Below are 57,198 nucleotides of genomic sequence, written 5' to 3' on the forward strand. Positions count from 1 at the left end.
GCTGAACATGAAGCAGAAGAAGGCCGCGACACCGATCCCGCTTGCGATCAGCGGCATGAAGATCTTCACGAAGAAGCGCGGGAAGCTGTAGCCGTCGATATAGGCGGTCTCGTCAATCTCTTTCGGCACACCGCGCATGAAGCCTTCGAGGATCCAGACCGCCAGCGGCACGTTGAAGAGGCAATGCGCCAGCGCCACCGCGATATGGGTGTCGAACAGACCGACGCTGGAATAGAGCTGGAAGAAGGGCAGCGCAAAGACCGCGGGCGGCGACATGCGGTTCGTCAGCAGCCAGAAGAACAGGTGCTTGTCCCCCATAAAGCTATAGCGGCTGAAGGCATAGGCTGCCGGCAGCGCCACCGCGATCGAGATGACGGTGTTCATCACCACGTAGATGATCGAGTTGACGTACCCCATGTACCAGCTTGGATCGGTCAGGATCACGACGAAGTTGCTGAATGTCAGGTCATTCGGAAACAGGGTGAAGGTCGAGGTGATCTCGGTGTTCGTCTTCAGGCTCATGTTCAAAAGCCAGTAGATCGGGATCATCAGGAACAGCAGATACAGCGCCATGACGATGGCAGAGGATTTCAGGCGCATCAGCGGGACTCCTCGCGGTCAAGGTTCGTCATCACGGTGTAGAAGACCCAGCTGACCAGCAGGATGACAAGGAAGTACATGATCGAGAAGGCAGCCGCAGGGCCGAGGTCGAACTGGCCGACAGCCATCTTCACTAGGTCGATCGACAGGAAGGTGGTGGAGTTGCCGGGGCCACCGCCGGTGACGACGAAGGGCTCGGTATAGATCATGAAGCTGTCCATGAAGCGCAGCAGGACCGCGATCAGCAGAACCCCCTTCATCTTGGGCAGCTCGATATAGCGGAACACTGCCCAACGGCTGGCCTGATCGATCTTGGCCGCTTGATAATAGGCCTGCGGGATCGACTGGAGCCCGGCATAGCACAGCAGCGCGACCAGCGAGGTCCAGTGCCAGACATCCATCGCGATGATGGTCAGCCAAGCGTCCAGCGGGTCGTTGGTGTAGTTGTAGTCGATTCCGAGAGCGGCCAACGTATGGCCCAGAAGCCCGATATCAACCCGACCGAAAATCTGCCAGATCGTCCCCACGACGTTGAAGGGAATGAGCAGTGGCAGCGCCATCAGAACGAGGCAGAAGCTGGCCCAGATCCCCTTCTTCGGCATGTTGAGCGCGACATAGATACCCAGCGGAATCTCGATCGCAAGGATGATGGCCGAAAACATCACCTGCCGGCCAAGCGCGCCGTGCAGCCGTTCGGAATGGATCATCTCGTCGAACCAGTCGAGGCCCGCCCAGAAGAACTCGTTGTTGCCAAAGGTGTCGTTGACCGAATAGTTCACCACCGTCATCAGCGGGATCACCGCCGAAAAGGCGACGATGACGAGAACCGGCAGCACAAGGAACCAGGCCTTGTTGTTCTGTGTCTTGTCCATGTCAGGCCGCCCTCCCCAGCGAGGCCCCTTGCGGCGCAACGCGCCAGTCATCGGCATAGACGTTGATCTTTTGAGGAGCGAAGCTGACATGCGTCAGGTTGGCCTCCAGTGGCATGCCTTCGGGCACGACCACGTTGACGGGCTGTCCCATCGCATCGGCCCGCACCAGACGGTGCCTGCCCACATCCTCGACCCGGCGGATGGTCACGGGCACACCCGTGCCTGCGGTCAGCACGACATGTTCCGGACGGATGCCGATCTGCGTGCGCCCGGTCGGCGCGCCATAGGACTGGCCAAGCTCGACCGAGGTGCCGTCGGGCAGCACCGCGCGGTTGCCTGCGATCTGCGCGTCAAGAAAGTTCATGCCCGGCGAGCCGATGAAGTAGCCCACGAAGGTATGGGCCGGGGTCTCGAACAGCTCTTCCGGGGTGCCCATCTGCACCACGCGCCCATCATACATCACCACGACGCGGTCAGCGAAGGTCAGCGCCTCGGTCTGGTCATGGGTGACATAGATCATGGTATGGCCGAACTCGCGGTGAAGCTGCTTCAACTGCGTGCGCAACTCCCATTTCATGTGCGGGTCGATCACGGTCAGCGGCTCGTCAAAGAGGATGGCGTTTACGTCCTCTCGCACCATGCCGCGCCCAAGGCTGATCTTCTGCTTTGCATCGGCGGTCAGACCCTGGGCCTTGCGCGACAGGATCTCTTCCATGCCGATCATGCGGGCGATCTGGTCGACGCGGCCCTTGATATAGCTGGCATCCATGCCGCGATTGCGCAGCGGGAAGGCGAGGTTGTCGCGCACCGTCATCGTGTCGTAGACGACGGGGAACTGGAAGACCTGCGCGATATTGCGCTCGGCCGTCTCGGCCTCGGTCACGTCGCGATCGCCAAAAAGCACCCGCCCGTGCGAGGGCCTCAGAAGCCCCGAGATGATGTTCAGAAGCGTGGTCTTGCCGCAGCCGGATGATCCCAGCAGCGCATAGGCGCCGCCATCCTGCCAGATGTGGTCCATTTCCTTCAGCGCATAGTCCTTTTCCGATTGCGGATTCGGAAAATAGCTGTGGGCGAGGTTCTTCAGCGTGATCTGTGCCATGGTCCCCTCATGCCGCCCTTGCATATGCGGCGGGCGCGGCAAGCCGGCCGTCGGCGTCGAACAGATAGACATGCGCGGGGTCAAGCCAGACGGACACCTGCGCCCCGGATTTCAGGTCATGCACTCCCTCGACCAGACCGACCCAGCGGTCGCGGCCATGATCGACGTGGATGAAGGTCTCGGACCCGGTGATCTCGGTCACGGCGACGGTGCAGCGAAACTCGACCGCAGTGCCGGAATGCTTGTTCAGGAACAGGTGATTGGCGCGGAAGCCCGCCATGTATCGCCCGTCAGGTGCGTCAGCAAAGGGCCCGTCCGCCGGCGCGTTCGCGGTATCGCCAAAGTTCACCCTGTGGCCTTCCTTGAAGCAGCTGACAAAGTTCATCGGCGGGTCGCTGAACACGCGGGCCGTGGTCGCATCCGCCGGCTCGCGATAGACGCGCGGCGTGGGGCCGAACTGGGTGACGCGCCCCTCCCACAGGGTTGCAGTGTTGCCGCCCAGAAGCAGCGCCTCTTCCGGCTCTGTCGTCGCATAGACAAAGATCGCGCCCGAAGCCTCGAAGATGCGCGGAATCTCGATCCGCAACTCTTCGCGCAGCTTGTAGTCGAGGTTCGCCAGCGGCTCGTCCAGAAGGACAAGACCTGCCCCCTTGACCAGTGCCCGCGCCAGAGCGCAGCGCTGCTGCTGGCCGCCCGAAAGTTCCAGCGGTTTGCGGTTCAGCATGGGGGTCAGGCGCAGCATCTCGGCGGTTTCGCGCACCTTGCGGTCGATCTCGGCCTGTGACTGGCCCAGGATCCGCAAGGGCGAGGCTATGTTTTCATAGACCGTCAGGCCGGGGTAGTTGATGAACTGCTGATAGACCATGGCGACGCCACGGTCCTGCACGCGCATCCCCGTCACGTCGCGCCCATCCCAGAGCACCCGTCCCGTGGTGGGTTGGTCAAGCCCCGCCATCAGACGCATCAGGCTGGTCTTTCCCGACAGTGTCGGTCCCAGCAGCACGTTCATCGTGCCTTTCTGCAATGTCAGAGTGGTGGGGAAGATATGAAACCTTCCCGCGACCGACCGTGACACGCCTTGCAATTCCAGCGCCATTCTCTCTCCCTCATTCCGCTGCCGGATTGACGGCACCGCCGGGCGCTGTGGCCATCCAGGCCCCAAGCGCGGCGATCTCCTCCGCCGTCATCCGCAACCCCAGTTTCGTCCGCCGCCACACGATATCGTCGGCGGTGCGGGCAAATTCCTTCTCTCGCAGCCAGAGTACCTCGGCCTCGGTCAATGTCGCGCCGAAGTTGCGTCCGAGGTCGCTTTCAGACTTCGCCGCCCCCAGAATGACAAATGCCTCTGTCCCGTAAGCCCGGATCAGGCGCTGCGCGTGGGACTGCGACAGGAACGGATACTCTGCCTGCAGCCGGGCAAGCAGCGCGGCCACCCCGTCATGCGGAAAATCGCCGCCCGGCAACGGCACGCGCGCGGTCCAGGCGTCTTTTGCCGACGGGAACCAGCGATCCAGCTTTTCCAGTGCGCTTTCGGCCAGCCGGCGATAGGTGGTAATCTTGCCGCCGAACACGTTCAGCAGCGGCGCCCCGTTGGTGTCGAGGCTGAGCACATAGTCCCGTGTTGCCGCCGTGGCCGATTTCGCGCCGTCATTGTAGAGCGGCCGGACACCGGAATAGGTCCATACCACATCGGCGGGTGTGACGGGACGTGCGAAATACTGGCTCGCAAAGGCGCACAGATAGTCGCGTTCCTCATCCGTGCAGCGCACGTCGCCGGGGCGTCCGGTATGATCCTTGTCGGTCGTCCCGATCAGGGTGAAATCCTGCTCATAGGGGATCGCAAATATGATGCGCCCGTCTGTTCCCTGAAAGAAGTAGCAGCGGTCATGGTCATACAGCTTGCGCGTCACGATGTGGCTGCCGCGCACAAGCCGCACCCCTTCGGACGAGTTGATACGCGTCACATTGCGGATCACATCCTCGACCCAGGGGCCGCCTGCGTTGACAAGCGCACGGGCATGGTGAACGGCCCGCGTGCCGTCGGCGCGTTCGGTGACGACCTCCCAGAGATCGCACTCGCGGCTGGCTGAAAGGACGCGGGTCTTGGTCAGAATCGTTGCGCCGCGCGCCTCGGCATCGCGGGCGTTCAATACAACAAGCCGAGAGTCCTGCACCCAGCAGTCAGAGTACTCATAGGCCAGCTGAAACCCCGGCTTCAGAACTTTTCCAGCCTCATCGCGCGTCAGGTCCAGCGTGCGGGTTGCCGGCAGAATCTTGCGACCGCCCAGTGTGTCGTAAAGAAACAGCCCCAGACGGATCAGCCATGCCGGCCGGCGCCCCTTCATCCACGGCAGGGCAAAACCGAGAAGGCGCGAGGTCGGCGTATCGCTTTCGAACCGCATATCGGAGGAATAGGGCAGCACAAAGCGCATGGGCCAACTGATATGGGGCATGGCCACCAGAAGGGTCTCACGCTCTTCCAGTGCTTCACGCACCAGGCGGAACTCGAAATACTCAAGATAGCGCAGTCCGCCATGGAACAGCTTGGTTGAGGCCGAAGAGGTGCCCTGCGCCAGGTCGCCCTGCTCGGCCAGCGTGACCGAAAGGCCGCGCCCTGCCGCATCGCGGGCGATGCCGCATCCGTTGATGCCGCCGCCGATGATGAAGATGTCGGTCGTCGCGGACCGATCCACACCTGTCACGTTCATGCCTCCCCCCGGAGCCTTGTCTCCGCGGTGGAAAGCTGCACTGCAGATGTGCCATCGGTCAATCAAAATTTTCGCTTATGATCGTTTTTTAACAAAAGCGAACCAAAGCACGCCTTCAATCGCGCATCGCTGGCCGAAACAGAAGACTTGCGCGCATCCTTGGATGACGTAAAGTCAGAGGTTACAAGGGGATGTCCGTGCCTGGTTCGCGGCAGAATACAGACCCAAGCCGGCGATCTGGCCGGCGCCAGGCAAAGCGGGGAGGCAGCCTTGGCCTTGAGCATCCGACAAAGTGAGATCCTCGCGCTGGCGCGCGCAGAAGGCCGTGTTCTCGTCGATGATCTCGCGCATCGATTCGACGTGACATTGCAAACCATCCGCCGTGATCTGGGCGATCTGGCCGAGGCCGGACTTGTTGACCGTGTGCATGGCGGTGCAGTGCCGCGCGCCGGCACCGTGAACCTGGGGTATGAAGCACGGCGCCGCATGAATGCCGAGGCCAAGGCTGCCATCGCGGTGGCCTGCGCAGCGGCGATCCCCGACAACTCGTCGCTCATCCTCAATCTTGGGACCACAACCGAAGCAGTGGCCCATGCGCTGATCCACCACAGCAATATCACGGTGGTCACCAACAATATGAACGTGGCGAACATCCTGCACGCCAATCCGGGGTGCGAGATCATGGTGGCGGGTGGGATGCTGCGCCGGTCGGATGGCGGCCTCGTGGGGGAGCTTACGACCCAGTTCATCGAGCAGTTCAAGGTCGACTATGCCATCATCGGCACCTCGGCGCTGGACTATGACGGCGATCTTCTGGACTTCGATCTGGCAGAGGTGCGGGTCAGCCGCGCGATCCTGCGCCAGTCCCGCCAATCGTTTCTGGTGACGGATCATTCCAAGCTCGGCCGTTCGGCGCCCGCCCGGATCACCAGCATTGCAGATGTTGACGCCGTCTTTATTGATCAGGCGCTACCCGACGATCTGATGCGACGTTGTGAGGAATGGGGTACGGCTGTGCATGTGGCCCCGGTCCATCGCGACGAATAGAGCTGCATCAGTTCGCCTGCCACCACATCGGCTGGGCGGAAAATTCGGCCCAAGCCGTGTCTGCGCGCAACAGGGTACGCAATTCCTGCGTGCCCACGCCCGTTTCACCGCTGCGCCTGCGGGCGTTTGCAAGATCGTTCAATGTCCCAAGGTCATCCTGCAAATCCTGCAGTCTCTCGCGGAACTGCTCCCAGTCACCGGCAGGCCAGAGGGGGGCGAAGAATTCGGCGAGATAGCGGAAGCTCTTCATGTCCTTGCGGAACTCGTGTCGGCTGTCCTCGGACAGGTGGGCAAGATCGGCGCCATGGGTCTGGCAGGTCTGCCATGCGGCGGCCAAGGCCTGCGCGGCAAACTGCCCGACCGGCATGGCCTGCGCCGCGCGCGCCGCGCGTCTGCGGCCCAGCAGTTCGCCCGTGCCAAGGCTGCGCATCAGGCGCGCAGCAAAGCCAATCGCCTTTTTGCGCCTGATCTTTGAGCGCGTCTTGCGTCGCAGGCTGTCAGTTTCTTTCAGAAGAGCAGGGGTGCGCGCCCTCTCTGCAAGGCCGGCAATGAAGACGTCAGCATCACGCACATGGCCCAGTTGCCGAAAGATCGTTTTCGCTTCGTCCCGTGCGACCTTGCGCGCCTTTCGGCGCAAGAGTGGGGCAAAGGAATCAAGCGCTGTCGTCAGTCTGCGCAGGGCAACACGCGTCTTGTGAGCCCCCGACTCTTCGTCGCTCTCCATGAACTGTGCGAGGTACATGTCGATGTCGCGGCAGATCTCGTCGAGGATCATGCGTAACGCCGCTTCAGCGGTGACCATCGGCGTGAAAACCGGGCTTGTCTCGTCGTCGGATGGCATGATCACGATCCCCGAATCCCGGCCATGGCGTTTCGCGCGCAACATTAGCAGCCAAGCCCGCGCAGGGCGATATGGCATCAATGTTGCAGCAAGATGAACATCCTGGGTCGCCTGCGACTGAGGCATTCAGCATCGCTGTCGCACAATGCGGATGCAGCTAATCTAATCGGTTATATTAAGAGAGGCGGTACACAATGTTTTACCGCAGATTCACAAAAGAGAAAGGGTCGCCGGAATGCGGCGACCCTTTCCGAGTTTCAAGGAGATGGGCCAGTTAGGTACCAAGCCCAATCAGTGGTCAGATATCCAAGGGGTTGCCCTTAGAGATCACTCCTTCTGACTGTCCCGACACCTCTCTCCAATATCACTCTAGACACTGGATCACCTCCTTTCAATAAGTTGCCGATAAGCAAAAGGTGACACAGATTTCGTGTTTGTCAAAAGAAATCACACAGCGCGTTGAGTCAATTTTCCGACAAGCACGCGGAATGGCACAAGCGCAACAGCCGCCATTGCAAGCTTTACAAGCCAGTCAGCGAAGGCCAGCGAGACCCACAGTGGCACCACCGGACCCAGCCCGACCAGCGGCAGAGGTTCAGCCGCCCAGCTGACATCATTCGTCGGCTCCATGAATGAAAGAAATCCGGCAAAGGCGATGGTGAAAAAGATGGCGGTATCAAGGCAAGAGCTTGCGAGTGTGGAAACAAAGGGGGCCTTCCACCAATTACCGTCGCGCAGGCGATTGAAAATCGCGATGTCGGTCAATTGCGCGGCAAGGAATGCAAGTCCAGAACCGATAGCGACACGCAAAGTCACCAGAGGGCCGAACTCGCCCATGATCTGCGATCCGATGAGCGAGCATATGACGCCTGTCACAAAGCCCACGAGCACCACCTTGCGGGCTGCGGCGGCGCCCTGGATGCGGTTTGTCAGATCGGTGATCAGAAAGGCGACCGGGTAGGTCAGCGCACCCCAGGTCAGCCAAGGGCCAAGCAGGTGCTGTACGAGGATGTTGGATGCGACGACAGTCGCCGCCATGGCGATAACGCCGGGCAGAAGGGATTTCGACATTTGTATTTCCGTTTTTTACAAGGTCGCGGAGACTTGGCCCCCGGATCATCCGGCGGGGCGAGGCGGCGCTGATACTACCGGGGGCGGCGTTCTGTCAATCTTGAACGCGGTACTCGACGAACTCGGTCCGCTGGAAGAACTTGAAGTTGTCGTCCGAAAGCATGGTCAGGCGGATGCCTTCGGCGTCCTGCCAGACCGACAGCCCCTCAAGGTTGTCGTGCTGGCCGGGATGTGTCTCAAGCAGTGTCGCCTCGTTGGTGATGCGGTTGCCTGCGATGTCGAACCGCCGCACGCGCGCGGCAAAGCCCATCAGGCCGCGGAACTGGCGCTCCAGCACATAGAGCCTGCCATCCGGCCCGAAATCCGCGGCAACCGGCAGGAAGGTTCCGCGTCGCGGCAAGGTAAACGGCTGCGTCCACGCACCACCCTTGAAGCGATAGACCGGAAAGTCGCCGCCGGCGCGTAGATCCTCGGGCATGGTATAAAGCGCGCCGTCGGGGCCGATGGCCAGCGCCTCAAGTGCTGCATTGCCGGGCATGCGGCGGAAGTCTTGCGGAGTGGGCAGGTTCTGCGCGGAGCCGCCCAGCTGATCATAGCGCAAAACCCGCGCCACCCCCTCGAACGAGATATAGGCGGTGCCATCAGGCGCGATGGCCAACCCTTCGCTATCGGACCGGCGCTTGCGCAGTGGCTGACCTTCACCGTCCAGCAGCAGTGCGATGGGGGCGGCGTCTACGCCCATGATGCGGCCCTGGCCGTCGCGGGCCAGATGCCCCGTCGTCCAGCCGCCGCGATCGGAAAGGGCCGCAAAACGCATGCCATCGGCGCTGATCTCCAGCGCCGACATCCCGCCCATCCGGTCGTCACCCGACCGCCAGACAAAGCTTCCGACATAGCCCGCGGCCCCGCCCACACGAGCGCTGGCGCTGCCCTCAAGGGCGAGGCCACAGGCCAGGATCAGCGTGCAGAAAGTACGGAAGCGCATTGGCCTGGAAGATCCGCCATCGTGTAATCACGGGCGCCTTTCTGTTTCGGGGCGTCCGGGTCGGCGGGTTGCTGCTTTGACGGATCGAGTGCGTCGGTGACCCACCAGTTCAGCGATTCATCACAGCCGCTGCCGCCATTTGACAATTCGGCCACTGTGGGGGTCTGCGTCTGGCAGAAGCTCGCGCCCTTGGGGCACTTCAGCCGCACATGGAAATGCGCATCGTGCCCCCAGTAGGGGCGGATTTTTTGAAGCCATGCCTTGTCGCGCCGACTGGCGTTCCGGCACAGTTCGATCTTGACGGGCGGGGTCACGAAGATGCGGTCCACCCGTGGATCGGATGCCGCCGCCTTGAGCACCGCTGCATGCTGGGCTGTCCAGTTGCCATTCACGCGCCGCTGGTCATCGCTGCGCACCGAGATCGAGCTGATCTGCTCGCGTTCAGCCCGCGTCAGCGTCAGCCTGGGCGGGGGCAGCATCCAGATATCGGCATCGAGCCCGATCTGGTGGCTGGCATGACCCGAGGTCATCGGCCCGCCGCGCGGCTGGCTCATGTCACCGACATAGAGGCCGCGCCAACCAAGCCGGGTGACCTCTTGCGACAGGTCCTGCACGAAATCCACAAGCAGCGGATGGCCGAAGTTCCGGTTGCGTGACAGACGCATGGCCTGCCATGTCGGCCCGGTTTCCGGCAACTCTACCAGACCCGCCGCGCAGCCGCGCGAATAGGACCCGACCGGCATCGGATCGCCCTGCGCGGGCGCGTTGGCGGCGCCAAACAGCTTGTTCGCCAAGGGCTCTGCCGAGGCGGACAGCGCGACAAGGCCCAGAACGAGGCCAGTGCAGAGGGTACGGATCATGGCTTTGCCTGTTCACCATTCGGTTTGACCCAGATTAGCAGAATGAGCGCAATCAGGAACAGTCCGATCAGGGGCGCGACCCCGATGCGCTGCGATCCGCTCAAGTCCGAGGCGATCGCGATCGCGAATGGCGCAATGAAGGACGTGGCCTTACCCGAAAGCGCATAAAGCCCGAAGGCCTCGGTCGCGCGCTCTGGCGTTGTGTGGAACACCATCATCGTGCGCGAGGCGGCCTGCACCGTTCCACCCGCCGCCCCGATCAGCATCCCGCAGGCATACATGACGATGTCAGGAATGGATGACCCGGCGGGCAGGGCGATGCCGAAGATCTGCTCGCGCGACATGCCGACAATGACCGCGCAGACCAGGATCAGCACCCAGACCGAGGCCACGATCACCGGCTTCGGTCCGCGCAGCGCATCAATCCTGCCGCCGATCCAGGTGGCAATCGCGCCCGACAGCGCCCCGATGATGCCAAAGACACCGATCTGCGTGACGCTCCAGCCCAGCACACCCGAGGCGTAGACCCCGCCAAAGCCGTAAAGCGCATTGAGCGCGTCGCGGTAGAACATCGACGATCCCAGATAGGCAAAAAGGCTCTGCCGCGATGGCAGGGATTTGAGCAGCGCAAGCAGGTCGGCCAGCGACTGCCCAAGGCTGCGACCGGTGCCCGTGGGCTTGGGCTCCTTCACCCATAGAAAGAACGGGATCATGAACAGGGCATACCAGAGGGCGGTGAAGGGGCCGACCGCACGGGTCCCCTCGCGCGCGGCAGCATCGAGGCCGAACAATGGGTCAAGCCCGATCAGCGTCTTGCCGGTCTGCCCGTTTTCGGCCAGCAACAGCAGCATGATGACCAGCGAGACAATGCCCCCGGTATAGCCGAAGGCAAAGCCTGAGCCCGAGACCTTGCCCATCTCTTCCTGTGTCGCCAGCGAGGGCATCAGCGAGTTGGTGAAGATCGTCGCGAATTCCATCCCGATCAGGCCGAGCCCGAAAAAGGCGATGGCAAGGGTCAGGTCAGGCGTCGTGGGCGCCAGATACCAAAGCCCCCATGCACCCACCACGTAGCACAGCGAAAAAACCCAGATCCAGACCATCCGCCGTCCGGATCCATCGGCGATCGCGCCCAGAACGGGGGCGAGCAGCGCAATCATCAGCCCGGCAATCGTTTGGCCATAGCCCCATGTCGCCTGCGCTTGCGCGGCGGCGGCCGCCGGCTCCATGCCGGTGCTGGCATAATGGGCGCGCGCCACCTCGGCGAAATAGGGGCTGAAGATAAAGGTCAACAGAAGCGTATTGTAGGGTTGGCTGGCCCAGTCAAAGAAGTACCAGCCCCATATGCGTTTCTTCGCGCTGACCATGCCCGATGCCCCCTGTTGGTTGCGCCGATCAAGCCCGAAACCCGCGATCCGCGCAACCCCGGCAGGGGTCAGAATTTGGGCGGCCAGGGACGTTGGTGATCGGCCTCGACCCAAGCCTGAACCCAGCCGGGCAGCGGCGGGCTTTGTGGATCATGGCCCATCGCCTCGACCACGCGGGCGGGGGCGACGATCCCCTCTTTTGATGTGATGGCTACCCGCACCAGCATTTGGGTGGTGCATTCGCCGTTCCGCCACATGGTCTGGTCCATGTAGATGAAGCGCGCATCCCAGCCGACGCAGCGCGATCGCATGGTGACCTTCTGAAACGTCGTGACCCGCCTGCGATAGCGGGTCGAGTTGCCGGCAACCGCCAGACCCCAGCCGTTCTGCCGCAAGGCCGTGTGAAGCCCGGCACGAATGCCCAGAGGCAGCCGGCCCAGATCAAACAGCGTCAGCGTCCGGCCGTTGTTCAGCTCCATCCAGGGGTCGATGTCCCATGGCCAGCAGATATGCGTGCTTTCATGCGTGTCGAGGATGCCAAGGGGCGGTGCCCGGCGGGCCTTGAATACTTCCTTCACAAGCCGAAGATAGGGATACATGGCGCGCCTCCTGCAAGCTCTCGCTTGGCCTTGCTTTACGCGCACGTCAAGTGGAACGTTGCGGAAGTTGTTGTGCTTCTTGTGGCTTCGCGCTACCTGAAACACAACAGATAGTGAGGGCACAGATGATCTCGATCCTGCAAATCCTGCTCATGCTGCTCAGCATCGCGCAGTTCGTCATATTCGCGCATATCATCATGTCGTGGCTGATCAATTTCCAGGTGCTGAACCTGCGTCAGCCGCTGGTCGCGCAGCTTTGGTATGGTCTGAACCGTCTGCTTGAGCCGGTCTATTCCCGCCTGCGCCAGATCCTGCCCGATCTGGGTGGCATCGATCTTGCGCCGCTGGTGGCGCTGCTGATCGTCTATGCCCTGCGCATCCTCATCGTGAATAACGCGGCCAGCTTCATCTGACCGGTTCCTTCCGATGCAGCACCCCCGCGCGCTTCTGGCCTCGATCTTCGGCTTTGGGGCCTTCCGCCCCGGCCAGGAAGAGATCGTCGATGCCGTGTTGGCCGGGCGCGATACGCTGGCCATCATGCCAACCGGCGGGGGCAAGTCGCTTTGCTTTCAGCTGCCTGCCCTGTGCCGGGGTGGGGTCACGGTTGTCATCTCGCCGCTGATTGCGCTGATGCGCGATCAGGTCCGGTCCTTGCGTGAGGCGGGGGTAGAGGCCGGGGCGCTGACATCAGGCAACACCGACGAAGAGACGGCAGAGGTGTTTCGCGCGCTGGACGAAGGGCGGCTCAAGCTTCTTTACATGGCACCCGAACGGCTTGCCTCGGCCGCCACGACCGCGCTTTTGCGCCGCATCGGGACCAGCCTGATCGCCGTGGATGAGGCGCATTGCGTCAGCCAGTGGGGCCACGACTTTCGCCCCGATTATCTGCGCATTGGCGAGTTGAAGCGGGCGCTGGACGTGCCGCTTGCTGCATTTACCGCCACGGCCGATGCCGAGACGCGGGCCGAGATCGTCAATCGACTGTTTGGCGGGGTAGAGCCCGCGACCTTCCTGCGCGGGTTTGACCGGCCGAACATCCACCTGGCTTTTGCGGTCAAGAACAGCCCGCGTCGCCAGATCCTCGACTTCGCCGGCACCCGACGCGGGCAGTCTGGCATCGTCTATTGTGCCACCCGATCACGGACCGAAGTTCTGTCGCAGGCCCTGCGTGAGGCCGGTCATTCGGCCTGCCACTATCACGGCGGGATGGAGGCCGATGAGCGCCGCAGCGTCGAGGTGCGGTTCCAGCAAGAGGACGGGCTGATCGTCTGTGCAACCATCGCCTTTGGCATGGGCATCGACAAACCGGACATCCGCTGGGTTGCCCATTCGGATCTCTCGAAAAGCATCGAGGCCTATTATCAGGAGATCGGCCGCGCGGGCCGCGACGGGGCCCCGGCCGAGACGCTGACGCTCTATGGTCCCGACGATATCCGCCTGCGCCGTTCGCAGATCGACGAGGGGATAGCCCCGCCAGAACGCAAGCAGGCCGATCATGCCCGGCTCAATGCCCTGCTTGGGCTGGCGGAGGCGACGGGCTGTCGGCGGCAGGTTCTGCTTGGCTACTTTGACGAGACCGCCGAACCTTGCGGGAACTGCGATCTTTGCGACCGGCCCGCGCAGCTTTTCGATGCCACCGATGCCGTGCGCAAGGCGCTGTCGGCGGTTCTGCGCACAGGGGAATGGTTCGGGGCGGGACATCTGATTGATATCCTGACTGGCAATCCCACGCCAAAGGTGCAGGAGAAAGGCCATGATCAACTGCCCACTTTCGGGGTTGGCCGCGATCTGACCAAGACGGGCTGGGGTGCGGTCTTCCGGCAGATGATGGGTCGGGATCTTCTGCGACCCGATCCGGACCGTTTTGGCGCGCTACGCATGACCGATGCCGCCCGCCCGATCCTGCGCGGCGAGATGGGCATCACGCTGCGCAGCGATACAATTCAGGCAGACAGTTCGCGCCCCGCGGTCAAGGCGCTGGTGGCTGATGAGGATGCACCGCTTCTGTCTGCCCTCAAGGCCAAGCGGCGCGCCTTGGCCGAGGCCGCGCGCGTTCCGGCCTATGTCATCTTTCCCGACCGCACGCTGATCGAGATGGCAGAGCGTCGCCCGCAGACGCTGGATCAGATCGCGCAGATCAGCGGCGTGGGTGCGAAAAAGCTGGAAACCTACGGGGCGGCTTTTCTGGCGGTGATCACCGGCGCCGGTGAAGTTCCTCATCCCGCCCGCCGCCGGCTGGCCGGGCAACCGGCGGCCGATGTCTTCGACCGACTGGCCGAGGCGCAACTGCGCCTGATGCGGGGCGAGGATGGCATCGGCAAACCGCTCTCCCTTTCGCAATCGGCTTTGCGCCGGATCGCCGAGGCGCGCCCCGCCACGCTGGCCGAACTCGACCGGGCCGGCGATCTGGGGCCGGCGAAGCTTGAACGGTTCGGCCCTTCATTCCTCGCGATCTGCCGGGGTGAATGAGGTCGGCCGCAGGATGAAAGGATACCCATGCTGACCGTGATCTCGCCCGCAAAGCGGCTGGATGCTGAACCCAAGGCGCTGCCCGAAGGCATTGCTGCGACCCATCCACAGTTCGCCGCTGATGCAGCCGTGCTGGTGAAAATCGCAGCGCAACTGACCCCTGCCGACCTGCGGTGCCTGATGAGCATTTCGCCCGCTCTGGCCGATCTGAACGCGACGCGCTTCGCAGCCTTTGATGCCCAGCCCTGCAGCCCGGCCGCGCTTCTCTTTGCCGGTGACACCTATGCCGGGCTTGAGGCCGGGCGGCTGGAGCCTGATGCCTGGCGGTGGGCCGATCTGCATCTGCGGATCCTGTCGGGGCTTTACGGGCTCTTGCGTCCGACGGACCTTATCGCGCCTTACCGGCTGGAAATGGGATCGCGCCTGACCAATCCGCGCGGGGCCGATCTTTATGCCTGGTGGGGCGACAAGCTGGCACGCGCACTAAATGCGGCTGCCGAACAGGCCGGTGCACGCGCGCTCGTCAATTGCGCCTCGGTCGAGTACTTCCGTGCGGTTGACCCCGATGCGCTGAAGCTTCGTGTGATCACGCCGATCTTTCTGGATGGCGATGAGGGGCAGGGCAAGGTCATCAGCTTCTGGGCAAAGCGCGCCCGTGGGGCGATGGCCCGCTATATACTCGAGAACCGCCTGCAAGACCCCGCAGACCTGAGATCGTTCGAGGCTGGCGGCTATCGCTTTCAGCGTGAGCTGTCGGGCGAGGACCGGATGGTCTTTGCCCGGATCTCTCAATCCGCCACCGTTTCGGCCTGAGGCGCCGGAAGCGGCGGTCTCACCCCTGCAGACGTACAACTCGTCAGCATGTCGCAGATCGCGCCGCGGCGCAGTGGCTTTGTCATGATGTGATCGATCCCCGCGGCGCGGATCGAAGTGGCGTCGCCTGCCATCGCATGCGCGGTCAGGGCGATGATCGGGACATGCGCGGCGTCCCCCTCAAGCGCACGGATCGCGCACGCAGCCTCGCGACCGTCCATGATTGGCATCGAGATGTCCATGAAGACCATATCCGGCTTGAAGGTCTGAAACACCTCCACCGCCTCGCGCCCATTGCTGGCGAACTGCAGGTCAATATCGAGGTCCTTCACCATCTTGCGGAAGACCAGTTGGTTGGTCCGGTTGTCCTCGGCAGCGAGGACACGCAATTGCCGCGACTGCCCGGGTGGGGCAGGGGGCGCCACTGCCAAGGGCGCCGAAAGCGCCTGAAGGCGGCGATAGAGGTCGGCGCGTAGCAGGGGTTTGGCGAGAATGGCAGCCACCAGCCCGGCTTGCTGGGCCGCCATAGCCGTCGCTGCATTTGAAGACAGAAGCAGGATTGGCGCCTCCAGCCCGGTGTCGCGGATCGCACGCGCCAGATGCAGGCCGTCCATCTCGGGCATTTCGTGGTCGATCAGGATCACGTCGAAGTCTCGGTCCTGTTGCAGCACCATCAACGCATCGGCAGCAGACCTGCAAAGCGCGCTTTTCATGCCGCAGGTTGCAAGCTGGCGCTCCAGAACGGTGCGATTGATGAACTGATCATCGACCACCAGCGCACGGGACAGCGATACGGGGGTGGGAATGTCATCGGCGTTCTCGGCCACCGGCAGGGCGAGACGGAACCCGAAACAGGATCCGCGGCCGGGCTCGCTGTCCACCCAGACGGCCCCGCCCATATGCTCCACAATGCGTTGGGTGATGGCAAGGCCAAGACCCGTGCCCTCAAACCGCCGGTTTGAGGCGCTGTCCACCTGATTGAACTCGCCAAAGATGTGATCAAGGTGATCGGCGGCAATTCCGATGCCGGTATCCTCGACCGTGATATGCAACTGCTGCATCCGCTCGGCCGTCTCGACGCCGACGACGCGGATCAGCACATGTCCGCTATCGGTGAACTTGACGGCATTGCCCATCAGGTTGGTCAGCACCTGCCGCAGACGCCCCGGATCGCCCACGTAACGGGTGGGCAGAAAAATGTCGAAGTCGATCATCACGTCGATCCCTTTGGCCCTTGCGCGCGGCTGCAGAAGCATCGCGACCTCGTGGATCACGCGTTCAAGGTCAAAGGGTTCGGGGCGAAGTGTCAGCCGCTCGGCTTCAATTTTCGAGTAGTCGAGAATGTCGTTGATAATGACGAGAAGCGCCTCGCCCGAGGAGCGGATCGTTTCGGCAAACAGGCGCTGTTCGTCGGTAAGGGGCGTGTCGCACAGAAGCTCTGCCATGCCCACGACACCGTTCATGGGGGTGCGGATTTCGTGGCTCATGTTCGCAAGGAACGCGGATTTCGCCCGGACGGCCGCTTCGGCCGCAAGGCGCGCGGCCTCCAGTGCCGCGTTCTGTTCGCGCAAGGCGGTTACGTCGACCCGAAGGCCGACGCGTCCGCCATCAGGGGTCTCCTGATCGATCACCCGAAGCCAGCGATTGCCTGCAACGGGATGCTCAAATTCGACGCTTCGTTCGTGGCGCATGTTCAGCCTGTTTTCCATCCATTCGTCCTCGCGGCCCATCGCATCGGGATACTGGCCATTCCTCAGCCCATGGCGGAGGATCGCCTCGAACGTGGCGCCGGGCACGATGGCCTCGGCGCTTTCGGGGTAGAGGTCGCGATATCGCTGGTTGCAGACCATCAGCCGATCCTCGCGGTCAAAAAGCACGAAGCCGTCCGGGATCGCCTCAATTGCAGCCCAGATGCGCATCTGTTCGGTGATATCGACGGCAAGGCACACCATGTCGCCATCCCGCGCGCGCCGGTCGATCAGGCGAAGCCAGACGCCCGAGGTGAGCGCGACGACCACCGGCTCTATCGGGTCGGCATCCCACCGCGCTGCCATGCGGCGACACCACGCGTCCGCGCCATCGTCACCCGGATCGACCACGCCATTGTCGACGATCAGGCGGAGCGTTTCCGCATAGCTGATACCGGGCGACAGGTCCTCACATTCAAGCAGCGTGCGGAAGGCTTCGTTGGCGGCGATCAGACGATTGGCGCTGTCAAAGACGGCAAACCCGTCGCGGATCGTGTTGATTGAATCCCACAGCCGGCGCTCGGCCATGACGGCTGTGGTATGCGCGCGTTCCAGATCTGACAGGAAGCGCAGGTTCTGGTCCTTCAACGTCTCGGCTTCGGACTGGGCGGAACGGACAGCCTGACGCTGCTCGACAATCTGGTCAGAGAGCGCGCGCGCATGCAGGGCGAGTTTTTCATTCGCGGCAAAAAGCTCGCGGCTTTTCTGTTCCAGCAGCCGTTCGGCCGCCAGCCGCGCCCGCCGTTCCTTTGCCAGCCGATCCATCCGATCCATGACCAACCCGTCTTTTTCGGCCCTTTGGCCGTTGTCCGTCCACCGTGGATCAACCGGGTGAAGCAAGGCTTAACGCGGGCTGTGGCGGGCGAAACCTGATTGCCAGCCGCAACCGCGCGTGGCAGCATCCCCGCAAGTTTTTCAGGAGGTATTGCCATGGCCATCTTGCGCCGCGCCACTGCTGTTCTGGCGATTGTCGCCGGGTTTGTTGTGGCGCCGATGGGGCTCGCGCAGGATCTGGTGCCTGCAAAGCGATTCGTCGTCACGCAGGATGCGGACCTGCCCGGCGGCGACCTCTCGACCCAACTTGATACGACGATCGAGGCCTGCCAGCGCGCCTGTCTTGCGGATCAGCGCTGCACGCATTTCACCTTCAATACGCGCAACGGATCGTGCTTCATTAAGGCCAATCCGGGCAAACCCGCTTTCTATCAGGGCGCGTTTTCGGCGCGCGTGGTTGCCACCAACCCCGAGGTGCTGAGTGCTGTACCCGCGCGCCGGGCGGAACTGTCCTTCCTGGGAGACGGCGATATTGCCGCCGCGCTGGATCAGGCACGGGGCCTTGGCAATCGGCATACGTCGGGTGCCTGGAGCGATGCCGAGCATCTGGAGAGCGCCCGTCAGGCCGAAGTTGCGGGGAACCTGGTCGGGGCATCCGATTTCGCGGGGGCCGCCGCCGCTGCGTCTGATCGCGCGGCAGTCTGGGTCGAATACGCGCGCCTGTTGCTGGCAGCGGGGCAGGCCGACCAGAACAACGCTACGGATTATCAGTCGCGCGCGCTTTCGGCATCAGTGAACGCCTATCTGCGCGGACCGGGAAAACCCGTGCGCCACAACGCCCTTGTGCAGATGGCGCTGGCGCTTGAGGCGCAAGGGCGTGGCGGCGAGATGGTCAAGGCGCTGCGTCTGGCGCAGGCCACGCTGCCGCGCGACGACACCGCCGCGGCTCTGGACGAGGCCGCCGGAAAATACGGCTTCCGCGTTCTGGAAACCGATGTGCAGTCGGATAATGCCAACCCGCGCGTCTGCGTGAACATGTCGGAAGATCTGGTCGAATCCGGGCTCGACTACACGCCTTATGTGCAACTGCCCGAACCGGGCCTGACCGTGGCGCCTGCCGGATGGCGGCAGCTTTGCATCGAGGGCGTCAGCCACGGGCAGCGCTATGCCTTTACCTTCCGCGAGGGCCTGCCCTCGGCCGACGGGCAGGCCTTGGCGAAATCGGTGTCGATCACCGCCTATGTGCGCGACCGCGCGCCGGGGGTGCGCTTTGCGGGCCGCGCCTATGTTCTGCCCAAGACGGCTGAGGCCGCCTTGCCGGTTGTGACGGTGAACACTGAAAAGCTTGATCTTGCGGTGTTCCGCGTATCTGACCGCAATATCCTGCGTGCGGTGCAGAACGGCTATCTGGATATGCCGCTGGCCGAGTATCAGGAGTACGGCTTCACCGGCGATGTGGGCGAAGAGCTGTGGAAGGGCACCGCCACCGTCGCGCAAGAGGTCAACCGCGACGTGACCACCCGCCTGCCGATGGCCGAGGCCCTGCAGGGCTTGGGCGCAGGCATCTACGCACTGAAGGCCAGCGTGCCGGGGGTTGACCCATATGCCGTGCCCGCCGCCTGGCAGTGGTTTGTTGTGTCCGATCTGGGGATCACCTCGCTGTCCGGCACGGATGGCTTGCATGTGATCCTGCGCAGCCTTGCCACGGCCGAGGCCAAGCCCGGCGTGACGGTGCAGCTTCTGAGCCGCGCCAACAACGTGCTGGCCGAGGCAGTGACGGATGAGACAGGCCTTGCCCGCTTTGATGCCGGTCTTGCGCGCGGCACCGGCGGGGCGGCGCCCGCGATGCTGGTCGCGCGCGAAGGTGAGGGCGATCTCGCCTTCCTGTCTTTGACCGATCCTGAATTTGACCTGTCCGATCGGGGTGTCGAGGGGCGCGAGCCCGCCGGTCCGATCGACGTGTTCCTTTCGACCGATCGCGGGGCCTATCGTGCAGGTGAGACGGTCTACGCGACCGCGCTCACCCGTGACCCACAAGCCCGCGCCATCGAGGGCGTGCCCCTGACCGCACTCTTCAAACGGCCCGACGGGGTGGAGTACGCCCGGTCGCAGGCGCCTGATGCCGGCATGGGCGGCCATGTCTTTGCCCACCCCATCTCGGGCAGCGCGCCGCGCGGTGTCTGGCGGATGGAGGTCTATGCTGATCTTGAGGCGCAGCCGCTGGCCAGCCAGACCTTCCTTGTCGAGGATTTCCTGCCCGAGCGGATCGACTACAGCCTGACACTGCCCGATACACCGCTGTCGCTGGGCGATGTGGCCGAGATCGGCGTCGAGGCGAAATACCTCTTTGGTGCGCCGGGCGCGGATCTGGCGATCGAGGGAGAGGTCCTGCTGCGCGCCGCTGCCGGTTTGCCGCAGTTCCCCGGCTTTGTCTTTGGCCGCCATGACCAGCCCTTCGATGCGCGGATGGAAGCGATTGCCCCCGGCACCCGCACCGATGCGGCGGGTCGCGCGACCGTTGCCGCAGCCCTGCCCGAGGCCGATGATCCGGGCCGTCCGCTTGAGGCACGCTTTACCCTGCGCATCGCCGAAGGGTCGGGTCGCCCGGTCGAGCGCCGTGTGGAACGTATCCTTGCACCCACCTCGCCGATGATCGGGGTGAAGCCGCTGTTTGATGGTGAGGTGCCTGAAGGCGCCGAGGCGCGTTTCCAGTTGATCGGCATTGGCGCCGATGCAGCGCCCGAGCCGATGAAGGTCGCGTGGGAGCTGACGCGGATCGAGACCCGCTATCAGTGGTATCAGTATTCCGGCAACTGGAACTGGGAGCCGGTGACGACCCGAACCCGCGTGACCAAGGGCACTGCCGATCTGGCGGGTGCCCCGGTCGAGATCGCGGCGCCCGTAACCTGGGGCGAGTATGAACTGGCGGTCAGCCGTGTCGATGGTCGGCCTGCCGAAACCTCCACCACCTTCTTTGCCGGCTGGTATGCCCCGGCGGACACAACCTCGACCCCCGATACGCTCGAGCTTTCGCTCGACAAGCCCGCCTACAAACCGGGCGATGTCGCACAGTTGCGGCTGGTGCCGCGCGCGGCGGGCAAGGCGCTGGTGATGGTCCTGTCGGATCGGCTGGTCTCCATGCAGGCCGTGGATGTGGTCGAGGGCGAGAACCTGATCGACCTGCCCGTCACGGATGACTGGGGCGCGGGCGTCTATGTCACGGCCTCGGCCCTGCGTCCCATGGATGTGGCTGCCGGGCGCAATCCGGCGCGCGCGCTTGGGCTGACCCATGCCGCCATCGACCCAGGCCCGGCCCGGCTGGATGTTGCGGTAGAGGCCCCGGCCGAGGCCGCGCCACGCGGCCCGCTGGAGATTGCCGTCAAGGTCGCAGGAACAGAGGCCGGTGATACCGCCTTTGTCACTGTCGCCGCAGTCGATCAGGGTATCCTGAACCTGACCGGGTTCAAGGCGCCCGACCCGTCGCAGCATTACTTCGGCCAGCGCAAGCTGGGGGTCGGCATCCGTGACCTCTATGGTCGGCTCATTGACGGGCTGAACGGGGCCGAGGGCCAGGTACGTTCGGGCGGCGATGCGGGCGCACAGGCGCGGCTTCAGGCCCCCCCACCTACAGAGGAACTGGTCGCCTATTTCACCGGACCGGTACAGGTGGGCGCTGATGGGCTGGCAAGGGTCAGCTTCGATCTGCCTGCGTTCAATGGCAGCGTAAAGGTCATGGCGATTGCATGGTCTGGTCGCGCCGTCGGGCAGGCCGAGGCGGATGTGCTGGTGCGCGATCCGGTCGTGGTCACGGCATCCCTGCCGCGCTTCATGGCGCCGGGCGACGAAAGCCGCCTGCTGCTTGAGGTGGTTCACGCCAGCGGCCCCGCCGGGCGGATGAAACTTGCCGTCGCGGCCGAGGGGCTGACCCTGGGCGCCGTGCCCTCAGAGATCGATCTCGGAGAAAAGCAGAAGCAGGTCATCCGGGTTCCGGTCACCACCTCTGCCGCAGGGGTGCAATCGATCACCGTTACGCTGACCACGCCGGATGGAAAGGATCTGGTGAAGAAACTGGTTCTGCCGGTGCAGTCGAACGAGCCCGAGGTTGCGCGGATCAGCCGCTTCGATCTGGATCAGGGGCAGGAATTCACCTTCGACGCCAACGCCTTTGCCGGGATGATCCCTGGCACCGGCAAAGCCACGCTGGCGGCAGGGCCGATTGCGCGGCTGAACGTGCCGGGGCTGTTGCAGGCGCTGGATCGCTACCCCTATGGCTGTACCGAACAGATCACCTCGCGGGCGCTGCCGCTGGTCTATTTCGACCAGGTGGCCCAGGCGATGCAGTTGCAGGGCGCCGAGAACATCGCTCTCAGGATCGAGCAGGCGGTGACCGAAATCCTGCAAAACCAGAATGCCGAAGGATCATTTGGCCTTTGGTCAGCGCCCGAATCCTCGGGGCAGGATCTGTGGCTTGACGCCTATGTAACCGATTTCCTCAGCCGCGCGCGGGCACAGGGCTACAAGGTGCCCGACCTCGCCTTCCGCAACGCGCTCGACAACCTGCGAAATCAGGTGAACTACTACGCCGATTTCGATCAGGGCGGGCAGGATCTGGCCTATGCGCTGCTGGTTCTGGCACGCGAGGGCGCGGCAGCCATCGGTGATCTGCGCTACTATGCCGATGTGAAGGGCGATGCCTTTGCCACGGCGCTGGCACAGGCGCAGATCGGGGCGGCGCTTGCGGCCTATGGCGATCCGACACGGGCTGACGCGATGTTCCGCAAGGCGCAGGCGCGGCTCGACGCGGCGGTGCCCGAAACCGAGCAGGTGTTCCGCGCCGATTTCGGCACCGACCTGCGCGACAACGCTGCCGTGCTGACGCTGGCGGCTGAGGCCGGGTCTGAGGCCGTCAACCGGGATGAGCTGATCAACCGCATTGCCACGGACACGGGCCTCTCCACACAGGAAAGCGTCTGGACGCTTCTCGCTTCGAACGCGCTGATCGACGGGGCGGGGGCTGGGATCACGATCAACGGCCAACCGGCGGAAGGGGCGCCAGTGCGGGTGGTGCGTGATGGCGACGCGCCGGTGACGGTGGCCAATGGCGGTGACAAGACCTTCCTGACCGTCACCACATGGGGCATCCCGTCCGAGCCGTTGACGGCCGGTGGCAATGGCTATGCGATCACGCGCACCTATTACACGCTCGATGGTCAGGCAGCTTCGCTTGACGCCTTGCGCGTGGGCGACCGGCTTGTCGCGGTGCTGGAGGTCACGCCCTTTGGCCGCGGCGAGGCGCGGCTTATGGTGAACGACCCACTGCCCGCAGGCTTCGAGATCGACAACCCCAACCTGATCGGCGGCGGCAATGTGCAGGCGCTCGATTGGCTGGGGCTTGAGGCCGAGGCCACGCATAGCGAGTTCCGGCAGGATCGGTTCCTGACGGCGATCGACCGCAGCGACAATGCGCCGTTCCGTCTGGCCTATGTGGTGCGGGCGGTCTCGCCGGGGGTGTTTACCCATCCCGCCGCCTCGGTCGAGGATATGTACCGCCCGTCCTTCCGCGCCCAAAGCGGCACCGGACGGATCGCGATTGCCGAGTGATGCGCGCCCGTTGGCCCCTTGTGCTAGCCGCCGCCCTCTGGACGGCTGCGGCTGGCATGGACCGGGCGCGTGACTGGATTGCTGCGACAGAGCTGCCCGACCTGACGCTGCCCACCTCGGTCGAGGTGGTTGATCGCAAGGGCGAGCTTCTGCGCGCCTATACCGTCTCGGACGGACGCTGGCGCATGCAGGTGACACCTGACGCGGTGGATGCCGATTACCTTGCCATGCTGGTTGCCTATGAGGACAAGCGGTTCTGGCAGCATTCCGGGGTTGACTGGACCGCGATCCTGCGGGCCGGAGTGCAGGCCTTGCGCAATGGCCGGGTCGTCTCGGGCGGATCGACCCTGACAATGCAGGTTGCCCGACTGCTGGAGGAGAGCGGCACAGGCAAGGTCGGGGGCAAGCTGCGTCAGATGCGCGTGGCGCTGGCATTGGAACGGCAACTTGCCAAGACGCAGATCCTGCAGCTTTACCTGCAACTCGCGCCTTATGGCGGGAACATCGAAGGGGTACGCGCGGCAAGCCTGTCCTATCTGGGCAAAGAGCCCGCGCGGCTGACCCCGGCCGAGGCAGCACTTCTGGTGGCGATCCCGCAAGCCCCGGAAAGCCGCCGCCCGGATCGCCACCCTGACCGCGCCGTTGCCGCGCGCGACCGCGTTCTGGCGCGGGCCAGACGTGACGGCGTGATTTCAGCCGAGGAGGCCGAGGCCACGACAGGGGAACGCGTGCCCCGCGCGCGCCGTCCGGTTCCGATGCTGGCGCCGCATCTGGCTGACCGTGTGGTCAGGGCCGCCCCCGGCGTGCCGCGCCATGTGCTGACGCTGGATGCGGGGCTGCAACGTGCGCTCGAGGCGCTTGCCCGGCAGGCGGTCGAAGGGCGCGGCGATCAGTTGCAGATCGGGATTCTGGCGGCCGATCACCGCTCGGGCGAGATCCTGGCCTCGGTGGGCTCGGCGGGGTTTCTGGCCGACCGGCGGCAGGGCTTTGTCGACATGACAGAGGCGCTCCGCTCGCCCGGCTCGACCTTGAAGCCCTTGGTCTATGGCTTGGCCTTTGACGAGGGGCTGGCCCATCCCGAAACCATGATCGACGACAAGCCGGTGAATTTCGGCACCTATGCGCCGCAGAACTTTGACAAGATGTGGCGCGGCACGATCCGCCTGCGCGAGGCGCTGCAGCTGTCGCTCAACATCCCTGTCGTGCTGCTGACCGAGGCCTTGGGCCCTGCAAAGGTCATCGCCGCCATGCGCCGCGCGGGCATGCAGCCCATGCTCAAGGGCGATGAGCCGGGCCTTGCGATCAGCCTGGGTGGTGTCGGCGTCACCCTGCACGACATGGTGCAGCTTTATGCGGCCATTGCGCGCGGCGGGGTTGCGCTGCCCCTACGCCATTCCGGCGAAGGCGCCGAGGGGCAGCGCGTTATGTCCGAGGTTGCCGCTTGGCAGGTGACCGATATCCTCGCCGGATTGCCGCCCCCGCCGGGTGCGCCGGAAAATCGGCTGGCCTACAAGACCGGCACGTCCTACGGCCACCGCGACGCCTGGGCCATCGGTTTTGACGGGCGCTACGTTGTGGGCGTCTGGATGGGACGGGCTGATGGCACGCCGGTTCCGGGGGCCTTCGGGGCCGAGGTGGCCGCACCCGTACTCTTTCAGGCGATGGGCCGGATCAGCCGTGGACTTGTCCCCTTGCCGCCCGCGCCAAAGGCCACGCTTCTGGTCTCGAACGCCGAACTGCCACAGCCGCTGCGCCGGTTCCGGTCGCGCAATGCGGCCTTCCAGCCGGTCGATCCGCCGGTTGTGACCTTCCCGCCTGAGGGGGCCGAAGTGGAGCGGCTGGATGGGCAGCTTCTGGTCAAGCTGCGCGGTGGCACGGCGCCCTTCACGCTGATGGCCGACGGCCTTCCCCTGCGTACCGGCCTGCGAAGCCGCGAGGCGATGCTCGACATGCCGGGCGCGGGGTTCGTGACGCTGAGTGTGATTGACGCGGAAGGGCGCTCCTCCCGCGTCAGGTTGCGTCTGAAGTAGGTCAGGCGCGCTCAAGCGCGATGGCGATGCCCTGACCGCCACCAATGCACATGGTGACGATGGCACGGCGACCGCCCGTACGCTCCAGCTCGGCAATCGCCTTGACCGTCAGGATGGCGCCCGTCGCCCCGACCGGATGGCCAAGCGCGATTGCGCCGCCATTCGGGTTCACCTTGGCGGGATCGAGGCCCAGTTCCTTCGAGACCGCGAGCGCCTGCGCGGCAAAAGCCTCGTTCGATTCGATCAGGTCGAAATCAGAGATGCCGAGGCCCGTGCGGTCGAGCAGTTGCCGCACAGCCGGGATGGGGCCAAGCCCCATGACCTGCGGGCGCACCCCCGCCACCGAATAGCCAAGGATGCGCGCCCGCGGGGCAAGTCCTGCGCGTTTGGCCGCATCGGCCCGCGCCAGAACCAGCGCCGCCGCGCCATCGTTGATGCCCGAGGCATTGCCGGCGGTCACTGTGCCATCCTTCTGGAATACCGCCTTCAACCCGGCCAGCGCCTCGGGCGTGGTGGCCTTGGGATGCTCGTCGGTATCAAAGACCACGGTGCCCTTGCGGCCAGCGATCTCGATCGGGGCGATCTGGTCCTTGAAGTAGCCAGCCGCGATGGCGCGGGCCGCACGGGTCTGGCTTTCCAGCGCAAAGGCATCCTGATCGGCCCGGCTGATCCCGCATTCCGCCGCGACGTTTTCCGCCGTCACCCCCATGTGGCCGGTGCCAAAGGGGCAGGTCAGCGCGCCGGTCATCATGTCAAGCGCGCGGGTATCACCCATCTTCTGACCCCAGCGGGCCGACTGCAGGATGAAGGGCGACCGGCTCATGCATTCCGCGCCGCCCGCCAGCGCGAAATCCGCGTCCCCCAGCATCAGCGCCTGCGTGGCCGAAACGATGGCCTGCGCGCCAGATCCGCACAGCCGGTTGACGTTCATCGCCGGCGTCGCATCCGGCACGCCCGCCCCGATTGCTGCGACCCGCGACAGATACATGTCGCGCGGTTCGGTGTTGATGACGTGGCCAAAGACGGTAGCCCCGATCTGTGCGGGATCGATCCCGGCACGGGCAATCGCCGCCTTTGCGGCATGGGTTGCCAGATCGATCGGCGCAAAGCCCGCGAGGCTGCCACCAAAGGTGCCAATCGGCGTGCGGGCGCCAGAAAGAATGACGATGTCGGTCATGAAAGAGCCTTTCCCTGTAGTCTGGTCAACACTGGCTGCGCGCGCCCTGTCACGCGAGTGTGACGTTGCGTCGGCCTATCGCGCAAGTGTGGTAAAGGGGCGGCGGTTGACTTCCGCCGATGGGCAGACGAAGAGGCGCGCAGCGCGACAGGAGCCGACGATGACCGAGATGCAGAAAGGCCGGATACAACTTCTGCTGGCCGGCATGGCGACCTTCTTGCTGATGGGGGCTTTGCAGGCTGTCTATGGTCCGGCACTGCCGGTGATCGCACGCGAAACCGGACGCGCGGTCGCCGACGTCTCAATCCTGTTCACCGTGCATTGGGTTGGTTCCGCCGCGGGTGTCGCGGCCATGTTCGCTCTTGGCCGGCGGATGACACCACGGATGCTGGTCGCGGTCATGGCGCTCGGCGCGGTGCTGCTCGGCCTCGGTTGGGGGTGGCCGGTGACGCTGCTTGGGGCGAGCCTTGCGGGATTCGGACAGGGATGCGCCGCGGTCGTCTTCAACCCGCGTCTGCTTGCACTGTTCGGGCGGCGCGGCCCTGCGATGTTGAGCATGATCAACGCGATCTTCGGCGCAGGGGCCATTCTCGCGCCCCTGGCCTTCGTAATGATGGGCGGCGCCTATGGGCTGGTGTTTCTGGCGGTCGGTGTTTCTCTTCTGATCGTGGCGGCAGGGGCGCAGGACGTGGGCCGCCCGCCGGTCGAAACCTCTACCGCCCCCTTGCGCGCCGATTGGGCGATTCTCGCCTTTGGCGCCTTCGGCATCGGGTTCGAGGCGGTGCTGATCGGGCTTGGCCCCTCGGCACTTGTGCGTAACGGATACTCCGAGGCCGCAGCGGCCGAGTTCCTGAGCGCCTTTTTCATGGCCTTCCTGCTGGCGCGCACCGTTCTGACCTTTGCCGCGCACCGGATTGCACCCTTCACGCTTTACGCGCTGTCGATCACGGGTGTCGCCGTCTCGATGCTTCTGGCGCTTGCACTGCCGCCGGGTTGGCCGTTCGTTGCGGCGGGTGCCTTTGCCTCGTTGATCTTCCCCGCCTATTTCGTCGAGGGCATGGCGCGGATGGGCCATGGCCCGCGCGTCTCGCCCCTGATCATCGCGGGTGGGCTTGTCGGCGGAATCGGCATGCCCTTCGTGCTGGCGCGGGTGGCCGAGGTCATGGGGCCGAACGGTCTGTTCCTTTTGCTTGCAGGTCTTGCCAGTGCAACGGCAGTTGTGGCGCTGTTTGTCTTGATCCAGCGCAGCGGCGCACGCACGGCCACGCCCTGATCCGGCTTACGGGTCCAGCGGCAGGCGCCCCGCGTCGGTCAACAGGAAGGCCCGGCGCCCTTCGATAGCCACCGCGGAAAGCGGGCCACCATAGGCCGCCCCGCTATCGAGGTTCAGGCGGTTGCCGTAATGCGTCGCCCGGTCCAGTGCGGTATGGCCGTGCACGATCAGGTGCCCATGGTCGCGGGTATCGGAAAGAAACGGCTCACGGATCCAGACAAGATCGGTTTCCGCCTGATCCGACAGGGGCACGCCGGGGCGGATCCCGGCATGGACAAAGGCGCAGTCACCGAATTGCAGGTGCAGTGGCAGAGACTCCAGCCAGTCACGATGCACCTTTGGAACTGCCCCGATGGCGTCGGCATGTACGCCTGCCATGGGGCGGTCGCCGGGCGCGTGTACACCATATGAGGCAAGCGTCGCCGCACCGCCAAGGCGCGGGTGCAGCCAGCTCAGGTCTGAGCGCAGGCCGGGCTCGGGCTCGGCCGGATCATCCAGAAAGCGCAGGAACATCCGGTCATGGTTGCCCAGCAGAACATGCCAGTCGGCCCCCGCGGTCTGCCCACGCATCAGATGATCGATCACGCCACGGCTGTCAGGCCCGCGGTCGACCAGATCGCCCACATGAATGACGGGTGCGGCGCCGTTCTCGGCCATGTCACGGTCAATCAGCGCATGCGCGGCCTCCAGCAGAGACAGGTGGCCGTGGATGTCCCCGATGGCATAGGCGCGCATGATCCGACTCGTTTGCTGCGGTTGCGCAGGGACCCTAGGTCGCCCGAGCGGGGATTGTAAGGGCGGGAATTGTAAGGGCCCGCCGATCCCGCGCCGCTGGATCGCTTGTCGGGGCACGAGGCGCATTGATCCCGCCGTCCCGGCAGGCCAGACTGCAGGCATGACTGATGCAGACCCCTCCATTGGGCTCTTCCTGCGGCTCTTGTTCAACGGGACCAGATTTGGCCCCGGAAAGGCGCAATTGCTGCGCGGCATCCGCGACACCGGCTCCATCTCTTCGGCCGGGCGGGCGATGGGGATGAGCTACAAGCGCGCATGGTCGCTGGTCGAAGAGATGAATGCGGCCTTCGTCGCCCCTCTGGTCGAAACCGCGCGCGGCGGTGCCGGGGGGGGCGGGGCGCGCCTGACCGAGACCGGGGCCGAGGTTCTGATGCGGTATGAGGCAGTTCTTGAGGCGACACGCAGCGCAGGTGCGGGGGATATTGCGGCGCTGACGGGCCTGCTGCGCCCAAGGTCGGATATATCTGGCGGGAAATAGCGCTTGCCAAGGGGCGAGGAGCGACGGATATGTTTATGGGAACATATCGAAAGGGAAGCCCCATGCGCCGGATCGTGATTCCCCTTGTGCTTGCCCTTGGCATGCCTGCCTCGGCGCAGGCCGATGAGGTGGTCGTCTTTGCGGCATCCTCGCTGAAGACCGCGCTTGACCAGATCGGAGCCGATTTCGGCAAGGCCACAGGGCACAGGGTCACCATTTCCTATGCCGGGTCGAACAAGCTTGCGACGCAGATCATCGCGGGCGCACCGGCCGACATCTTCATCTCGGCCGCCGAGAATTGGATGGATGAGGTGGCAAAGGCCGGACTTGTCGTGCCAGAGACACGGTCTGACCTTCTGGGTAACGCGCTGGTTCTGGTGGCCCATGGCGCGGGTGCGCCGCAGGTCGAGATTGGGAGGGATCTTGACCTGAACGGGTTGCTGGCTGACGGCAAGCTGTCCATGGCGATGGTCGACAGCGTGCCCGCCGGCCAGTATGGCAAGGCTGCGCTGGAAAGCTTCGGGCTTTGGGAGGGCGTAGCGCCTTCGGTCGCGCAGGCCGAAAACGTTCGCGATGCGCTAAAGCTGGTGGCTCTTGGCGAGGCACCCCTTGGCATCGTCTATGCCTCGGATGCAGTGGCCGAGCCGGGCGTTTCAGTGGTGGGTACTTTCCCGTCCGACAGCCACCCGGCAATTGCCTATCCGGTTGCGCTTTTGACCGGGGCGGCCGATCAGGCGGACCGTGATTTCCTGAAAGCCTTGTCCGAACCGGCGGCGGATGCAATCTTTGCCGCACAGGGGTTCAAGGTGATGAAGTGAACGGATGACGGGCTGGCTGCCACCAGAGGCGGCGACGGCGGTCTGGCTGTCGCTCAGGGTATCGTTCTGGGCAACGGTTCTGTCCTTGCCGCTGGCCGTTCTGGTGGCACTTCTACTGGCGCGTGGGCGGTTTCCGGGGCGGGGGCTCTTGAACGGTCTTGTCCACCTGCCGCTGATCCTGCCGCCCGTGGTAACCGGCTATTTGCTGCTTCTGGCCTTCGGGCGGAACGGTCCTGTCGGGTCCTGGCTTCATGAGGCGTTCGGCATCACCCTTGCCTTTCGCTGGACGGGCGCGGTTCTGGCGGCGGCGGTCATGGCCTTTCCCCTGACGGTGCGCGCGATCCGCCTGTCGGTTGAGGCCGTGGACCCCAAGCTTGAACAGGCAGCGGCCACCCTTGGCGCCTCGCGCCTCATGGTGTTCCTGACCGTCACCTTGCCGCTGATCCTGCCCGGTGTCCTTGTGGGTGCGGTTCTGGCCTTCGCCAAGGCGATGGGTGAGTTTGGCGCCACGATCACCTTCGTTTCGAACATTCCCGGCCAGACCCAGACCCTGCCCTCGGCGATCTACGCCTTTCTGTCGGTGCCGGGCGGGGATGAGGCCGCGCTGCGGCTGGTGCTGATCTCGATCGCCATCGCGCTTGGGGCATTGGCTCTGGCGGAATGGCTTGGCCGCGTCGTCGCGCGCAGGATCGGTGCCCCATGACGCTAGATGTTCAGCTGGCCCATGATTTCGGCGGGTTCGCACTGGATGTGGAGTTCGCCGCGCCCGATGGCGTGACGGTGCTCTTTGGCAGGTCGGGCAGCGGCAAGACGAGCGTGGTCAATGCCGTTGCGGGTATTCTGCGCCCCGACCGTGGAAAGGTGATGGCGCAGGGCATTGTGCTGACCGACACCGCGCGTGGCCTGCATCTGCCCCCGTTCCGTCGCCGCATCGGCTATGTGTTTCAGGAACCCCGGCTCTTTCCGCATCTGACCGTCGCGCAGAACCTTGGCTTTGGCCGCTGGTTTGCCCCGCGCAACGCAGCCGGGGCCAGTCCAGAGCGGATCATCACCCTTCTGGGGCTGGAGCATCTGCTGGCGCGCCGCCCGCTGGCCCTTTCGGGCGGCGAGAAGCAGCGCGTCGCCATTGGCCGGGCGATCCTGTCAAAGCCGCGACTTCTTCTGATGGACGAACCGCTTGCCGCGCTCGATGCCGCGCGGCGGGACGAGATATTGCCCTATCTGGAGCGTCTGCGGGAAGAGCTTGGTCTGCCGATCCTCTATGTCAGCCACTCGGCGGTCGAGGTGGCGCGCCTTGCAACGACGCTTGTGTTGATCGAGGGCGGGCGGGTGCGCAAGGCAGGCCCCGCCGCGCAGCTGATGGCCGACCCGGCGCTGGCGCCTGCTTTTGGGCTGCGGGAACTGGGGGCCGTCATCCGCGCCGAGGTGGCGGCGCATGAGGACGACGGGTTGACGCGGTTGACCGCCTCGGCGGGTTCGCTCTGGGTGCCGCATGTCGATATGGCGCCCGGAACCCATCTGCGCCTGCGCGTGCCCGCAAGCGATGTGACACTGGCCCTGAGGCGGCCCGAGGGTGTGTCGGCGCTGAATATCCTGCCTGCCCGCATTACCGCGATCCGGCGTGGTGACGGGCCGGGGGCGCTGGTTCAGCTCGATTGCGGGGGCGAGCTTTTGCTCGCCCGTGTCACGCAGCGGTCGGTCGAGGGCATGGGGCTTGCCCCCGGAATGGACCTCTATGTGATGCTCAAGGCCCTGTCCGTCGCCCCCCAGAACATGGGCGGCGATTAAAGCGCTGCCGCCAGTCGTGTGCCTTGATTGATCGCGCGTTTCGCATCCAGCTCGGCCGCGACATCGGCGCCGCCGATGATATGCGGGCGGATGCCACCAGCCTCAAGCGCGGGGGCGAGGCTGCGATCGGGGTCTTGCCCTGCGCAGATCACGATGGTGTCGACAGCCAGAAGTTGCGGCTGGCCGTTCACGGTGACGGCAAAGCCCTGGGGCGTGATGGCGTCATACTGGACCCCGCCCAGCATTTTCACACCCTTCATCTGCAAGGCCGCGCGGTGAATCCATCCTGTCGTCTTGCCCAGCTTGCGCCCCGGCTTTTCGGGCTTGCGCTGCAAGAGCCAGACCTCGCGCGCCGGGGCTTCGGGCTGGGGCCCCTCTGGCGCAAGGCCGCCAGCCGTGCGGGCAGGATCGCCAACCCCCCATTCGCGACGCCAGAGATCTGGGTGCAACGTCGGGCTTTCGCCCTGATGGACCAGAAACTCGGCCACGTCGAAGCCGATGCCACCTGCGCCGACGATGGCGACACGCCGCCCGACCGGGGCGCCGCGCAGCACCTCGCGATAGCCCAGAACGCTGGGCGCGCTCTCGCCTGCGATGCCGGCCGCGCGCGGAACGATGCCCGTGGCGAGGATCACCGCATCAAAGCCCGCCAGCGTCTCGGCCGTGGCCTCGGTGTTCAGGCGCAGTGTGACGGGGCTTGCAGCCAGCGATGCCTCAAACCAGTCGATCAACCCGCGGAACTCTTCCTTGCCGGGCACGGTCGCGGCCAGATGCAGTTGCCCGCCAACCCGTGCCGCCCGGTCAAAAAGCGTCACGTCATGGCCGCGTTCGGCAGCGGTCAGCGCGGCCGAGAGACCGGCAGGACCCGCCCCAACCACCGCGATGCGCCGGGGTGTGGCAGCCTTTGTGATCAGCAGCTCGGTCTCATGGCAGGCGCGCGGATTGACGAGGCAAGAAGTCAGCTTGCCCGAGAAGGTGTGGTCAAGGCAGGCCTGATTGCAGGCGATGCAGGGCGCGATCTCGGCCGCACGACCGGCGGCGGCCTTGGCGACGAAATCGGGGTCCGCAAGGAAGGGGCGCGCCATGGATATCATGTCTGCCGCCCCCTCACGCAGCAGGCCTTCGGCGACATCGGGTGTATTGATGCGGTTCGAGGTAATGACCGGGATCGTCACTTCGGGCCGCAGGCGTGCGGTCAGATGCGCAAAGGCCGCGCGGGGAACCGAGGTGGCGATGGTGGGCACCCGCGCCTCATGCCAGCCGATGCCAGTATTCAGGACGGACGCCCCGGCCGCCTCGATCGCCTTTGCCAGTTGCACGACCTCTTCCCAGGTCGATCCATCGGGGATCAGGTCGATCAGCGAGATGCGGTAGATCAGGATCGCCCCGCCAATGGCCGCGCGGACCCGGCGCACCACCTCGACCGGCAGGCGCATGCGGTTGTCGTAGCTTCCGCCCCAGGCATCGCTGCGGCGATTGGTGTGCCGGACGAGGAACTGGTTGAGGAAATAGCCCTCGGACCCCATGACCTCCACCCCGTCATAACCGGCCTCGATGGCGCGGGTGGCGGCGGTGACGATATCGGCGATCTGCTTTTCGATCCCGGCCTCGTCCAGCTCGCGCGGCGCAAAGGGCGAGATCGGCGACTTGATCGCCGAGGCCGAGACACATTCCGGCCCATAGGCATAGCGACCGGCGTGCAGGATCTGCATCGCGATCCGCCCGTCTGCGGCATGGACACGGTCCGTGACGATGCGGTGGTTGGCGATATCCTGCGGCGTGAACAGACCTGCCGCACCGGGGAAGACGCCCCCCTCGCGGTTGGGTGCCATGCCGCCCGTCACCATCAGCCCGACCCCGCCACGGGCGCGCGCGGCATAGAACTCAGCCACCCGGTTCCAGTCGCCGGTTTCCTCCAGCCCGGTGTGCATCGACCCCATCAGCACGCGGTTCTTCAGCGTGATGTCACCGAGCGTGATGGGTGACAGAAGATGCGGATAGGTGGTCATGGCGGCTCCTCCGGTAGCTCTGCGCAGACTGTCAAAGCCTGCGGGAACTGTCACCGCCAACGCTGCGTCACGGGCTGTGATGGGCAGCCTTACAGGCCGAGGAGAGCCGGAAGGTCGTCCATCGTCGTGAACGTCACGGCGCCCTCGGCAGCCAGCGTCTCGGCCCCGCCGTGGGGGGCATAGCCATGACAGCGCATGCCAGCGGCATATGCGGCACGGGCGCCAGTCGGGCTGTCCTCGATGACAACGCATTGGGCAGGGTCGGCCCCAAGGCTTGCCGCCGCATGCAGATAGAGATCCGGCGCCGGCTTCAACATGCCAAGGTCCTGACCCGAGAAGATGCGCCCCTCAAGCCGGTCGGCCAGAGCGGGATGCTGGCCAAGCGTGATCTGCATCTTGCGCAGGCTGCCGTTGGATCCGATGGCATAGGGGATGCCCGCCGCATCCAGCGCATCGAACACCGCGACGATTCCGGGGATCATCGGGGTGCCTATGGCCAGTCGGGCATAAAGCTGCTCGTAGAACATGGGAACCCAGTCGGCGGGGATATCGGCGCCAAGTTCGGCGGCGATCCGGCCGCAGCGTTCGATGGTGCCGCCGAGAAACAGCGCCTCCATCCTTGGCCGGTCAAGTGTCAGACCGCGCGCGGCGAAATCCTCGGCCAGCAGGTCAAAGGTCGCAGGCTCACTGTCCACGACCACGCCGTCGCAATCAAACAGCACGGCTGCGGGGCGGGTGATGGATGCCGTCATGGTGCCCTCAGGATCGTGATCATGGTGTCGCCATATCGCCGCTGATCCAGCTCTTCAAAGCCGTCGGGGATCACGGGCGTCGCGCTTTCCTCCCAAACGATCAGGGCGCCGGGCGCAAGCCAGCCGCCTGCGACACAAGAGGCGAGCGCGCGTTCGCCAAGGCTCTTGCCGTAGGGAGGGTCCAGAAAAACCAGACCATAGCCCGGACCGCGGTTTGGCCCCATGTTCGTGGCATCGCGGCGCCAGACGTCGGTGGTGCCCATGGCGCGCATCAATTCGATGTTGCGGCGCAAGAGCGCGCGCGCGGCCGTGCCATCATCGACGAAAGCCACACGAGCAGCCCCCCGCGACAGCGCCTCGAGCCCGAGCGCGCCGGTTCCGGCAAAGAGGTCGAGCACCCTGGCGCCGGTGACGGGGTCACCGGCTTGCGCGATGCGGCCGTTGATCAACAGGTTGAAGATCGACTCGCGCACGCGGTCGGTCGTCGGGCGCAGATGGGCCGCAGGATCGCCTGCGCCCACATCGGCCAGCTTCAACCCGCGCGAGGCGCCACCGACGATCCTCATGGCTTCAAGAGCGCCTTGAGGTCGGGCGCGTCTGTGATCTCTTTCGCCGAGGGGCTGCGGCCGCCCTCGATCAGGCGCTTGCCGACCATATAGGCGCGCGGATCGTTCATCGCATCCACCGCGAGCAGGCGGTCGCCCGCGAAGTACCAGACCGAAAAGGCGCCATCGTCACCCCTGCGGGTCACCACATGGTCGAAGCCTGCATTCAAGCCCGCGATCTGCAGCTTGCAGTCATATTGATCCGACCAGAACCACGGCTTTGCCGCATAGGCCTTGTTCGCGCCCAGAATGTTGTCGGCCACCTGCTCTGCCTGATCGATGGCGTTACCAACCGACTCCAGCCGGATCCGCCCGCCCTGATGCGGGAACGAGGCGCAGTCGCCCGCAGCCCAGACATGGGCAACCGAGGTGCGGCCCTGTTCGTCGGTGCGGATGCCGTTTTCCAGCGCACAGCCCGCCATTTCGGCAAGTTCGGTCGCCGGATTGACCCCGACGCCGACAATCACGAAATCGCAGGCGATTTCTTCGCCGTTGGTCAGGCGGGCAGCCGTCACCCGGCCCTCGCCCAGCAGGCGATCAAGTCCTGCGCCTTCAAGGATGCGTACACCATGCGCCTGATGCAGGGCACGGAAATAGTCCGAGGTTTCGGCCGCCGCGACGCGTTGCAGGATACGCGGCGCCATTTCCACCAGCGTGACGGAAAGCCCGAGCTTTGAGGCAACCGCCGCCGCCTCCAGCCCGATATAGCCGCCGCCGATGATCACGACGCGGGCGCCGGGACGGAACTCGTGCCGCATGGCATCGACATTGCCCAGTCCGCGCACGGTATAGACACCGACCAGCCCGCCACCGATGGCGTCAGGCAGGCGGCGCGGAATGGATCCGGTGGTCAGAACCAGTTCATCATAGCTGATCACCTCGTCGCCAAGGGTCAGCGTGCGGGCGGCGCTGTCGACACCGGTCACGCGCTGGCCGAGACGCAAGGCGATTGCCTTTTCCGCATAGAAATCGGCGGGGCGCAGGGTCAGGCGGTCAATCTCCATCTCGCCCAGCAGATAGGCCTTCGACAGGGGCGGGCGCTGATAGGGTGGCGCGGTCTCTTCGCCGATCAGGGTGATTTCGCCCGGATAGCCGCCAGCCCTGAGCCGCGTCACCAGCGCCGATCCGGCCTGACCCGCCCCGACAACCACCACATGCGCCATGTCTTCGCCCTATGTCTCGCAGAAACGCACACAGCCTCTGGCCGCGTCCCGTGCCGGACCCTATATCTGGGCGCATCGGAAACGCAACGCGCGAGGGACCAAAAATGACGATTTCTGTGGGGCAAAGCCTGCCTGACGCGAACCTGCTGCGGATGGGCGAAGACGGGCCCGAGACGGTTGCTCTGTCCTCGAAGCTCAAGGGGCGCAAGGTCGTGGTCTTCGGTCTGCCCGGCGCCTATACCGGTGTCTGCACCACCGCCCATGTGCCGAGCTTCATCCGCACCAAGGACAAGTTCGCGGCCAAGGGCGTGGACGAGATCATCTGCGTCTCGGTCAACGATCCCTTCGTGCTGAAGGCATGGGGCGAGTCGACGGGCGCCACGGCGGCTGGCATTGCACTCCTCGGTGATTCCGATGCGGCCTTCACCAAAGCAATCGGCCTTGATTTTACCGCACCACCGGCGGGCCTGATCAACCGGTCGAAGCGCTATGCGCTTTACGCCGAGGATGGCGTGGTCAAGGTGATCCAGGTCGAGGACAGCCCCGGCCAGTGCACCATCTCGGGAGGTGAGGCACTGCTTGAGGCGATCTGATCGCGAAGGGGCCGGGCGACCGGCCCCTTTTCGCTTCTGTCAGGCGGACCCGTGGTGAAGTTTGCACAGACATTCCACCGGCCCTGAATGGTCGGTCTGCACCTCGGCTGCGTCCGCAAGCCTGTCGATAATGCGGGCAAGCCGCAGGTCGAGCTCGGTCAGACCGTCGCTTGCATGCGTGGTCAGCGTGATATCGACCACGTTATAGACGTTCGACCATTCTGGGTGATGGTTCAGCTTTTCCGCCGATAGGGCGACGCGGGACATGAAGCCCCAGGCTTCAGAGAAATTGCGGAACTTCAGGATCTTGCGCAGGGCATCGCGGTCCTCGATCGCGCGCCAGCCGGTATTCCCAAGGGCTGGCAGGACCTCTTGCCGTTCTGTGTCTGTCAGGCGGGGAAATGTCGTCATTTCCGACCCGCCAGTTCTTCGTCGATGGCGCGGGCACGGATCGCGGCGGGGCGGCCCATGATCCGCTCGGCATAGGCGACGAACTCGGGCTCTTTCGGGATCGACCCGAAATGCATTCCCCAGCCAATCTGGGCACCAAGGTAGACATCGGCCGCGCTGAAGCTTGTGCCGACCAGATAGGGCGAGCCGGCCAGATGACCGCGCAGGGTGCGGATGACGTCATCGAAACTGCCATAGCCGACCATGCCGCGCTTGTCGTCCGGGACCGTGACGCCAAGTGCCTTGTTGACCACCGCAGCCTCGAATGGCCCCGCCCCGAAGAACATCCAGCGATAGAACGCCGCGCGATCGGATGGCATGAGCCCTGCCTGGGGGAACATGTCGGCAAGATAGGTGCAGATCGCCGCGCATTCGGTAACCACACGGTCGTCGTGGCGCAGCGCCGGGACCTTGCCCATCGGGTTGATCGCCAGATACTCCGGCGCTTTCATTGTGCTGCCATAGTCCAGCAGGACCGTCTCATAGGGCTGGCCCAACTCTTCGAGCATCCAGCGCGCGATGCGTCCGCGCGACATCGGGTTTGTATAGAGGGTCAATGTGGTCATGCGGCACCTCCCGGACGGCATTCTGCCATGGCACGGACGATCTGTCAGTCGTCTTGCTGATCTGCCGGCGGGCCTCGGCGGAACGGACCATAGGCGGTCAGCACCTCGATCTCTTCTTCCACGGCCAGGCGTTCGCGGTTGAGATAATCGGCAACCGCGCGGGCGAAGGACGGCTCGCGCAGCCAGTGCAGCGAGTGGATTTCGGTCGGAAGATAGCCGCGCGCCAGCTTGTGCTCGCCCTGCGCTCCGGCCTCGACCCGGGCCAGACCATGTGCGATGGCCCAGTCGATGGCCCGGTGGTAGCACAGCTCGAAATGCAGGCAGGGATAGTCGGCGATACAACCCCAGTAGCGACCGAAAAGGCAATCCACGCCGATGAAATTCAACGCGCCCGCCACGGCCCGCGGGCCGTCAAAGGCCATCACCAGCAACACATCGTCGCGCATCGTGGCATGGACCTGGTCAAAGAAGGCGCGGGTCAGATAGGGGCGCCCCCATTTGCGGCTGCCCGTGTCCTGATAGAAGGCCCAGAAGGCCTCCCAGTATTCGGGCAGAATTGTCGCGCCTGTCAGAGATTCGATGCGCAAGCCGTGGGAGTTGGCAATTTCACGTTCCTTGCGAAGCGCCTTGCGCTTGCGCGAGGCGAGGGTCGCAAGGAAGTCATCATAGCTGCGATAGCCGTGATTGAGCCAATGGAACTGCTGTGTCATGCGCCGCAAAAGGCCCTGCGCCTCGCCAGCCAACGCCTCGTCCTGAGTGCAGAAGGTAATGTGCAGAGAAGAGAGGTGGTTTTGCCGGGCGATATCGCTTGCAGCGCTGATCAGGGCGGCGCGGCCCTCTGCCTCATGCCCCGGCAGGGTCAGCAGGCGCCGCCCGGTTGCGGGTGTAAAAGGCACGGCGATCTGCAGCTTGGGATAGTAGCGCCCGCCCGCCCGCTCATAGGCCTCGGCCCAGCCATGATCGAAGATGTACTCGCCCTGCGAGTGCGATTTGGCAAACATGGGTGCCGCGGCGACAAGGCGGCCCGTCGCGTCGTGGACGAGCAGCGGGTGCGGCTCCCACCCGGTGCCAGGGCCGACAGAGCTTGACGCTTCGAGCGCCAGAAGAAACCGGTGCGTGGTGAAAGGGTCGCGCGGATCGGTCAGGGCATCCCAGCTGGCCGGAGGTATGGCGGCAAAGCTGTCGGCAAGCGTCGCGGTCAGGTCGGGCACGTCACCCCCGGGGTTGCGGAGGGGCGGGGGGCTGTCTGCCCCCCGGGCCCCCCGAGGATATTTCTGAAAAGAAGAAGATGCGGCGCGGTGCCGTCCGGTCAAGAGACAGGGGGCAGATAGCCTTCGAAGGTGATGTTTTCGGCGATTCTGCGGGCATCGCGCTCGGCCTTGGGTGAGCGGATGGTCCAGCATAGGACCCGCGCGCCTTGTGATTTGAGCGAGGCCACACGCGGGCGCGACAGGTCTGCCGCCTCATGGCTGATGAAGCTCGCCGCGCAACGGTCGTAATCAGGGATCTCGCGCAGGCGGTCGCAGATGTCAGGGGCAAGCGGGGCATAATCCTGATAGTCGTAACTGCCTGTCGTCAGCCCACGCGGCAGAGCTGGGCAAAGGCGGACCATCTCGGCCACGCTGTCGGGGTTGAAGGACATCAGCGCCACGGGGCCGGCATAGCCCGAAAGTGCCTGGGCTGTTGCAGCTTCCAACGGACCAATGGTGCCGCCGGGGACCAGCGTCTGGTCCTTGATCTCGATCAGCAGGGGCACGCGGCCATCCACGATCCGCAGCACCTCGGTCAGGGTGGGGATGCCGTCTGCGGCGTCAATCAGCCGGATCGCAGAAAGCTCGGCTGCGCTGCGATCCCTGACCCAGCCCTCACTGCCGGTCAGCCGGGCGAGATCTTCGTCATGAAAGACCATCGCCACGCCATCGGCCGATAACTGCAGATCGATTTCGATGCCATAGCCCGCAGCAACCGCCGCGCTTATGGCGGCGCGGCTGTTCTCCGGTCGCCCCGCCGCGCGGTCATGCAGCGCGCGGTGGGCGATGGGTGCAGCCAGAAATGCGTCGGGCAGCGGCACGCGCATCAATTCAGCTCGAAGATCGCTTCGATCTCGACCGCCACGCCAAAGGGAAGGGACGCGGCCGAGACGGCCGAGCGTGCATGGCGCCCTGCGTCACCAAGGGCCGCGACCATGAAGTCGGACGCGCCGTTGATCACCTTGGGCTGATCGGTGAAATCGGGGGTGGAATTCACGAAGCCCACCAGCTTGACCACACGCTTGAGGCGCGTCAGGTCGCCATCGCAGGCCTTTTTCAGTTGTGCGAGCAGAGAGATCGCACAGGCTTTTGCCGCTGCGGCGCCGTCCTCGACGCTCATCCCCGCGCCCAGCTTGCCCTTGATCTGGCCGTTCGCATCGGCGCTGATCTGCCCGGATACATGGACGAGCTTGCCCGCGATCACATAGGGCACATAGTTGGCCGCCGGTGCCGGCGCATCAGGCAGGGTGACGCCGAGTTCGGCAAGACGAGCTTCGATGGACATGGGGGGCCTCCTCTTCGTTCCGCGCAGAGGCTAGCGGCAAGCGCGAGGGGCGGCAAGGCCGCCCCCGACATCGGAACAGGTGGAACCGTCAGCTTTCACGAAAGGCCTTGGCGAAATAATCCGTGAAGGGGCGGATCATATAGGCAAGGGGTGTCCGGTCACCGGTCTTGATAAAGGCCTCGACCGGCATGCCCGGCAGCAGGGTCAATCCCTCGAGCTTGGCAAGTTCCGCAGGATCAGGCTCGATCTCGACCCGGTAGTAAGAGGCCTGCGTTGCCTGATCGACCAAGGCATCGGCGGATACCACCGTCACATGGCCCATCAGTTCCGGCGTGGTGCGGGCAGAAAAGGCCGAGAAGTGCAACTTGGCTTCCTGCCCGGCAAAGACCTCGTCGATGTGAAGGGGCGAGACCCGTGCCGTGATCACCAGTGGCCGGTCCTGCGGCACGATGTACATGACCGGGTCGGCCGGCCGGATCACCGAGCGTGGGGTCGTGACCTGCAGCGCAAGGACAATCCCTGACGAGGGCGCGCGGATTTCGAGCCGGGTGATCCGCTCGGTCAGGGCGCGGACGCGTTCGGCAAGCTCAAGCTCCTGGCTGCCGATGTCGCGCAACTGGGTATTGGCCTCTTCGCGATGGGCGGCCTGCAGGCGCAGGACCTCGAGGTCGATCTCTGAGATGTTCTCCAGCGCCTGCGCCTTTGAGGAGTCGAGCTCGCCCCGTTGGCCCAGAAGGCGCGCGACCTCACGCTGAAGGGCAAGGACCCGTGAGGCCTGGGCCAGACCCTTGTCCAGCAGCGACTGCTGGTCGGTCAGTTCCTCGTTGATCAGGTCAAGCTGCTGGGTCAGGGCGACGATCTGCGCCTCGATCCCCTCGATGCGGCTGCCGATCTGGGCGCGGCGCTCGGTCATCTGGCCGATCTGCTTGGACAGCGTTTCCTTGCGCGCGTTGAAGAGATGGACTTGCCCTTGGACCTGTTCGGCCACCTCGGGGCGGGCCTTGGCGACGTCCAGCAGGTCTTGCGGGAAGGTGATGGTTTCATCGTCATCACGCTCGGCGGCAAGCCGCGCGCGGCGGGCGCGGATCTCGTAGAGCTGGCCTTCGACGATCGCCAGTTCCGAATGCAACGCCGAGCCGTCGAGCCTGACCAGAAGGTCACCCGCTTTCACGGTATCGCCCTCGGCCACGGCGATGGTTTCGACCACGCCGCCGTCGGGGTGCTGCACGATCTGCCGGCTGCTCTCGACCTCGATCTGGCCCGAGGCGATCACGGCACCCGAGATCGTGGTCACCACGCTCCAGAGGCCAAAGCCACCAACCAGCAGGGCAAGCGTCGCAAAGCCGAGGATAAGCGGCCCGCGCGCCGACCACTTCGCCTCTGGCGCGCGGGTTGGAGCATGGCCCGGCGCCGTGGCGCGGGGGATGTCGATCTCGGTCGGCTTGGCCTTGGCCTGCGGCAACTGCTGCCGGGCATCGGCAGGCAGCGTCGTGCCTTCGGATCGTTCTGTGGGCTCGGTCATCTGGATCTCCGTTCGGCCAATAGGGCTAGTTGGGGGTGGCGTCTTGCCACCCTCAGGTCACGCCGCCAGGGCCGGCACTTTTCGCGATTTCCGTGTGGTTCTTGACCATCTCGCGCAGCACCTGGTCGCGCGGACCAAAGGCGCGGCGCAGGCCATCTTCGACAACGAGCAGAAGGTCACATTCCTGAATGGCGGCTGGACGGTGCGCCATGATCAGAACCGCGCAGCCTGCCGCCTTCATCTGCTTGATGGCATCGTTCAACGCCATCGATCCCTCGTTGTCGAGGTTCGAGTTCGGCTCGTCCAGCACCACGATCACCGGATCGCCGTAAAGCGCGCGGGCAAGGCCGATCCGCTGGATCTGGCCGCCCGACAACCTCCCGCCAAGGGCCGAGACGCGGGTGTCATAGCCATCTGGCAGACGCACGATCATGTCATGGGCCGCGGCCTTCTTGGCGGCCTCGACGACCTTGAGGCCATCCGGGTTACCTTGCAGACGGGCGATGTTTTCGGCGATCGTGCCCTCGAACAGCGTCACGCGCTGCGGCAGGTAGCCTATGTAGCTGCCCAGAACATCCGGGTCATACTGATCCAGCGAGGCGCCATCGAGCCGGACCTTGCCGCCTGCGGGTCGCCATGCGCCGATCAGCGCACGCGCCAGCGTGGATTTGCCCGACCCCGATGGGCCGATGACGCCAAGCGCCTGACCCGGTTCCAGCCGGAAGTTGATCATCCGCAGCGTTGCGTGGTTTTCGCCCGGTGGCACGACGGTCAGGTTCTGCGCCTCAAGCAATGCGCGGGGGCGTGGCAGGGCGGTATGGCCGGGCTCTTCGGGCTGGCGCGAGAAAAGCTCGGCCAGACGCGCCCAGCCTTCTTGCGAACGTTGCACCACCGCCCATTGGCTGACGGCAGTCTCGATGGGCGCCAGCGCCCGACCCATCAGGATGGAGCCCGCGATCATTGCGCCCGAGGTCAGCTCGCCCTTCAGCACCAGCCATGCCGCAAGTCCCAGCATCGCCGATTGCAGGAATTGCCGGAACGTCTTGGTGATGACCGAGTAGGTTCCGCCCACGTCCGAGGCGCTGATGGTTTCGCGAAGGGCCGTGCCACGCGCCTTTTGCCAGCGGGTGAAGCCTGCCTCGCGCATGCCAAGCGCTTGCACAACTTCCGCCTCGGCCTTCAGATTCTCGGCCATCCGTTCGGCGGTGATGGTGGCGCTGTTGGCGCGGGCAAGCGGCACCTTGGTCACACGCTGGTTCAGCACGGTGATGATCACAAGGATCACCCCGCCGATGACCGAAAGCCAGCCCATGTAGGGGTGAAAGATGAAGGTCGCGATGATGAAGACCGGCGTCCAGGGGATGTCGAACAGCGCGATCAGCACGGGTGAGGAATAGAGCCGCTGCACTGCCTCAAGATCCCGCTGCGCGGCGGTGGCGGCCGGGTCAGAGGGCGCGACCTGTGAGCGGCGCATCGCGGCTTCGAACACCCGCCGGTCAAGACGCGACTGGAAGGCCGCGCCGACCCGCGCCATGACACGGGCCCGGGCATGGTCCAGCAGGCCCATGATGATGAACAGAAAGACGATCAGCAGCGTCAGCGCCAGAAGCGTCGCCTCTGACCGGCTGCCAAGGACGCGGTCGTAGACCTGCATCATGTAAAGCGGGCCGGTGAACAGCAGCAGGTTGTAGAACACGCTGAACAGGAAAACGGCCAGAAGCAGGCCATTCGATTCACGCCGCGCCGCGCGAAGTTCGGCAAGGCCCGGGGCGATGTTCAGCCCGATTTCATTTCGGCTCACTCGATGATCTCCTGATCCGTGCTGAATTTATTGTGAACACGCGCGGCGCGATCCGTCACTTCAATGCCACGGTCATGAATTGCGTTGTCCATCGGAACACCTTATCCCTTGCGTTCTGGGCGCCGTGGCAGTGGTTCGCGCCGTGACGCAAGAAAAAGCAGGCTATTGGCGATGTCATATCCTTTAAAAACCGGTTTGTTGCAAGATTGCGGCAAGCATTGGGCGCTTGCGGGGATTGTTTCCGCCAGCCTTGCGGCCTGTGCGGGGCCAGCACCAACGTCCGAGCCCTATGATCCGCTCGAAGACACCAACCGTTCGATCCATGCATTCAACAAGGGATTGGATACGGTCGTCGCCCGCCCGGCCTCGAAAGCCTACGGCGCGATTCTGCCGCAGCCGGTAAAAACCGGCGTCGCAAACTTTGCCTCGAACCTCGAACTGCCCGGTAACGTCGTGAATGGCGTGCTTCAGGGGGATGTGGAAGGCGCTGGCAAGAACACGCTGCGCTTTATCATGAATTCGACCTTCGGGGTTGCGGGCATTTTCGATCCGGCGCGCGAGTTCGATCTGCCACAGGAAAAGACCGACTTCGGCGAGACGCTCTATGTCTGGGGTGTGGGCGAGGGGGCTTATCTGGAGCTTCCGGTGCTCGGCCCGCGCACAACGCGCGACGCGGTCGGCGATGTTGTGGACATTTTCACCAATCCGGTCAGCAATGTTTTGCCCACGACCGAGGGATACTACGCCACGGCGGCCGGAGTCGGCTCGAAACTGGGTGATCGTGACCGCTATTCTCAAACGATCGATTCGGTTCTCTACGACAGCGCCGACAGCTATTCGCAGTCGCGCCTGCTCTACCTGCAAAACCGTCGGTTCGATCTCGGGCAGCAGCCCGCGGAAGGCGAAGACGATTTCATTGATCCCTATGCGGAGTAATGGACAGATGACACATATGACCCGCCGCGCCTTTGGCGTGACCCTTGCCGCCGGTGCCGCGGCGACCCTCCTTGCCCGGCCCGCCGCGGCGCTGGATCTGGCCTCGGCCAAGGCGTTGATCGACCGCGCCATCGGCGAGGTGAACTCCGTGATCAATTCGGGCAAGTCCGAGACCGCGATGTATCGCGATTTCGAGAGGATCTTTGCCAAGTATGCCGATGTCAGCGCCATCGCACGTTCGGCGCTTGGCCCGGCCGCACGGACGGCCAGCGCCGCACAGATGTCGGCCTTTACCAAGGCCTATCAGGGTTACATCAGCCGCAAGTATGGCCGCCGCTTCCGCGAGTTCATCGGCGGGCGGATCGAGGTGGTCGATGCCAAGCCACTGAAGAGCTACTTCGAGGTGATCTCGGTTGCGCATCTGCAGGGCGAGGCACCCTTCGATCTGCGCTGGCATGTGTCGAACAAGTCCGGTCGGGACCTGTTCTTCAACATCATCATTGAAGGCGTGAACATGCTGGCGTCAGAGCGTGAAGAGATCGGCTCGATGCTCAAGCAGCAGAAGGGCGACATTGATGCGCTGACTGCGGCGCTTGCCACGGCCTGATCCCGCGCCCTGCAATCAGGACATGGCCCGCCAAGCGGCGGGCCTTTTCGTTTCAGCCGATGACCCGGCGCAGAAGCCCCATCCAGTTGCCCCAGCAGAGCCGGTCGATCAGTGCCGACCCGTAGCCTGCGGCCTCCATCCCCGCGACCAGCGCTGGCAGTTGGGCGGCGGTCTGCAGCCAGTCGGGCGTGGTCGTGCCGTCAAAGTCCGACCCAAGCGCCACGCCCTCTTCGCCCAACCGGGCAATCAGATGATCCAGATGGCGGATCATCTGCCCGACCGGCGTTGCGGGATTGCGGGTGCCGTCGTCGCGCAGAAAGCCCACGCCGAAGTTCAGGCCGACCAGTCCGCCGCGCTCGGCCATGGCGTCAAGCTGGCGGTCGGTCAGGTTGCGCGTTGCCGGGCAGACCGCATGGGCCGCCGAATGGGTTGAGACCAGAGGCTTTTGCGACGCTGCCGCCACGTCCCAGAAGCCTTGCTCGTTGATGTGCGCCAGATCGACCAGCACGCCCAGCCGATCGCACTCCGCGACCAGCCTGCGGCCCGCATCGGTCAGCCCCGGCCCTGTATCGGGAGAGGCGGGGAAGTTGAACGGCACGCCATGGCCAAAGATGTTGCTGCGGCTCCAGACCGGGCCAAGGCTTCGTAGACCGGCGGCATGCAGAACATGCAACTCGTCCAGACCCTCGCCGATCCCCTCGCAGCCCTCGACATGCAGAAGGGCGGCCACTGCGCCAGCCGTTCGCGCCGCCTCGATCTCTGCCACGCTACGGCAGAGGCGGATTGCGTCGGGGCGCTCGGCATCAAGGCGGATCAGGATCGAGGCCTGCTCCATCGTTACGCGATGCGCGGTGTCGGTGTTGACCGGAGGATGGGCGCGAAGTGTGGCTGTGGGGTCAGGCGCGGTCTTTGGATCACCGGGAACCCAGACGGCAAAGAACCCGCCTGCCAGGCCACCCGCCTGCGCATGGGGCAGCGAAACAGCGCCCTCCCACCCCTCCAGAAAGGCCTCGCCGTGGCGGTCCTTCATGGCCCAAAGGCGCGAAAGCAGGTCGTTGTGTCCGTCAAAGATGGCTTGGGTCATGGCGTGCTCCATTCTGCCGCAGACTGGACATGAAGCGATCAAAGGCGCAACCCCTGCCGATTTTCGGCGGTGTGAGCTTCAAGAAAACGCGATTGCACCAGTTTTTCGCAACTTCCTGCGACAATTTGTCTGGAATGCTGCGACAAACTGCCCCAGTTTCAATCCCGCTGTGCATCGGGGTTTTGGGAGGAGCCGCATGAACAAGCTTGTTGCGATCATTTGTGTGATCAGCTGGTCGGGCTTCTGGGCCTTTGGATATCTGGCTCTGTCGGCGGGCATCGAGGATACCGGGCAGATGATCATCGCCACCCTGCTGGCCGGCGCGGGCTTCCTGACCGGAATGTTGGCCTGGCTGCGTCTGTCGCGCAGTGATCAGCTGATCCTCAAGGGCTGAGCCTAGCCTTTCAACTCGGCTGTCAGGCGCACCGGGCCGGGCGTGCCGCGCAGTTTCGCGCGATAGATCACCAGCGATTCCGCGACGCGCATAACATATGTGCGGGTCTCGGTGAACGGGATCATCTCGACCCAATCGACCACATCGACCGCGGACGCGCGCGGATCACCGAATTCGCCGATCCAGCGCCGCGGGCGGCCGGGGCCCGCGTTGTAGCCCGAAGCGACAAGGGCGACCGACGGGCCGAACTCTTCGACCAGCTTGGCAAGGTAGGCGCTGCCGAGCGTGACGTTATAGGCCGGATCGCTGGTCAGGCGGCCAAGCTCGAACGGCAGGCCCAGCGATTTCGCGGTGCGCTCGGCGGTCTCTGGCATCAACTGCATCAGACCGCGTGCGCCAACCGAACTGCGGGCGGTCGGGTCGAACTCACTTTCCCGGCGCGCGATGGCCAGCGCGAAGGCACGCGAGACGGCAAGGCCATCGTTCGGGATCAGGTCGGGCACGGGATAGTAAGCGCCGGGCAGGATGATACCACGCTCTGCCCCCTGTTTCGCCAGAAGGACGGCGATATGCGGCTGGTCAAGCGTCAGGGCCAGCTGGGCAAGGCTTGCCAGATCCTCGGGCGACTGCGTTTCCGCCAGATGCAGCAGGAAGCGCGTGCCCTGCGGCTTGTCGCCGGCGCTCAGCAGCAGAAGCGCCGCCTGCATCACCGACGAGCGGGCGAAGGGCCGCGCACGCCAGTCGAGGGCCGACAGTGGCGCAAGCAGTGCAGGGTCCAGTGACTGGCCCAGCTTTTCGGCGGCAAGAAGCCCGTAGTAGGCGGTCTGGTGCTGTGCCGCCGCCTGATAGCGTGCAGTCGCCGTCGGGTCGCCAAGTGCCTCAAGCGCGCGTCCCTGCCAGTAAAGCGCGCGTGACAGCGAGATCGGGGTCGTGACCCGTGCCTCAAGGTTGCGGAAGTGCTGAAGCGCGGTCCCTGCGTCGCCCATCTGGCGCAAGGCAATGAAGCCCGCGAGGAACTCCAGATCGGCATAGTCGGCGCCCTCGCTCAGGTGGTGGCTAGCGGCCACGCGATACGCAAGCTGTGCCTTGCCATCGCGCGAGAGCTGACGCGCCAGCTGCGCCCGACGCTTGGCCCAGGCTTGAGGGTTGCCAAGCGCCTCGGCGCTGCCGGAATGGTCCAGCATCAGTGCCGCAGCGTCGTCCCAGAGGTCGCGGGCGATGCGCCAGTCCATGCGGGCCTGCGCCAGCAGTGGATGGGCCGCAAGCGGGCGCGGCACCCGTTTGACCAGCGTATCCACCCCGTCCTTTCGTTCGCGAAGCGCAATGCGGGCCTGTGCCAGGGCTTGCCAGCCCTCGGGCATCTGACCGGCCACGCGTTCGGCCTGCGAGGGCTCATCTTCCCATAGCATGTGGGCGAGCCGTTCCTCATTGAGTTGCGTCAGCCCCGGATAGAGCGCCAGAAGCTTTGACTGATCCTCAGAGGACAGCGGCAACTCGACCCAGGCCCGCTGCGCCTCGGCCTCTGCTTCTGCCGTCCGGCCGGTGGCGCGCAGCGCGCCAATCACCGCAAGCGAGCCTGCGCCGGTTTGTGGCAGGCTGTTGCCGAACCACGCCAGAATCCGCTCGGGCGTGGTCGAGCGCGCGACCGCCTCCTCGCCCTTTTCCCGCAGCAGGGCAAGTCCCGGCCAGTCGGGGCGGCGGGCCAGAAAAGCCTCGTACTCCGAGAGGGTTCCCTCACCCGCGCGCAGGCGTTGCCATTCGATCAGATCGGCGCTGACAGGCGATCCCGCGGCGAGGCGCGCAGCCTCGGACCAGTTCTTGCGCCCGGCCTCATTCAGCGCGAGCCGCAGGTTGTCGGCGAGATCGCTCTGACCCATCGCCGGGGTGGCAAGGGCAAGGCAAAGCAGGAGGGGACGCAGCATGTTCATGGCGCGGAAATTGCAGCAAGGCGGGGACAGGGGCAACTCACATCCCCGACAGGGGCCGCGGCGTCGGCGGAAGCTTGCGGGGGGGCTGTGGCCTATCGGGCGCGTGGCGCGGTTTGCCCGTGCATCGCAACTTGGCAAGCGCGGGCCGGATCGTTAGAGGAAAGGCGGTCAATCGGGCGAGTCTGCCCCAGCAATCGGAGATGCGTGTCATGTTCAAAGGGTCCATGCCTGCCCTGGTCACGCCGTTCAAGAACGGCGCGCTGGATGTGGACACGCTGAAGAAACTGGTCGAATGGCATATCGCCGAGGGCTCGAACGCCATCGTTCCGGTGGGCACGACCGGCGAAAGCCCGACCTTGAGCCATGAGGAACACGGCCAGGTCATCGAGATCGTGGTCGAAACCGTGGCAGGCCGTGTGCCGGTGATCGCAGGGGCCGGGTCGAACAACACGATCGAGGGGATCGGTCTGATCCAGCACGCTGAAAAGGTGGGCGCCGACGCCGCGCTGGTGGTGACGCCCTATTACAACAAGCCCACGCAGGCGGGGCTGATTGCGCATTTTACCGCGCTGCATGACGCGTCGAACCTGCCGATCATCATCTACAACATCCCCGGCCGTTCGGTCATCGACATGACGCCCGAGACGATGGGCGCGCTGGCAAAGCTGTCGCGCATCGTCGGCGTGAAGGACGCAACCGGCAAGATCGAACGGGTCTCGATGCAGCGCGCCACGTGCGGGGCCGATTTCATCCAGCTTTCGGGCGAAGATGCGACCGCACTGGGATTCAACGCCCATGGCGGCGTGGGCTGCATCTCGGTCACTGCGAACGTGGCGCCACGCCTCTGCGCCGAATTCCAGGCGGCGACGCTGGCGGGCGACTATGCCAAGGCGCTTGAGTATCAGGACCGCCTGATGCCGCTGCATGAGGCGATCTTCATCGAGCCCGGACTTGCGGGCGCGAAATATGGCCTGTCGCTGCTCGGTCTGTGCTCGGAAGAGGTGCGCCTGCCGCTGGTCGGTCTGACCGACGGGACGAAAGCCAGGATCAAGGCCGCCATGCAGCACGCGGGCGTCCTCTGACACGCTGCGGGTTGGGGGCTTTGCCCCCGCCCGTTCCGGGCTCCCCCAGGGTATTTTGGCCAAGAGGAAGCCGCATCGTATGGAGCGGGCGATGAGTGACAATCTGCGCGGCAGCCTGTTCATGGTTCTGGCCATGCTGGGCTTTGCCATCGAGGACATGCTTCTGAAGCGCGTCGCCGCCGCAGGGATGCCGGTGGGTGAGATCCTGATATTTTTCGGCGCGGGCGGGTGCCTGCTGTTTGCCGCACTGACCTATGTGCAGGGCCAGCCGATCTGGCATCCGGCGGTCATCAGCCCCCGGATGCTGGCCAAGGCCGGGTTCGAGGTGATGGGGCGGCTTTTCTATACGCTCGCCATCGCCTTTACCGCGCTTTCCAGTGCAAGCGCGATCCTGCAGGCCACACCGCTGGTCGTGGTGGCGGGGGCCGCGCTGATCTTTGGCGAGAAGGTCGGCTGGAGGCGCTGGAGCGCGATCCTTCTGGGGCTGTTCGGCGTGCTGGTCATTCTGCGTCCGGGGCTTGAGGGGTTCACCTGGGCCTCGCTTCTTGCGGTGCTGGGTCTGCTGGGCTTTGCGGGCCGTGATCTTGCGACGCGGGCGGCGCCCAAGGTGCTGACGAACTTCCAGCTTGGGATCTATGGTTTTCTGGCGATGGTGCCGACGGGTGCGGCACTTCTGACATGGCAGGGTGGCGCAGTGATGCTTAATCCGATGATGGCCGTGCAATTGATGATCGCGGTCGTGGTCGGTGTGGCGGCCTACTGGGCATTGACCGTCGCCATGCGGACGGGTGAGGTCAGCGTGGTGACCCCGTTCCGCTATACGCGCCTCGTCTTTGCGCTGGTCCTTGGCGTTGTGGTCTTTGGCGAGCGTCTGGATGCGGCGACCATGATCGGCTCGGCCATCGTGGTGTCGGCGGGGCTTTACACCCTGGTGCGAACCCGGCGCGTGGCCGGCTGATCTGGACTTTCGCGGGTAGCTCGCCTATCTCGGGGCGATCATGGCACCAAAATCCGACCCAAATTCCAAACTGATCGCCGAAAACCGCCGGGCGCGTTTCGATTACTTCATCGAAAGCGATCTGGAGGCTGGGGTCATGCTGCTCGGGTCAGAGGTCAAGTCGCTGCGTCAGGGCGGGTCGAACCTGGGCGAAAGCTATGCCAGCGTCGAGAATGGCGAACTCTGGCTAATCAACAGCTATATCGCCCCCTATCGCGAGGCGAAGACCTGGGGCCATGAAGAGCGTCGCCGGCGCAAGCTTCTGGTCTCGAAGCGCGAGCTGTCGCGGCTGTGGAACGCCACGGCACGTGAGGGGATGACCATCGTTCCCATGAAATGGTATTTCAACGAACGTGGGATCGTGAAGATCAAGCTGGGCGTCGCCAAGGGGAAAAAGCTGGCCGACAAGCGCCAGACCGAAGCCAAACGCGACTGGGATCGGCAGAAACAGCGACTTCTGCGCCACGGTAGCTGACTTTCCTTAAAGGCATGCTTTGTGAAATCGGGCGGTGGTGCGACAGTTTGTCGCGGCCCACGCATTTCATCAGGGCCGTGCAACGAGGGAAAATTCCCCGTGGAGGAGGGACGACATGGAACTGATCATCAGCCTGATCGCAGGGGCGCTTGGTGGCAATCTCGCCGGCGGCGTCATGAAGAACCTCAGCCTGGGCACGCTGGGCAATTCACTGGTCGGCATTCTGGGCGGCGGCCTGGGCAGCACGATCCTGTCGGCACTGCTGGGTGGCGCTGCGCCTGATGCGGCCGCTGCAGCCGGCGGCATGGACGTTGGCGCGATCATCAGCAGCGTCGCATCAGGTGGCGTGGGCGGCGGTGTGCTGCTGGCCATCATTGGCGTGATCCGCAACGCGATGGGCAAGTAGACACGGACGGTACAGGAATTCAGGGGCGTGGCATGATTGGCCGCGCCCCTTTTCCATCCGGCTGCCGAAAAGTCACGGGCCTTTGGTTGAACCCCGATGTTAGCGTCGAAACCTTGCTTGGCGCTTGCCTGCTTGGGTCCTTGTGGTAAAGCGGGGCCGACCACAGGAGGAGCCACCGATGACTTCCCCCCAAAGTGCCGCATTCACGGATGATCCCAGAACGCTGGTCTCGACCGACTGGCTGGCCGCGCATCTGCGCGACCCCGATCTGCGGGTTCTGGATGCCAGCTGGTTCATGCCCAACTCGGATCGTGATGCGCGGGCCGAGTATGAGGCGGGCCACATTCCGGGCGCGCGCTTCTTCGATATCGACGAGATCAGCGATCAGCGATCGGAGCTGCCGCATATGGCGCCGCCCGTCGAGAAGTTCATCAGCCGGATGCGCGCCATGGGTGTGGGTGACGGGCATCAGGTGGTTGTCTATGACAGCACCGGCATCTTCTCGGCCCCCCGCGTGTGGTGGACCTTCCGCCTTATGGGCAAGCTGGATGTTGCCGTGCTGGATGGCGGCCTGCCGAAATGGCGGGCCGAAGGGCGCGAGATCGAGGACATGCCCCCGATCGTGCGCGATCGTCATATCACGGTCAGCCGGCAGGCCGGGCTCGTCAAGGACGTGACGCAGGTCGCCCATGCCAGCAAGCTGGGCCTGTCGGAGATTGTCGACGCGCGTTCCGCCCCGCGATTCCGTGGCGAGGAGGAAGAGCCGCGCCCGGGGTTGCGCTCGGGCCATATACCGGGATCGAAAAGCGTGCCGTTCGATACGTTGGTGAACGCGGACGGTACGATGAAGGACGCATCCGCCCTGAAGGCCGTTTTTGATGCGGCAGGGGTGGATCTGGCGAAACCCGTGATTACCAGCTGCGGATCCGGTGTGACCGCCGCTGTGCTGGCCCTTGCGCTTGAGCGGATCGGCCACCGGAACTGGGCGCTCTATGACGGCTCATGGGCCGAATGGGGCATGTATGACGATCTGAAAGTCGCAAAGGGATAAGGCGATGCTGGAAGCGCTGAAGGCTCAGCCGCAGGACAAGATTCTGCAACTGATCCAGATGTTCAAGGATGATCCGAGGACCGACAAGATCGACCTCGGCGTCGGTGTCTACAAGGACGCGACGGGCCTGACCCCGGTGATGCGGGCGGTGAAGGCGGCCGAGAAGAAGATCTGGGAGACGCAGGACACCAAGACCTATACCGCGCTGACCGGAGAGCCGGGCTACAATACCGCCATGCGCAAGCTGATCCTTGCGGGCAGCGTGGATGGCGCGCGTCTGTCGTCGATCGCCACGCCCGGCGGCACCGGTGCCGTGCGTCTGGGCATTGATCTGGCCAAGATGGCGAACCCCGGCGCGACGGTCTGGGTGTCGAAACCCACTTGGGGCAACCACATCTCGATCATCAAGTTCGTGGGCCTGCCGGTTGCTGAATACCGCTACTTCGACGCAGCGGCGGGCGAGGTCGACTTTGCGGCGGTGCTCGAGGATCTGGGCCGGGTCAAGGCGGGCGATGTCGTCCTGCTGCACGGCTGCTGCCACAACCCGACCGGTGCGAACCTGACGCTGGAGCAATGGAAACAGGTGATCGCACTTCTGAAGGATCGCGGCGCCTTCCCGATGGTGGACCTTGCCTATCAGGGCTTTGGTGACGGGCTGGACCAGGATGCTGAGGCCACGCGGCTGATTGCGTCCTCGTTCCCCGAGGTGCTGATCGCGGCATCCTGCAGCAAGAACTTCGGTGTTTATCGCGACCGCGCGGGCATCCTGATTTCGATCTCGGCGGATGCCGAGCAGGCGAAGATTGCTCAGGGCAACCTGAACTTCCTGAACCGCCAGACCTACAGCTTCCCGCCCGATCATGGCACCCGCACGGTGATGACGGTGCTTGAGGACGCGAGCCTCGAGGCCGACTGGAAGGCCGAGTTGGAAGAGACCCGGAACGGCATGCTTTCGCTGCGCGCCCAACTGGCCGAAGAGCTGCGCCGCGCGACCAACAGCGACCGCTTCGACTTTGTCGCCCGCCACCGGGGCATGTTCTCTTTGCTGGGGCTGACCGAGGCACAGGTGACGCGTCTGCGCGACGAGTTCGGCATCTACATGGTCAGCGACAGCCGTATCAACATTGCTGGTCTGAACAAGGCAACCGTGCCGGTACTGGCCAAGGCGGTTGCAGCGGTTCTGTAAGGCGCTGAGACACGGAAACGAAAAGGCCCGAAGCATCGCTTCGGGCCTTTTCCTTTTCTCGTCTGGTAAAGGGCGGGGCCCCGAAGGGACCCGCCCCCTTGGTCACGAGGAGTAGGCGCGCTCGCCATGTTCGGCAAGGTCGAGGCCTTCGCGCTCCACGTCCTGCTTCACGCGCAGGCCGATGGTCATGTCGACCAGCTTGTAGAGGATGAACGAACCCACGCCCGAGAAGACCAGTGTGAACAGCACCGCCTTGATCTGTGCCATGATGGCGGTCGAGGCGACATATTCGGCCACCTGCAGGGTGCCGGGCTGGCTCAGGTAGTCCGGGATGCCCGCGCCGCCAAGGGCAGGGTTCACCAGGATACCGGTGGCGATGGCGCCGATGATGCCGCCGATGCCATGCACGCCGAAGACGTCGAGGCTGTCGTCAAGGCCAAGGGCGTTCTTGACATAGGCGACGAACAGGAAGCAGACCGCGCCGGCCACAAGGCCCAGCACCACCGAACCCATCGGGCCTGCAAAGCCAGCGGCCGGGGTGACGGCGACCAGCCCGGCGACAACGCCCGAAACCAGACCCAGAAGCGAGGGTTTGCCCTTCATCGCCCATTCGATGAACATCCAGGCAACGCCACCGGCGCAGGCTGCGACAAAGGTGTTCACGATGGCCAGCGCGGTGATGGCGTTCGATTCGAGGTTGGAGCCGGCATTGAAGCCGAACCAGCCCACGAACAGAAGCGAGGCGCCGATCATGGTCATGGTCAGCGAGTGCGGCGCCATCGACTCTTTGCCGTAGCCTACGCGCTTGCCGAGCACGATGCAGCCGACGAGACCCGCGACACCGGCGTTGATGTGGACGACCGTGCCACCGGCGAAGTCAAGCGCGCCCCAGTTCCACAGCAGACCATTGGCGGCCAGGTTGGCAGCAGCAGCTTCGGCGGCAGCGGTGTCGCCAGCGGCTTCTGCGATCAGCTTGGCGGTCTGTTCCTGCGCGAGGAAGTCGGGGCCGCCCCACCACCAGACCATATGGGCCATCGGGAAGTAGATCAGCGTAACCCACAGGACGATGAAAACCATCAGGGCCGAGAACTTGATCCGCTCGGCAAAGGCGCCGACGATCAGTGCCGGCGTGATGCAGGCAAAGGTCATCTGGAAGGCAATGAAGGTGAACTCGGGCAGATAGACGCCGTTGGTGAAGGTCGCGACTTTCGAGTTCACGTCAACGCCGGCAAGGAACGCCTTGGAGAAGCCGCCCACGAAGGTGTCAAGGCTGCCACCATAGGTAAAGGCCAGCGAATAGCCATAGGTGACCCAGATGATCGCGACGATTGCGCAGATGGCGAAGACCTGGGTCAGCACCGACAGCATGTTTTTCGTCCGCACGAGGCCGCCATAGAACAGGGCGAGTCCCGGTACAGTCATCAGCAGGACCAGAATGGTCGAGATCGACATCCAGGCCACATCGCCGTTGTTCACCGACTGTTCAAAGGTGTAGGGCGCCAGAGGCGCGGCAGCCGCCGTTGCGGCATCCTGCGCCGCAGCGGGCAGGCCGGCAAGCGCGCCAAGCGCCGCAAGACCGGAAAGTTTCATAAGATTTTTCATGGTGTTTGCTTCCCCTTCCACCCTTGTTCTCAAAGCGCGTCGTCGTTCGTCTCGCCGGTGCGGACGCGGACGGCCTGTTCGACATCCAGGACAAAGATCTTGCCGTCGCCGATCTTGTCAGTGCGCGCGGTCGTGCGGATCGTTTCGACCACCTGATCGGCCAGACTGTCAGTGACGACGATCTCCAGTCGCACTTTCGGCACGAAGTTCACGGCATATTCGGCGCCGCGGTAGATTTCGGTATGGCCGGACTGCGAACCGAAGCCCTTGATTTCGGTCACCATCATGCCCCGCACTCCGATGGTGGTCAGCGCCTCGCGGACCTCCTCAAGCTTGAAAGGCTTGATTGCTGCAATGATCAGTTTCACGTGCGTCCCCTTCTCTGGCGGTCGGCCCTTCAGGGGGCCTTGCGGTTGACAGAAGGCGGGGCAAACCGGGTTTGCACAAGAAATCAGCCACGCTCGGAGACTTTCGCAGGGCATAAGTTGCACATTTTTTGCACTACTTTTGCAGAACGCATAAATTTTAAGCTGATCAAGTTTGCGAATCGACCCCGTCGACACTCCACAAACCCGGTGGGTCGCGCTAAAGTTTCCGCCAACAAAAAAGACCATGAACAAGTCCAGGACACAGGCGTATCGGGCATGAGTGAGAGCGGAAACTGGGGCACTCCCCTTGTGGCTGACCGTCGCTATCCGGCGCGGGCCGCGTCAGGCGGTGGCGGCGGTAACGGCAAGCGCAGCGGCGGCAAGAGTGGCGGCGGCACACCACCGCCCCGCAAGCCCGCCCCCCGCAAGCCCGCGCCCCGCAAGCACGGGCTGATCGTTACCATGATCCTTGGGTTGTTCTCTCTGATCTGGCGCATCATCTGGGGTGTCGGCTGGCGCGTCACGGCTGTGCTGGCGCTGATCGTCTTTGGGGCCTCGTTCTACTTCTACCAGCAGCTTCCCCCCGTGACCGACCTTGTCGATGCCCGCGCGCGCGGATCGGTCACGATGCTTGACCGTGACAGTCAGGTCTTCGCCTGGCGCGGCGAGACCTTCGGCGGCATGATCGACGCCGAGCATGTGTCCGAACACCTGCGCAATGCCGTCGTCGCGACCGAGGACAAGCGGTACTACCAGCATTTCGGGATCAGCCCACGCGGCATCGCCAGTGCCGTTCGCATCAACCTGTCCGAGGGTCGCGGCCCGCTTGAGGGCAACGGCGGTTCGACCATCACCCAGCAGGTGGCGAAACTGCTGTGCCTTGGCGTGCAGTACGATCCGGCACAGTGGAAAACGGAAGCCGCCTATGAGGAAGACTGCCGCGCCGGCGGTGTCTGGCGGAAGATCAAGGAGATCCCGTTCTCCTTTGCCATGGAAGCCAAGTATTCCAAGGCCGAGATCCTGACGATCTACTTCAACCGTGCCTATCTGGGTGCAGGCGCCCGTGGGTTCGAGGCGGCAGCGCAGCGCTATTTCGGCAAATCGGCCAATCAGGTGAACCCGGCCGAAGCTGCGATGCTGGCGGGCTTGCTGAAGGCGCCGTCGCGCTATGCGCCGACCAACAACCTCAAGCGCGCGCAGGACCGGGCCAATGTGATCATCGGCCTGATGGAAGAGCAGGACTACCTGACAGCCGAGCAGGCGAACGATGCCCGTG

The 57,198-nt window shown here is 64.5% G+C and carries 51 protein-coding genes (2 of these 51 cut by a window edge); 22 read left to right on the plus strand and 29 right to left on the minus strand.

Annotated elements, in window-relative coordinates; genetic code table 11:
- The 5 genes in view from FQU74_RS17390 to glpD are tightly spaced (at most 10 nt apart) and all read right to left on the minus strand, a layout consistent with a single transcriptional unit that may run on beyond the window.
- Positions 1-600, minus strand: the 5' portion of a protein-coding gene (locus FQU74_RS17390; RefSeq protein ID WP_146287749.1) for a carbohydrate ABC transporter permease. 204 nt of this gene lie to the left of the window's left edge; the window shows 600 of its 804 coding nt (coding positions 1-600); the start codon lies at positions 598-600; the stop codon falls past the left edge of the window.
- On the minus strand, positions 600-1,472 hold the full coding sequence (locus FQU74_RS17395; protein ID WP_146287750.1) for a carbohydrate ABC transporter permease: 873 nt from the start codon (positions 1,470-1,472) through the stop codon (positions 600-602). Before FQU74_RS17395 ends, FQU74_RS17390 begins: the two co-directional genes overlap by 1 nt.
- Before the next feature lies 1 nt (position 1,473).
- Positions 1,474-2,571 carry an ABC transporter ATP-binding protein gene (locus FQU74_RS17400; RefSeq protein WP_146287751.1) on the minus strand — a complete coding sequence of 366 codons (1,098 nt, stop codon included), beginning with the start codon at positions 2,569-2,571 and terminating at the stop codon, positions 1,474-1,476.
- A 7-nt stretch (positions 2,572-2,578) separates the two neighbouring features.
- Positions 2,579-3,667, minus strand: coding sequence for an ABC transporter ATP-binding protein (locus tag FQU74_RS17405; RefSeq protein ID WP_146287752.1), 1,089 nt, complete (start codon positions 3,665-3,667; stop codon positions 2,579-2,581).
- A 10-nt stretch (positions 3,668-3,677) separates the two neighbouring features.
- A complete protein-coding gene (gene glpD / locus FQU74_RS17410) occupies positions 3,678-5,279 on the minus strand; it encodes a glycerol-3-phosphate dehydrogenase (protein ID WP_146287753.1) in 1,602 nt (533 codons plus the stop codon).
- Between the two features lie 270 nt (positions 5,280-5,549).
- Here glpD and FQU74_RS17415 point away from each other — a divergent pair, with 270 nt between their 5' ends.
- Positions 5,550-6,326, plus strand: coding sequence for a DeoR/GlpR family DNA-binding transcription regulator (locus FQU74_RS17415; protein WP_146287754.1), 777 nt, complete (start codon positions 5,550-5,552; stop codon positions 6,324-6,326).
- A 7-nt stretch (positions 6,327-6,333) separates the two neighbouring features.
- Here FQU74_RS17415 and FQU74_RS17420 read toward each other — a convergent pair whose 3' ends face one another.
- From FQU74_RS17420 to FQU74_RS17445, 6 genes are all read right to left on the minus strand, one after another.
- A complete protein-coding gene (locus FQU74_RS17420) occupies positions 6,334-7,167 on the minus strand; it encodes a CHAD domain-containing protein (protein ID WP_158635626.1) in 834 nt (277 codons plus the stop codon).
- Between the two features lie 447 nt (positions 7,168-7,614).
- On the minus strand, positions 7,615-8,238 hold the full coding sequence (locus FQU74_RS17425; RefSeq protein WP_146287756.1) for a queuosine precursor transporter: 624 nt from the start codon (positions 8,236-8,238) through the stop codon (positions 7,615-7,617).
- 94 nt (positions 8,239-8,332) lie between these two features.
- Positions 8,333-9,223 (minus strand): esterase-like activity of phytase family protein, encoded by an 891-nt coding sequence (locus FQU74_RS17430; protein ID WP_146287757.1) that lies wholly within the window; start codon positions 9,221-9,223, stop codon positions 8,333-8,335.
- On the minus strand, positions 9,196-10,083 hold the full coding sequence (gene mepA / locus FQU74_RS17435; protein WP_146287758.1) for a penicillin-insensitive murein endopeptidase: 888 nt from the start codon (positions 10,081-10,083) through the stop codon (positions 9,196-9,198). Before mepA ends, FQU74_RS17430 begins: the two co-directional genes overlap by 28 nt.
- The gene (locus tag FQU74_RS17440; RefSeq protein ID WP_146287759.1) at positions 10,080-11,447 is read right to left on the minus strand and encodes an MFS transporter; all 1,368 of its coding nucleotides are present in this window, start codon (positions 11,445-11,447) and stop codon (positions 10,080-10,082) included. The genes mepA and FQU74_RS17440 overlap by 4 nt, the downstream gene beginning before the upstream one ends.
- A gap of 68 nt (positions 11,448-11,515) precedes the next feature.
- The gene (locus tag FQU74_RS17445) at positions 11,516-12,046 is read right to left on the minus strand and encodes an acyl-CoA thioesterase (RefSeq protein ID WP_146287760.1); all 531 of its coding nucleotides are present in this window, start codon (positions 12,044-12,046) and stop codon (positions 11,516-11,518) included.
- A gap of 125 nt (positions 12,047-12,171) precedes the next feature.
- Between FQU74_RS17445 and FQU74_RS17450 the strand changes: the two genes are divergently transcribed.
- The 3 genes from FQU74_RS17450 to yaaA are packed head-to-tail and all read left to right on the plus strand — an operon-like array spanning position 12,172 to position 15,328.
- A complete protein-coding gene (locus tag FQU74_RS17450; RefSeq protein WP_146287761.1) occupies positions 12,172-12,459 on the plus strand; it encodes a YggT family protein in 288 nt (95 codons plus the stop codon).
- A 13-nt stretch (positions 12,460-12,472) separates the two neighbouring features.
- Complete coding sequence (gene recQ, locus FQU74_RS17455; protein WP_146287762.1) at positions 12,473-14,515, plus strand: DNA helicase RecQ; 2,043 nt, start codon at positions 12,473-12,475, stop codon at positions 14,513-14,515.
- 27 nt (positions 14,516-14,542) lie between these two features.
- Entirely contained in the window at positions 14,543-15,328 is a 786-nt protein-coding gene (gene yaaA / locus FQU74_RS17460; protein ID WP_146287763.1) for a peroxide stress protein YaaA, read from the plus strand.
- On the opposite strand, the gene FQU74_RS17465 is transcribed toward yaaA, so the two are convergent.
- Positions 15,304-17,850, minus strand: a complete 2,547-nt coding sequence (locus FQU74_RS17465; protein ID WP_146287764.1) for a response regulator — start codon at positions 17,848-17,850, stop codon at positions 15,304-15,306. The two genes, yaaA and FQU74_RS17465, sit on opposite strands and share 25 nt — an antisense overlap.
- 156 nt (positions 17,851-18,006) lie before the next feature.
- On the opposite strand from FQU74_RS17465, the gene FQU74_RS17470 reads away from it, so the two are divergent.
- On the plus strand, positions 18,007-23,451 hold the full coding sequence (locus FQU74_RS17470; RefSeq protein WP_146287765.1) for an alpha-2-macroglobulin family protein: 5,445 nt from the start codon (positions 18,007-18,009) through the stop codon (positions 23,449-23,451).
- Positions 23,448-25,481 (plus strand): penicillin-binding protein 1C, encoded by a 2,034-nt coding sequence (gene pbpC / locus FQU74_RS17475; protein WP_170246260.1) that lies wholly within the window; start codon positions 23,448-23,450, stop codon positions 25,479-25,481. Before FQU74_RS17470 ends, pbpC begins: the two co-directional genes overlap by 4 nt.
- Position 25,482: 1 nt before the next feature.
- Here pbpC and FQU74_RS17480 read toward each other — a convergent pair whose 3' ends face one another.
- Positions 25,483-26,658, minus strand: a complete 1,176-nt coding sequence (locus FQU74_RS17480) for an acetyl-CoA C-acyltransferase family protein (protein WP_146287767.1) — start codon at positions 26,656-26,658, stop codon at positions 25,483-25,485.
- Between the two features lie 160 nt (positions 26,659-26,818).
- Here FQU74_RS17480 and FQU74_RS17485 point away from each other — a divergent pair, with 160 nt between their 5' ends.
- On the plus strand, positions 26,819-27,931 hold the full coding sequence (locus FQU74_RS17485) for an MFS transporter (RefSeq protein ID WP_146287768.1): 1,113 nt from the start codon (positions 26,819-26,821) through the stop codon (positions 27,929-27,931).
- Between the two features lie 6 nt (positions 27,932-27,937).
- Here FQU74_RS17485 and FQU74_RS17490 read toward each other — a convergent pair whose 3' ends face one another.
- Positions 27,938-28,666, minus strand: a complete 729-nt coding sequence (locus tag FQU74_RS17490; RefSeq protein ID WP_146287769.1) for a metallophosphoesterase — start codon at positions 28,664-28,666, stop codon at positions 27,938-27,940.
- Positions 28,667-28,826: 160 nt separating this feature from the next.
- Here FQU74_RS17490 and FQU74_RS17495 point away from each other — a divergent pair, with 160 nt between their 5' ends.
- From FQU74_RS17495 to modC, 4 genes are all read left to right on the plus strand, one after another.
- Entirely contained in the window at positions 28,827-29,204 is a 378-nt protein-coding gene (locus tag FQU74_RS17495) for a winged helix-turn-helix domain-containing protein (RefSeq protein WP_146287770.1), read from the plus strand.
- Between the two features lie 62 nt (positions 29,205-29,266).
- Positions 29,267-30,022 carry a molybdate ABC transporter substrate-binding protein gene (gene modA, locus FQU74_RS17500; protein WP_146287771.1) on the plus strand — a complete coding sequence of 252 codons (756 nt, stop codon included), beginning with the start codon at positions 29,267-29,269 and terminating at the stop codon, positions 30,020-30,022.
- Positions 30,023-30,026: 4 nt separating this feature from the next.
- Entirely contained in the window at positions 30,027-30,725 is a 699-nt protein-coding gene (modB, locus tag FQU74_RS17505) for a molybdate ABC transporter permease subunit (RefSeq protein ID WP_146287772.1), read from the plus strand.
- Positions 30,722-31,810, plus strand: a complete 1,089-nt coding sequence (gene modC / locus FQU74_RS17510; RefSeq protein WP_146287773.1) for a molybdenum ABC transporter ATP-binding protein — start codon at positions 30,722-30,724, stop codon at positions 31,808-31,810. Before modB ends, modC begins: the two co-directional genes overlap by 4 nt.
- Here the strand turns inward: modC and FQU74_RS17515 are convergent.
- From FQU74_RS17515 to FQU74_RS17530, 4 genes are all read right to left on the minus strand, one after another.
- Positions 31,807-33,819 carry an NADPH-dependent 2,4-dienoyl-CoA reductase gene (locus FQU74_RS17515; protein ID WP_146287774.1) on the minus strand — a complete coding sequence of 671 codons (2,013 nt, stop codon included), beginning with the start codon at positions 33,817-33,819 and terminating at the stop codon, positions 31,807-31,809. The genes modC and FQU74_RS17515 overlap by 4 nt on opposite strands.
- Positions 33,820-33,908: 89 nt before the next feature.
- Entirely contained in the window at positions 33,909-34,571 is a 663-nt protein-coding gene (locus FQU74_RS17520; protein ID WP_146287775.1) for an HAD family hydrolase, read from the minus strand.
- Positions 34,568-35,137 carry a 16S rRNA (guanine(966)-N(2))-methyltransferase RsmD gene (gene rsmD / locus FQU74_RS17525; RefSeq protein ID WP_146287776.1) on the minus strand — a complete coding sequence of 190 codons (570 nt, stop codon included), beginning with the start codon at positions 35,135-35,137 and terminating at the stop codon, positions 34,568-34,570. The genes FQU74_RS17520 and rsmD overlap by 4 nt, the downstream gene beginning before the upstream one ends.
- Positions 35,134-36,339 carry an NAD(P)/FAD-dependent oxidoreductase gene (locus FQU74_RS17530; RefSeq protein WP_146287777.1) on the minus strand — a complete coding sequence of 402 codons (1,206 nt, stop codon included), beginning with the start codon at positions 36,337-36,339 and terminating at the stop codon, positions 35,134-35,136. Before FQU74_RS17530 ends, rsmD begins: the two co-directional genes overlap by 4 nt.
- Positions 36,340-36,443: 104 nt before the next feature.
- On the opposite strand from FQU74_RS17530, the gene FQU74_RS17535 reads away from it, so the two are divergent.
- The gene (locus tag FQU74_RS17535; protein WP_146287778.1) at positions 36,444-36,932 is read left to right on the plus strand and encodes a peroxiredoxin; all 489 of its coding nucleotides are present in this window, start codon (positions 36,444-36,446) and stop codon (positions 36,930-36,932) included.
- A 39-nt stretch (positions 36,933-36,971) separates the two neighbouring features.
- Here the strand turns inward: FQU74_RS17535 and FQU74_RS17540 are convergent, their stop codons facing one another.
- From FQU74_RS17540 to FQU74_RS17570, 7 genes are all read right to left on the minus strand, one after another.
- Positions 36,972-37,343, minus strand: coding sequence for a 4a-hydroxytetrahydrobiopterin dehydratase (locus tag FQU74_RS17540; RefSeq protein ID WP_146287779.1), 372 nt, complete (start codon positions 37,341-37,343; stop codon positions 36,972-36,974).
- On the minus strand, positions 37,340-37,948 hold the full coding sequence (locus FQU74_RS17545; protein ID WP_146287780.1) for a glutathione S-transferase family protein: 609 nt from the start codon (positions 37,946-37,948) through the stop codon (positions 37,340-37,342). Before FQU74_RS17545 ends, FQU74_RS17540 begins: the two co-directional genes overlap by 4 nt.
- A gap of 44 nt (positions 37,949-37,992) precedes the next feature.
- The gene (locus tag FQU74_RS17550; protein WP_373289052.1) at positions 37,993-39,159 is read right to left on the minus strand and encodes a GNAT family N-acetyltransferase; all 1,167 of its coding nucleotides are present in this window, start codon (positions 39,157-39,159) and stop codon (positions 37,993-37,995) included.
- 98 nt (positions 39,160-39,257) lie between these two features.
- On the minus strand, positions 39,258-40,025 hold the full coding sequence (locus FQU74_RS17555) for a glycerophosphodiester phosphodiesterase family protein (RefSeq protein WP_146287782.1): 768 nt from the start codon (positions 40,023-40,025) through the stop codon (positions 39,258-39,260).
- The gene (locus FQU74_RS17560; protein ID WP_146287783.1) at positions 40,025-40,483 is read right to left on the minus strand and encodes a RidA family protein; all 459 of its coding nucleotides are present in this window, start codon (positions 40,481-40,483) and stop codon (positions 40,025-40,027) included. Before FQU74_RS17560 ends, FQU74_RS17555 begins: the two co-directional genes overlap by 1 nt.
- Before the next feature lie 88 nt (positions 40,484-40,571).
- Complete coding sequence (locus tag FQU74_RS17565) at positions 40,572-42,005, minus strand: HlyD family type I secretion periplasmic adaptor subunit (protein ID WP_146287784.1); 1,434 nt, start codon at positions 42,003-42,005, stop codon at positions 40,572-40,574.
- A gap of 52 nt (positions 42,006-42,057) precedes the next feature.
- Positions 42,058-43,806: a type I secretion system permease/ATPase gene (locus FQU74_RS17570; protein WP_146287785.1), complete on the minus strand. Its 1,749-nt coding sequence runs from the start codon at positions 43,804-43,806 to the stop codon at positions 42,058-42,060.
- A gap of 171 nt (positions 43,807-43,977) precedes the next feature.
- Between FQU74_RS17570 and FQU74_RS17575 the strand changes: the two genes are divergently transcribed.
- Positions 43,978-44,742, plus strand: a complete 765-nt coding sequence (locus FQU74_RS17575; protein ID WP_146287838.1) for an MlaA family lipoprotein — start codon at positions 43,978-43,980, stop codon at positions 44,740-44,742.
- A gap of 7 nt (positions 44,743-44,749) precedes the next feature.
- On the plus strand, positions 44,750-45,349 hold the full coding sequence (locus FQU74_RS17580; RefSeq protein ID WP_170246261.1) for an MlaC/ttg2D family ABC transporter substrate-binding protein: 600 nt from the start codon (positions 44,750-44,752) through the stop codon (positions 45,347-45,349).
- Between the two features lie 52 nt (positions 45,350-45,401).
- Here FQU74_RS17580 and FQU74_RS17585 read toward each other — a convergent pair whose 3' ends face one another.
- On the minus strand, positions 45,402-46,433 hold the full coding sequence (locus FQU74_RS17585; RefSeq protein WP_146287786.1) for a dipeptidase: 1,032 nt from the start codon (positions 46,431-46,433) through the stop codon (positions 45,402-45,404).
- 196 nt (positions 46,434-46,629) lie between these two features.
- Between FQU74_RS17585 and FQU74_RS17590 the strand changes: the two genes are divergently transcribed.
- A complete protein-coding gene (locus tag FQU74_RS17590) occupies positions 46,630-46,827 on the plus strand; it encodes a hypothetical protein (protein ID WP_146287787.1) in 198 nt (65 codons plus the stop codon).
- 2 nt (positions 46,828-46,829) lie between these two features.
- Here the strand turns inward: FQU74_RS17590 and FQU74_RS17595 are convergent, their stop codons facing one another.
- Complete coding sequence (locus tag FQU74_RS17595; RefSeq protein WP_229704428.1) at positions 46,830-48,749, minus strand: lytic transglycosylase domain-containing protein; 1,920 nt, start codon at positions 48,747-48,749, stop codon at positions 46,830-46,832.
- Positions 48,750-48,964: 215 nt separating this feature from the next.
- Here FQU74_RS17595 and dapA point away from each other — a divergent pair, with 215 nt between their 5' ends.
- From dapA to FQU74_RS17625, 6 genes are all read left to right on the plus strand, one after another.
- Positions 48,965-49,837, plus strand: coding sequence for a 4-hydroxy-tetrahydrodipicolinate synthase (dapA, locus tag FQU74_RS17600; protein ID WP_146287789.1), 873 nt, complete (start codon positions 48,965-48,967; stop codon positions 49,835-49,837).
- A 91-nt stretch (positions 49,838-49,928) separates the two neighbouring features.
- Complete coding sequence (locus FQU74_RS17605; protein WP_229704429.1) at positions 49,929-50,795, plus strand: DMT family transporter; 867 nt, start codon at positions 49,929-49,931, stop codon at positions 50,793-50,795.
- 40 nt (positions 50,796-50,835) lie between these two features.
- A complete protein-coding gene (gene smpB, locus FQU74_RS17610) occupies positions 50,836-51,309 on the plus strand; it encodes an SsrA-binding protein SmpB (protein WP_146287791.1) in 474 nt (157 codons plus the stop codon).
- Between the two features lie 115 nt (positions 51,310-51,424).
- Positions 51,425-51,715: a hypothetical protein gene (locus FQU74_RS17615; RefSeq protein WP_146287792.1), complete on the plus strand. Its 291-nt coding sequence runs from the start codon at positions 51,425-51,427 to the stop codon at positions 51,713-51,715.
- A gap of 178 nt (positions 51,716-51,893) precedes the next feature.
- Complete coding sequence (gene sseA / locus FQU74_RS17620) at positions 51,894-52,766, plus strand: 3-mercaptopyruvate sulfurtransferase (RefSeq protein WP_146287793.1); 873 nt, start codon at positions 51,894-51,896, stop codon at positions 52,764-52,766.
- A 4-nt stretch (positions 52,767-52,770) separates the two neighbouring features.
- Positions 52,771-53,952, plus strand: coding sequence for an amino acid aminotransferase (locus tag FQU74_RS17625; protein ID WP_146287794.1), 1,182 nt, complete (start codon positions 52,771-52,773; stop codon positions 53,950-53,952).
- A 102-nt stretch (positions 53,953-54,054) separates the two neighbouring features.
- Here the strand turns inward: FQU74_RS17625 and FQU74_RS17630 are convergent, their stop codons facing one another.
- Entirely contained in the window at positions 54,055-55,554 is a 1,500-nt protein-coding gene (locus FQU74_RS17630; RefSeq protein WP_146287795.1) for an ammonium transporter, read from the minus strand.
- 29 nt (positions 55,555-55,583) lie between these two features.
- A complete protein-coding gene (locus tag FQU74_RS17635; RefSeq protein WP_146287796.1) occupies positions 55,584-55,922 on the minus strand; it encodes a P-II family nitrogen regulator in 339 nt (112 codons plus the stop codon).
- A 276-nt stretch (positions 55,923-56,198) separates the two neighbouring features.
- Here FQU74_RS17635 and FQU74_RS17640 point away from each other — a divergent pair, with 276 nt between their 5' ends.
- Positions 56,199-57,198 carry the 5' portion of a PBP1A family penicillin-binding protein gene (locus tag FQU74_RS17640; RefSeq protein ID WP_146287797.1) on the plus strand. The gene runs 1,307 nt beyond the window's last position, so only the first 1,000 of its 2,307 coding nucleotides appear in the window; its start codon is at positions 56,199-56,201; its stop codon lies beyond the right edge, outside the window.

The sequence above is a fragment of the Gemmobacter aquaticus genome, assembly GCF_007859075.1.
GTDB lineage: Bacteria > Pseudomonadota > Alphaproteobacteria > Rhodobacterales > Rhodobacteraceae > Gemmobacter > Gemmobacter aquaticus.

Coding starts and splice junctions, on each gene's coding strand:
- recQ (WP_146287762.1), top strand. CDS start 12,473: ATGCAGCACCCCCGCGCGCTTCTGGCCTCGATCTTCGGCTTTGGGGCC.
- FQU74_RS17450 (WP_146287761.1), top strand. CDS start 12,172: ATGATCTCGATCCTGCAAATCCTGCTCATGCTGCTCAGCATCGCGCAG.
- FQU74_RS17545 (WP_146287780.1), bottom strand. CDS start 37,948: ATGACCACATTGACCCTCTATACAAACCCGATGTCGCGCGGACGCATC.
- yaaA (WP_146287763.1), top strand. CDS start 14,543: ATGCTGACCGTGATCTCGCCCGCAAAGCGGCTGGATGCTGAACCCAAG.
- modB (WP_146287772.1), top strand. CDS start 30,027: ATGACGGGCTGGCTGCCACCAGAGGCGGCGACGGCGGTCTGGCTGTCG.
- FQU74_RS17555 (WP_146287782.1), bottom strand. CDS start 40,025: ATGCGCGTGCCGCTGCCCGACGCATTTCTGGCTGCACCCATCGCCCAC.
- FQU74_RS17480 (WP_146287767.1), bottom strand. CDS start 26,658: ATGACCGACATCGTCATTCTTTCTGGCGCCCGCACGCCGATTGGCACC.
- FQU74_RS17400 (WP_146287751.1), bottom strand. CDS start 2,571: ATGGCACAGATCACGCTGAAGAACCTCGCCCACAGCTATTTTCCGAAT.
- FQU74_RS17490 (WP_146287769.1), bottom strand. CDS start 28,666: ATGCGCGCCTATGCCATCGGGGACATCCACGGCCACCTGTCTCTGCTG.
- FQU74_RS17595 (WP_229704428.1), bottom strand. CDS start 48,749: ATGCTGCGTCCCCTCCTGCTTTGCCTTGCCCTTGCCACCCCGGCGATG.
- rsmD (WP_146287776.1), bottom strand. CDS start 35,137: ATGAGGATCGTCGGTGGCGCCTCGCGCGGGTTGAAGCTGGCCGATGTG.
- FQU74_RS17575 (WP_146287838.1), top strand. CDS start 43,978: ATGTCATATCCTTTAAAAACCGGTTTGTTGCAAGATTGCGGCAAGCAT.
- dapA (WP_146287789.1), top strand. CDS start 48,965: ATGTTCAAAGGGTCCATGCCTGCCCTGGTCACGCCGTTCAAGAACGGC.
- FQU74_RS17630 (WP_146287795.1), bottom strand. CDS start 55,554: ATGAAAAATCTTATGAAACTTTCCGGTCTTGCGGCGCTTGGCGCGCTT.
- sseA (WP_146287793.1), top strand. CDS start 51,894: ATGACTTCCCCCCAAAGTGCCGCATTCACGGATGATCCCAGAACGCTG.
- FQU74_RS17425 (WP_146287756.1), bottom strand. CDS start 8,238: ATGTCGAAATCCCTTCTGCCCGGCGTTATCGCCATGGCGGCGACTGTC.
- FQU74_RS17520 (WP_146287775.1), bottom strand. CDS start 34,571: ATGACGGCATCCATCACCCGCCCCGCAGCCGTGCTGTTTGATTGCGAC.
- FQU74_RS17515 (WP_146287774.1), bottom strand. CDS start 33,819: ATGACCACCTATCCGCATCTTCTGTCACCCATCACGCTCGGTGACATC.
- FQU74_RS17470 (WP_146287765.1), top strand. CDS start 18,007: ATGGCCATCTTGCGCCGCGCCACTGCTGTTCTGGCGATTGTCGCCGGG.
- FQU74_RS17535 (WP_146287778.1), top strand. CDS start 36,444: ATGACGATTTCTGTGGGGCAAAGCCTGCCTGACGCGAACCTGCTGCGG.
- FQU74_RS17530 (WP_146287777.1), bottom strand. CDS start 36,339: ATGGCGCATGTGGTGGTTGTCGGGGCGGGTCAGGCCGGATCGGCGCTG.
- FQU74_RS17605 (WP_229704429.1), top strand. CDS start 49,929: ATGAGTGACAATCTGCGCGGCAGCCTGTTCATGGTTCTGGCCATGCTG.
- FQU74_RS17445 (WP_146287760.1), bottom strand. CDS start 12,046: ATGTATCCCTATCTTCGGCTTGTGAAGGAAGTATTCAAGGCCCGCCGG.
- modC (WP_146287773.1), top strand. CDS start 30,722: ATGACGCTAGATGTTCAGCTGGCCCATGATTTCGGCGGGTTCGCACTG.
- FQU74_RS17420 (WP_158635626.1), bottom strand. CDS start 7,167: ATGCCATCCGACGACGAGACAAGCCCGGTTTTCACGCCGATGGTCACC.
- FQU74_RS17590 (WP_146287787.1), top strand. CDS start 46,630: ATGAACAAGCTTGTTGCGATCATTTGTGTGATCAGCTGGTCGGGCTTC.
- FQU74_RS17580 (WP_170246261.1), top strand. CDS start 44,750: ATGACACATATGACCCGCCGCGCCTTTGGCGTGACCCTTGCCGCCGGT.
- FQU74_RS17440 (WP_146287759.1), bottom strand. CDS start 11,447: ATGGTCAGCGCGAAGAAACGCATATGGGGCTGGTACTTCTTTGACTGG.
- FQU74_RS17405 (WP_146287752.1), bottom strand. CDS start 3,667: ATGGCGCTGGAATTGCAAGGCGTGTCACGGTCGGTCGCGGGAAGGTTT.
- FQU74_RS17540 (WP_146287779.1), bottom strand. CDS start 37,343: ATGACGACATTTCCCCGCCTGACAGACACAGAACGGCAAGAGGTCCTG.
- FQU74_RS17565 (WP_146287784.1), bottom strand. CDS start 42,005: ATGACCGAGCCCACAGAACGATCCGAAGGCACGACGCTGCCTGCCGAT.
- FQU74_RS17495 (WP_146287770.1), top strand. CDS start 28,827: ATGACTGATGCAGACCCCTCCATTGGGCTCTTCCTGCGGCTCTTGTTC.
- FQU74_RS17625 (WP_146287794.1), top strand. CDS start 52,771: ATGCTGGAAGCGCTGAAGGCTCAGCCGCAGGACAAGATTCTGCAACTG.
- FQU74_RS17615 (WP_146287792.1), top strand. CDS start 51,425: ATGGAACTGATCATCAGCCTGATCGCAGGGGCGCTTGGTGGCAATCTC.
- FQU74_RS17560 (WP_146287783.1), bottom strand. CDS start 40,483: ATGTCCATCGAAGCTCGTCTTGCCGAACTCGGCGTCACCCTGCCTGAT.
- modA (WP_146287771.1), top strand. CDS start 29,267: ATGCGCCGGATCGTGATTCCCCTTGTGCTTGCCCTTGGCATGCCTGCC.
- FQU74_RS17430 (WP_146287757.1), bottom strand. CDS start 9,223: ATGCGCTTCCGTACTTTCTGCACGCTGATCCTGGCCTGTGGCCTCGCC.
- mepA (WP_146287758.1), bottom strand. CDS start 10,083: ATGATCCGTACCCTCTGCACTGGCCTCGTTCTGGGCCTTGTCGCGCTG.
- FQU74_RS17465 (WP_146287764.1), bottom strand. CDS start 17,850: ATGGATCGGATGGATCGGCTGGCAAAGGAACGGCGGGCGCGGCTGGCG.
- FQU74_RS17585 (WP_146287786.1), bottom strand. CDS start 46,433: ATGACCCAAGCCATCTTTGACGGACACAACGACCTGCTTTCGCGCCTT.
- FQU74_RS17485 (WP_146287768.1), top strand. CDS start 26,819: ATGACCGAGATGCAGAAAGGCCGGATACAACTTCTGCTGGCCGGCATG.
- glpD (WP_146287753.1), bottom strand. CDS start 5,279: ATGAACGTGACAGGTGTGGATCGGTCCGCGACGACCGACATCTTCATC.
- smpB (WP_146287791.1), top strand. CDS start 50,836: ATGGCACCAAAATCCGACCCAAATTCCAAACTGATCGCCGAAAACCGC.
- FQU74_RS17395 (WP_146287750.1), bottom strand. CDS start 1,472: ATGGACAAGACACAGAACAACAAGGCCTGGTTCCTTGTGCTGCCGGTT.